We start from the raw sequence: 54,651 nt of genomic DNA, 5'->3' as shown, positions 1-54,651 counted from the left end.
GCGTCGTCCCGACGATCCGCTCGATATCTGTCTCCTGAGTTATCGCTCCAACCCGTATTCGGGTGGGCAAGGTGTCTACGTGAAATACCTGAGCCGAGCACTGACCGACCTCGGCCACTCCGTGGACGTGATTTCGGGGAAGCCCTACCCCGAACTCAACGACGACGTGGGGCTGGTGAAACTGCCCGGCGAGAACGTCGTCGACGAACTCGATCGGCTGGGGCAGTTCGAAGCATCCTATCTCCGCGACCCGCTCGCGCTATACGAATGGCTGAGCGCGCTCACCGGCGGCTTTCCGGACCCCTACGTCTTCGGGCGGCAGGTCGTCGACTACTTCGAGGAGTGTGAGCCCGAGTACGACGTGATCCACGACAACCAGTCGCTCTGTCACGGCCTCCACACGCTCCGCGAGCGGGGCCACCCCGTCGTGGCGACGGTCCACCACCCGATCACCGTCGACCGCGACGCCGACCTCGCCGCGGCCGACGACTGGGGCGAGCGGCTGTTGATCCGCCGGTGGTACCGGTTCCTCCGGATGCAACGCGAGGTGGTCCGAGAGCTACCCCACGTCCTGACCGTCTCCGAGTCGGCCAAACGCCGCACCGTCACCGATTTCGGTGCCGACCCCGACGCGATCCGCGTCGTCCACAACGGCATCGACACCGACCTGTTCGAGCCCGTCGATCGGAGCGCCGATCGCCCGCGCGTGATGACGACGGTCAGCGCCGACGTTCCCCTAAAGGGGACGCGGCACCTGCTCGAGGCGTTCGCGGCCGTTCGGGACTCGATCGACGCCGAACTGGTCGTTGTCGGCGAGTTCGACGAGGGCGGCGACTGCGACCAACTCGTCTCGGAACTGGGCATCGCGGACGCGATCGAGACCCACAGCGAGATCAGCTACGAGCGGATGGTCGAGCTCTACGGGACCGCCGACGTGGCCGTCGTCCCCTCGATCTACGAGGGCTTCGGCCTCCCCGCGGGCGAGGCGCTCGCCTGTGGCGTGCCGGTGGTGGCGACCACCGGCGGCGGCCTCCCGGAGGTGGTCGGCGACGCCGGCGTCCTCGTGGAACCGGGCGATTCCGACGCGCTGGCCGAGGCAATCGGCGACCTGCTCGCGGACGACGAGCGCCGCCGGCAACTCAGCGAGCGGGGTCGGGAGCGCATCGTCGAGGAGTTCGACTGGGAACAGGCCGCCCGGGAGACGGTTCGCACGTACCGCGACGCGATCGAAACGCAGGGGAGCGGGGCCTGAGATGGAGACGATCGATTTCGACCGGCTGACATTGACGCCGGGCATGCGCGTCCTCGACGTGGGCTGTGGCGAGGGCCGACACGTCCACGCCGCCGCCCTCGAGAACGTCGCGGAGGTCGTCGGCCTCGACCTCGGACGGAACAACCTGGAGGCGGCCCGGGAAGACTACGAGGAGTACATCGCCCCGGAGACGGACGTGCCGGTCACCTTTCTGTCCGGCGACGCGCTCCGGCTCCCCTTCGCGGACGGCGCGTTCGACGTCGTCTGCTGTACCGAGGTCTTGGAACATCTGCCCGACTACGAGTCCGCGATCGACGAACTGCGTCGAGTCTGTGCGCCGGGGGGAACGCTCGCGGTCAGCGTCCCGCGGGAGGGGCCCGAACGGGTTTGCTGGGCGCTCTCGGACGAGTACCACGCGGTCGAGGGCGGGCACGTCCGCATCTTTGACCGCGAGGAGTTGCGGGCCGCCGTCGAACGGCGCGGGTTTCGGCGAGTTGACAGTCACTTCGCCCACGCGCTGCACTCGCCGTACTGGTGGCTGAAGTGCCTCTGGTGGGACCGCGACGAGCGCGGCGAGCCGCCGCTGCCCCTGCGGGCCTACGACCGCTTCCTCGAGTGGGACGTGCTGGAATCGCCGCGGCCGGTGCGGCTGCTCGAGCGGGCGCTCGATCCCGCGCTGGGCAAGAGCGTCGTCTACTACTTCGAGTTGGAGGGGCAGGCGTGAGCGACGGCCCGTCGCGGGCGTCGCTTTCGGACTGGGGGCTCGAGCCCGCGGTCGACTACATCCAGCGGGTGCAGCGATCGGACGGGCTCATTTGCTGGTACCCCGACGGGCCGGCGGACCCGTGGGATCACGTCGAGAGCGCGATGGCGCTGTCGGTCGCCGGCCGCCGCGAGGCCGCCGAACGCGCCTACCGCTGGATCGCCGACGCCCAGCACGACGACGGCGCGCTGTGGGCGACCTACGGCGACGCCGACGGCGAGGAGGGTGCCCACGACGGCGACGAGCCGCGCAAGGAGACCCACCGGAGCGCCTACGTCGCCGTCGGCGCGTGGCACCACTACCTGTGTACCGGCGACCGGGACTTCCTCGAGTCGCTGTGGCCCACGGTTCGGGACGCCCTCGCGTTCGCGTGCCGCCAGCAGGCCCCGACCGGCGAAATCTACTGGACCGTCGGCGCGGACGGCGCGGTCTACGAGGACGCCCTGATCGCCGGCTGCGCCTCGCTGTACAAGAGCCTGGCCTGCGGGGCGGCCATCGCGGCCGAACTCGAGCACGCCGCCGCTCGAGACCGGTGGCTCGAGGCCCGCACCCGACTCGGGGCGGCGATCCGCGAGCGACCCGACCGGTTCGACCGCACGTGGGAGAGCAAGTCCCGCTACGCGATGGACTGGTTCTATCCGGTCCTCTGTGGCGTGGTGACCGGCGACCCGGCGCAAGAGCGGCTCGCAGACGGGATGGATCGCTTTCTCGAGGAGGGCTTGGGCTGTCGCTGCGTCGCGGACGAGCCGTGGGTGACCGTCGCCGAGTCCTGCGAACTCGTGGTTTCACTTGCCGCGGTGGGGCGGGTGGAGCGTGCGCGTGAGATCTACGAGTGGCTGTTCCAGTGGACCGACGACGAGGGGGTCTTCTGGACGGGCTACCAGTTCGAGGACGAGGCGTTCTGGCCCGGCGAGCGGCCGACGTGGACCGGCGGGGCTGCGGTGCTGGCTGCTGATGCGTTGTCGGGGATATCGGGGGCTGCGGATCTGTTTACTGATCCGGTCTCCGAATGAACTGATTTGGGCCGATACGGTCTGATGTGCTAGAACAATCAGAGGTCAAATTACAACACAGAATCAAGAGATGGGTCCCAATCGATTACCGGACTCGTGGCTGTGTCCCCAAGGCAGTGTCAAAAATCACAGTGTCCCACTCTACTTCCAAGCGAAGATCTCGAGATGATGCGCACAAAAGAGGTCCTCATGAGACAAAGCTACCCTCTGCTTTCATAGAAGTAGTTCTCTCCGCTGATCAGTTAACAGATATATTTAAACGATGGATGAAGTATGGAATGAACATAGGATTTAAAATAGATAGGGCTAAGCAAAGCATATGGGGATTAGTAGCAGAACAATCTCGCAAATTTTGCTGTTTGTTGTTATAGCTTCGATATCTGTATTTATCGTTGATCATGTTGTCCTTAGTGGTGAAATACTTTCAAATAATGAACTTGACTTCGCTGACAAGAATGATAGTGTGCTATCTGTTCTAATCTCGGGTTTCCTATTAATAGCATATCTCATGCAGTATCTAGTTCAAGATTCACAGCATGAATTAATGTCAAGACAGGAATCGATAATGAACGCAGGGTATACCCCGATACTTGGAGTGACATCGAGTGAATGGGGGAACGAGAGAAACGATAATATTGATCTCGAACCTCACGAGGCGAACAAGTATTATATGAACATCATGAATAGCGGTAATTCTACGGCTAGGGATTTGAGGCTTAAAACAGAAATAGGCTCCTGTGCAGAACCAGCTGACATCACCTTTTATTCACATTCTGTTCCTCTTCAGAGGACTTCTGAAGGAACTTGGTGGCCAACCGATGTTGGCGGGGCATTATCTGAATCACATAATGAACCCACTGAATTTTATGCGAGTCCAAAGGTTAGAAAAATAGAGAAGACAGGACTTCTTAAGCGGGATAAAGAGATTAGAGAAGTTCATATCCATACTGCCTTACAGGCAATTGAAAAGTCAGATAATAATTCCGCTACCGGAACAAATGAAGTGAAGATTACAATCTACGTTAAATATAAAACCGCAACAGGTTCTAAGCAGGAAATAAAAATTTGTGAGCTGAAAGAAATGGTGTCTAACCTAGGAGTGAATGATTATCACCTCTACAAATACCAGAGTAGCTGACGTTCGAATCAACTATAGCCCTCTCATTGGCAAGATTCACTTTGACCGTATAGCCAACCGATATATATACAGGACTCTAATATAAGGTACAAGACGACCAGGGATGGTGGCCCACATTGATGTTTAAAAATCGGAATTTAGAGGGTACGCCGACAGAGGAACTACTAGAGGAATTCGTAGAGTTTGTCACCAAAACCGACAAACAGATTGAAGAGGAGGGGAGAGAAAGCAAAAAAAAATCAACTGAATTGAAAATATACATTGCTGCTAATAACGGATTTGTCCCTGACGATCTCAGCAAATCGCTCCAAAACTTATTGGAGGAAGAGGATATAAACAAAAATCCACGGGAGTTCTTTGAAAACCACTCCTTCTCTGTCGAACCAGTTAACGAAGAGGCTTCGTTATTGGTGATATCGAATCCAAAATACAACACAGACGAAGAGTTCTTGTTAATCAATGACGGAGAATATCTCAAAGCACTAACTATAGTCAAAAAGAGCATTGCTGAGGATACCATTGAGAAACTAATCCGGTATTTGCCGCAACTTGACCGCATATTCCTTAGCTCAGAGAATCTCCGCGAAATAGTTGATGAGTATGAAAAAAGAGACTTGTCTGGATTTACTGCAAAATACGAACCCTTCTTTAAAGATGAGTATATAAGCGTACAGGTTCATGGTGGTTCAGAAGAACATTTAGATAAAGTTCAAGATAACTTCGATGCCAGAGCAAAGAGGGTTGTTTTCGGACAGCGAAATAGTCCCGCAGAGGCTGTGAAAGGAACTGTAAGTCAAGAAGGATATGCCTCAGTCCCAAGAGTGCGTTCTGGTTCCGATGATGTTGGGTTGGATGTGATTGAAGATCTAATTGAAACCTGTGAGACCAAAGATCAAGAAAATTTTGAGGTTGAACACCGTCCTGAACGATTGACTCCTGGTGATCATATCTTCTTATCTCAGCTCACGTTAGAGGATTCTGACGATAAGAGCGAAACAGATGGTGGGATATCTGAAAAACTACGCGATGCTGATCAGGGAAGCGTACTTGATGGTCTTACAATATGTATATTTGAAGAAGAGGTTGAGGATGATGCCTATCCTACAGATGCTTCAGTCGCTGAAAGTCTTAAAGAAGATATCTTAGACTATAAACAGAGGTACCGATATTCGTCTATTGGACAAAACCATTACTTAGTGTATGATTCTGAGAGAGGTCTATCTTTTGAGGTAGTTGTCTCTGACAAAGACTTGAAGGTATATTCTCGGTCAAATACGACTAAAGAGGGTTTAAGAGACTTCTATCAGATAATTGACGACGAGTTTAACTCCTCATATAAAATCAACAGAGTTTCTAAAAAGGTGAGAGCATAAATGGATAGGTGGAATACTCAAAAAGCACATATCACTACCCATAATCTCTTTAAGTCTGCTGTATTTGGGGAGAAAGATACTGGTCTCGTAGACCATGGCTTCAGAATGGTTGGTGATTTCATGTATGTTCCTGGGGAACGAACCAGTGTTGATGTAGAACCCCCTTACACACTGCTTGGCGAAAACTCTGCTATTTTCTTCGATTTTATTCGTCCCGGCAACATATCTGAGGAAGCTATTAAGAGATTATCCAAATACAATAAAATCAGCCTGAAAGCTGTTGAAAGTCACGTGAAAAGGTCACCCGTTTCTGAGGATTTCCTCGAGCCAGAGGATATTGATTGGTTTGATCACTGTACAATTCTCAGAGAAGAACAGTTCAGAAATCACCAATCTGGGTCAGCCAACCAGAGGGAGAAGTTGAAACGGCTTAAGCAAGAAAGCAGTATCGCGACCGTCTCACCTGGTTCATCACTCTCTTTGGAGTCTGGTAGTCTTCGGAATAGCACGGTTTTAGATCAACTTCAAAGAGGAATCAGCGTCCCAGAAAGTCCACCTAGCTTGGTGTACTTGACTAGGGATATTCATGATGAACCTCTTGCCCTAGGTATTTGTGAGGAGATAGTCTTAGGGTCAGATCTCTCTGACGGCGGAATAATAATAGACTTTGAAGACGTGAAGACCCATTTTGGAAGAAATATAAAATATAAACAGTTAGAAGATGTCTTTACCTATCTCCGTAAGATCGATATCTGCCGGAAACGGAGAGATGATGGAAGATTTTTGTTTACAAAATATAAAATAAATAACCTAATGTCACTGAGGGATAGGTTCGAAGATGAGACAATTAATGAATATCTATCTGATGAAGATGAAAGCAAAGATGATGACCTTTCTAGCTTGTCGGACTTTACTTAATGTTGTCTGAATCAGAGTAGATCTATCCATATCTAATTCATCTCATAAGATTTCATGTCGACAGATCCAAATTATTGTACATCGCACAAACCACGTTTTGTTGCGGGTATACCATGAGTGATCCATTGATAGAACCACTGCTCTTCTCGGAGTTATCAACATGGACACTAGTTGTAGTCGAAAATTGCCTATTTATCAAGTCGAAAAAATAGGATTTCGGAGGTCGTGTGTACGAGTTCGTTATGATGGTTCGAGGTCGTCCTTCTCTAATTCGCCCTCGAGATAGGCACGACCCTGATCCGTAATTTGGTAGTAACCCCGTTCCTCGTCTACTTGCTCCAATAGACCGTGATCCACCAAAACTGGAAGGCGTCTAGTGATCGTAGATTTTGAAACACCTTCCAAATTGAATTCTGCAACCGCTGGCGGGATAGCGATCCCTGCTTTCTCGAAGATTTCGAGAATTGCAGGATCAGACTTCGTCATCCACGAAACCAGCGGACGCATTCAGTTGGTGCTCACGCTTTCCAGTCATAACTTCAGGTGGCACGCAAAGGAATAGCAACATACACCTTCTTTTTGGCCTCATATAGCATCAAGTATAAGTCCCACAACACCATTGCTGAGAGCAACGGAAGCCAGACGGACCCACGACTGCCCGAGTTGGTCCTCGAGAGAGAATGCGGACCCGGTGTCACTACCACCGGCCCGCGTGGCTTCCGTATGCCACCGAAAGCCATGCACGACGACGATTCGCGGGACCTTGAACCTCCCGCTCGAGCAGACGCATCGCTCCCGGACGACCCGATAACCGACGGCCGGCGCGCGTGGGTCGACCTCACCGGGTTCCAACGCGACTGTCTCGAGGCGATCGCCCGCTGCAAGCGCGACGACCGCCCGCGGTCTCCCGCGGGGCTCATCGCGACGCTCGAGCGCCGGTATCCGACGGTCAGTCGCGCCCGGCTCGAGCCGAACCTCCGCGCGCTCGTCGCCCGCGGCCTCGTCGCGAGGCGCGAGGGACTGCCCGCGCGACTCCCTGCCTACCGGCTGACGGGTGCCGGGCACGCGCTGCTCATCCAGCGCGCCGAACGCCTCGCGACCCTCTGTGAACTACGACGCGGGGACATCGATACGGCGGACGAGGAGGCCGATCGAGGAGAGCGAGCGGACCGGACGGAGCGACGCGACGAACGGTAGGCTGCGTGGCCGCGAACGCGCGGGACTGTCACCCGCAACGGGTCTCTTCGCCGGTCCTCGAGCGGAGCCCCCGCCTCGCTATCGGATCGATCACTGGCCGGGAGGACTCGAGGCCGCGCTAGTCGCCGCGATCGGAGCGCTCGTCGCCGTGGGCTGGAACGTCGGATATCATCGAGGGGACCTGCGTGTCCGTGCTGGGGAGCGTGAAGTAGAAGGTCGCCCCCTCGCCGGGTGCCGAGTCGACCCAGATCTCGCCGCCGTGGCGTTCGACGATCCGCTGGCACAGCGCCAGCCCGATCCCCGACGCCGATCCCTCCGCGGCGGTGTGGGTGGTCTCGAAGACCTGAAAGACCCGCTCGTGCTGGTCGGGGTCGATCCCGATGCCCTGATCGGCGACCGCGAACCGCCACTCCTCGCCCTCGCGATCGGCACCAACGTGGATCTGCGGGGGCTCGTCGCCGCTGTACTTGATGGCGTTCGAGAGCAGATTCCGAAACACCTGCGCGAGCTGGTCCGCGTCCGCGATCACCGTCGGCAGGTCCTCGGCGGTGACCGTCGCGTCGCTCTCCTCGATACGGGGACGGAGATCCGTCAGCACGTCCTCGAGGACCGCGGCGGACTCCGTCGGCTCCAGGGGCTCGCCGCGGGTGGTGACCCGCGAGTAGTCGAGCAGGCTGTCGATCATCGCCCGCATGCGATCGGCCCCGTCGACCGCGAACTCGATGAACTCCCGGGCGTCCGTGTCGAGGTCGTCCCCGTAGCGGTTCTCGAGCAGTTCCAGATAGCTCGAGACCATCCGCAGCGGCTCCCGCAGGTCGTGGGAGATGGCGTACGCGAACTGCTCTAAGCGTTCGTTCGAGGCCTCGAGTTGCGCGACGCTGTCGGACAGCTCCCGCTGGGTGCGCCTGAGTTCCGTCACGTCGGTGTACAGCGCGAACGCGCGTTCGCCCTCCCCGTCTCCGGCCCCGTCCCCGTCGCCGACGTCGTACGGAACGACGCGGAGCTTGTAGTGACCGCGCCCGTCAGCCCGGTCGACGGTGACTTCGCCCTCGTAGATCTCGTTGTCCGCGACGTGGGCCGCGACGGTCGCCTCCGTTTCCGTCTCCCGGAGCGGCACGACCTCGAACAGGTTCTCGCCCTCGGCGTCCGCGCTCGTGTGCTCGAGGAGGGTCTCGAAGACGTCGTTCGCCCGTTCGACGGTCGGCTCGCCGTCCGCGTACCGCAGATCCGCGATCGCCGACGGCGCGTTCTGGAACAGCGACTCGAAGCGTCGCTTCTCGCTTCGGATGTCGGCCTGTATCGACTCGAGTCGCCGCGTCGTCGCCTCCAGGTCGCTGATCGACTGTTTGCGCCGCGCCGTCTCGAGGCCGACGACGGTCCCGGCAATGCCGCCGATGAGCGCCATGAACGTCGCCTGAAACAGAATTACGTCCAACTCGAGTGCGGCCTCCGGCGTCAGATGCTGGTGCAGGGAGTACCCCGCCGATGCCAGCCCCGCGAGCACGTATCCAGCCCCCGCGCGAAGACCAACGATCCTGCCGCCGTTTGCCGCGTCGACGGTCCGAAGCGCGTAGTAGCCGACGGCACCGAATACCAGCGAGAGCGCGACCAGCGACCACTGTCCGAACACCGTCGCCAGTAACTGCGCGTCGTGGGCCAGCATATGATACAGCGAAACGGTCAAAGAGAACCCGACGACGACCGCGACGGTCGCAATTCCGAGCCGGTCGAGTGAACGGCTGTTCATATCGGCTGTTCGAGTGTCAGTCAGTTATGCATTCGGACGAACAGGCTCGAAGTAACGTATACGCCGTCGACTATCGGGCACAGCCAGCTTCGAAAGCTCAGTCCGGATCGGCCGACAGACCCAGTGGGACACGAGCGATCCCCGTATCGCAGACCACACACGACTGGAGCCCGTTTGCGTCGGTGAACCGGTCGAACAGCCCCGAGAGCCGCACGTCGTGGCTCGCGAGCACCCCGCCGGGCTCGAGCCGCGGACGCGCCGTCTCGTACTCGAAGCGCATGTGTGGCAGCCGGTGGTCCGAGTCGTGCAAGAACAGATCCAGCGGCCCGACGCGCTCGAGCAGCTCCGGCAGCACCTCCCGCGCGTCCCCTCGATGCAGCCGCCAGCGGTCGCGACAGCGGTCCGGAATCAGGTGGCCGTACTCGAACGGCCCCGGCGGGCCGCCGGGAAGGTCCACCGCGTGCAGCGTCCCGCCGCCGTTTTCCGCCATCGCGGCCAGAACGTGCGCGTCGAACGAGCCGAACAGCACCCCGGTTTCGACCGCGGTCTCGACCTCGAGCGCGCGACAGACGACGTAGAGGGTCACGCCGTCGCGCCAGTGGGTCGTATCGGTGGCGACGCCGGCGTCGTGGATCTCCGCGACGCGGTCGGCGTAGCTGTCGTGAAACCACTCGAGGTCGTCGTACTCGCGCTCGTAGCCCCGCAGTTCGGCGACCGACGCCGGCAGCACCGCGGCCAGCCGCTCGGCTCGCTCGCGGGTCTCCGCGCCGTAATCGAGTCGGCGGCGCTCGAGGCCCAGCCGGGCCGTCCGAAGGGCGTAGATCGCGTCGCGAAGCGTGCTCGTCACCGGTAGCCCAGCGCCTCGAGGCGCGACTCGATTTCGTCCTCGTCCGATTCCTCGCCGCCGGCCGGACCGTCCGCTCCCGCTGCGCTGCCCTCCCGAATTCCGTCGGGAAGCGCGGGATCGCAGGCACCCGTATCTCGTCCGTCGCGGACCGCCCACGGAACCCGGCGGAGCGCGGGCACCGGCGTTCCGGGCGGATGTGACCAGACGCCGAACTCGCCGAGCCCGTTCCCGTGGTCGCTGGTCATCGCGACCCGGCCGTCGCAGTTGCCGAGCAGGCGCGCGAGGTCGTCTAACACCCACTCGAGGTTGTCCCGGTAGGCCGCCCAGACCGCCTCGAAGGAGAGGTCGCCGTCGCGCAGACGCATCCAGGGGTCGTTCATCGAGTCCGTCTCGTCGTCGTCGCTCTCGGCCTCGGCTTCGGCCAGCGTCTCGAGGGCCTCGCGTTCGGCCGGCTCGAGGGCCTCGAGATCGATGTCCTCGTCGTCGTCCTCCCCGTCGGTGAACTGCCCCCAGTGCTCGATGTCGGCCGAGCCGAAGAACCAGCCCGGCTGCGATCGGAAGGGTGCGTGGGGCTGCATGTAGTGGACGAGCACGCGATCGATCCCCAGTTCCTCGCGGTTGCGCCAGATCGCGATCGCCGCGTCGGTCAGCGGCTCGGGCGGGATCGTCGAGATGTCGTCGTCGACCCAGTCCTCGCGCCACGCCTCGTGGAAGACGCCGAAATCGTCGGCCGTGAGCGGCAGGACCTCGTCGGAGGTGACGAGGATGTGCTCGCAGGACTGCGAGGAGAAGGGGTTACCGGTCACGTAGGCGGTCCGGGCCATCGCCTCGCGGTGTTCGGGGGCGAAGGTTCGGTCCATCCACTCGGCGGACTGGGAGCCGACCGACCACAGCGATCCCACCGAATTGGGGTCGGGAAGCGTCTCGTGGCCGGCCGCGGCGGCCTCGCGCATGAGATCGAGTCGGCAGCCGTCGAGGACACAGCAAATGTCCCACTCGCGCTCCCAGATCGGCGTCGCGGGAACGAGCCGCGAGAGCGCGTGCCCGATGCGGCCAGTCGCGATCTCCCCGGATAGCGTCGCGAAGTCCATCAGCGTCGCTCTGTGTGTTCACTGGGTGCGATTCTGTTAGTAGCTTTTGATCGGCGAACTGACCGTCTCCGGTCCGGCGGGGACCGATCGGCCTCGAGTCCCGATCGATTCGAGAACCGACACCGGCGATCGAATCCAGCAACTATGCCATGCGGTAACAAGGCTTATTATGCCGCTGTTCGTAGCGGTGGATGAGGACCGACGAACCCGGTCCAGTCTGACGAAATGAGTTCCTCACAACCGGAAACCGAGACGTACGAAGTCACGCTCTCCAGAGACGAACAATGGGTCGTCCACCACGTCCTGTCGAACCGCCTCGACGAGGCCCTCGACGCGGACGGAACACCGCCCGAATGGGTACTCGAGGGCATCGAGACGCTCGAGGCGGGCGACGGAACGGAACGACTCACCGGGCCACAGGCCGATCGGATCTATACCGAGCTCGCCGCGTACGTCGACCGGGAGGAGACGCCCGACCGGGACGTCGACAACGGATCGGCCGTCCTCGAGCTGCTCGAGGATGTCTGCGAAGCGGAGGCGTAACGACGCGAGCCGATTTCTTTTGGGTACCGATCGACGAGAGGTAGAAGCAGCGCCGCTGCGAGCCGTCTTCAGGGTCTCGTCGTCGCCCAGACGGCCGTAATCGCGAGCAAGACGGCGGGCGCAAGCGGCAGAATCAGCAGCGCGAAGCGATACCCCTCTGCACCCGGCGGGACGAGGTAGATCGCGGTCGGAGCGACGAAAAACGCGAAGACCAACACGCCGACGAGGGTCCAGCCGCGCCAGTCGAACTCGCGGTCGGCCGCCGACGGGTGGGCCGACTCCGCTCCCGCGTCGGCCTCGGCCGGCGCGTCGGCTCCCTGTTCGCCGTCCGCGTCGGCGTCGAACGTCGATGGATCGTGGACGTAGCCGCCGTCGTCGCTCGAGGTCACTATCGGATCCTTCGACCGCATCGTAAAAGCCCTCACGGTTGGCCAACCGGGCCGAACCTGATCGGGGCTCGACTTCGGCAGCTTATAGTTCGCTGTCAGGTCGAACGACGACCTTGCCGAACCCTTCGCGGTTCTCGATGATCTCGTGGGCGCGTGCGGTTTCGCTCATCGGCAGTTCCTCGCGGATCGCGGGCTCGAAGGTGCCGTCCCAGACGAGTTCCATCACGTCGTCGACCTGCCCCGGCGTGGCCATCGTCGAGCCGATGATCGTGAGCTGTTCCCAGAAGATCCGCGGGATGTCCGTCTCGGGGTTGCCGCCACCGGTACCGCCACAGGTCACGAGCCGCCCGCCCTTGGTCAGGCTCTTCAGCGAGTTCTGCCACGTCGGCGCGCCGACGTGCTCGACGACGACGTCGACCCCGCGGCCGCCGGTCTCCTCTAAGACCCAGTCCGCGAAGTCCTCCTCTTCGTAGTTACAGACGTGGTCCGCGCCGTGTTCCTCGGCGTAGTCGAGTTTCTCCTCGGTGCTGCCGGTCGCGTAGACTTCCGCGCCCGCGTAGTCGGCGATCTGTAAGGCGGCGTGGCCGACTCCGCCGCTTGCACCTAAGACGAGCACCGACTCGCCGGCCTCGAGGTCTGCGCGCTCGATCAGCATCCGCCACGCGGTCTGGAAGACCAGACAGCTCGAGCCGGCGACCGACCAATCGACGTGCTCGGGGACGGGGAGCAGGTTGTCCTCGGGGATCGCGGCGTACTCGGAGTGGACGCCGGTGACGTGCTCGCCGATGATGTGGAAGCGCGGGTCGAGGGTCGGATCGTCCATCCGCAGGTCGCCGACGCCGGCCGAGAGCGCGACGTGGTCGCCTTCCTCGAATCGGGTCACGTCCTCGCCGACCGCTTCGACGACGCCGGCCCCGTCGCTGCCCGGAATGTGGGGCATCTCAAGGTCGATCCCCGGCATTCCCCGCCGCGTCCAGATATCGAGGTGGTTGAGCGCGGCCGCCTTGATATCGACCAGGACCTCGTCCCGGCCGACCTCGGGGTCGGGGTACTCGCCGTACTCGATAACGTCCGTGTCACCGTGTTCCGCGAATTGGACTGCCTGCATATACCGAGCCAACGCAAACGGCGGCCATAACAGTTGGGCAACCCGTGGTGGCGTGCCCCCTCTGTACCCAGCGTTTTATTCGCCGGCTCCCGAAGAGGCCGTATGAACGAGACGGACGCGACCGACGCCGAGGGTGCCGACGCTGCCGACAGCAGCGACGGGACGCTCTGTACCGGCGTCGTCACGATCGCCTCGAGTCGCTCGCTCGAGAACGACAGGGCCGGCGAAGTGATCGCCGAGGTACTCGAGGAGAGCGGGAACGGGGTCACGGTACGGGAACACGTCGGCGCGAACCACGACAAGGTCCAGTCGATCGTCTCGCGGCTGATCGATCGGGACGACGTGGACATCGTGCTCACCGCCGGCGCGACCGGCGTCGAGCCGACCGACACCACCATCGAAGCCGTCAAACCGCTGTTGGAGAAGGAGTTGACCGCGTTCAGCGAACTGTTTACCGCCTTGGCCTACGAACAGGTCGGGACGGAAGTCATCACTGCGCGCACGCTCGCCGGCATCACCGAGGGCACGCCGGTGTTCTGTCTGCCCGGCCACGCCGACGCGGTCCGGCTCGCGCTCGCGGAGATCATCCTGCAGGAAGCGGCGCGGATCATCGACCTCGCGGAGGAGGACGAACCGGATGGCGACGCGGACGAGGCGGCGAGCGGCGAGCCGACCGAAGCCGACGCGGCCGACGGGGGTGCCTGACGTGGGTTCCGCCGACGGCGACAGTGAGAGCGAAGGGGACGGCACCGATCGGGTCGACAAGGAAGCGATCCGGGAACGCGTCTGGGACGACTTAGAAGAGAGCGGCGAGGCCCGATTCCCGTTTCCGCCCCACGGCCGGATCCCCAATTTCGCCGGGGCGAGCGAGGCCGCCGAGCGGCTGGCCGAACAGCCGGAGTGGACGGACGCGACGACGATCAAGGCCAATCCCGACGCGCCGCAGTTGCCGGTCCGGCGGCGAGCGCTGCGCGAGGGCAAGATCGTCTACATGGCCGTCCCGCGGCTCCGCGACGAGAAGTGTTTCCTGAAACTCGATCCCGACGAACTCGCGGACTACGACGACGCGACGACCGTGTCCGGCTCCTCGAAACACGGCGAGCAGGTGGGACCGGACGAAATCGACAGCGTCGATCTGATCGTTTCGGGAAGCGTTGCGATTACCGAAAACGGCGAGCGGATCGGCAAGGGCGAGGGCTACAGCGACCTCGAGTACGCCGTGCTCAGGGAACTCGGGCTCGTCGACGAGTCGACGCCGGTCGCGACGACGGTCCACGAACGGCAGGTGATCGACGACGCCGTCGCGATCGGAGCCCACGACGTCGCGATGGACCTCGTCGTCACGCCCGAGCGGACAGTCCGTCCTGAGGGGAGCGCGCAACCGAGCGGCATCGACTGGGACCTGCTCGACGAGGAGCGACTCGAGGAGATCCCGGTTTTGGACCGGTTTGCGACGTAGCCGACTCTTTTAGACGGACTGAGAACGGGCGAGCGGTCGCGAAGCGCCGCGCTGGCGGCGATCAGTCGTCGGCGCGTCAAAAGGGGGATAGGTCATCCCCGGGACGCGGCGGAAACCGCCGCGCCCCGATGCCAGAATCGCAGGGTGTAACGCGAGCCGGTGGGGTGGGCCCGCGTCAACGAGAATCGGTTGGCAGTGGTGGGAAGGGTGCTGTGGTGGGGTTGCTGGAAGTCGCGGGTGCAGGTGGTGGGGTGGGTGCCATCGGTGGGGTCTGCCCGTCGACCTCCGTTTCCACGTATCGGCGGATACCACTTGAACGGCGGTGATGGTATACCGCTCTTACGTCGAATTCCCCGTGAGTCAATCCGAATTTATTTGGCCGAAATACTGGTCGAGAAAGTTCATCCACCAGGTGCAAGTAATAGTAACCAACTGCCGAAACGAATGGGAGAATTCGGGCCAGCACTCGAGAGGGTTGTCCGCCCCCTGCGATCGGTGGGCCGAACGTCAGTTGACGAGTTCGTCGGCGACGACGCTTGCGTCCATCAGTTGTGGATCGATGGCGATATCGAGTTGTCCCTTGACGAACTCGGGGACGGTCCGCTGGGCGTAGACGACGGTCCGCACGTCCTCGTTCAGATCGCAGACGATCGGGATCGTCGTCGCCTGTCCGACGTCGGTCAGCACGTACAGGTCGGCGTCGACGACGCCCGCCTCCTCGAGGTGCGGGCGGGAGATGACGCCCTCGAGCCGGGCCACGGCGACGCCCTCGGCCTCGAGGGCCGCCGCGATGCCGTCCTCGTCGGCACCGGCGACGACGGCGGTCGTCCCGGTACTCATTCGTACTCGATGGTCGCGGGCGGTTTGTGGGTCACGTCGTAGACGACGCGGGCGACATTCTCGTGGGCACCCGTGATTCGGGACTGGATGCGCTGGAGGGTGTCCCAGTCGATCTCCTGTGCGCGGGCGGTCATCCCGTCGCGGGACTCGACCGAGCGCACGGAGACGACCCAGCCGTGGACGCGGTTGTCACCCTTGACACCCGTCGCCTTGCCGATGACGGCCGCCAGGGCCTGCCACGGCTCGTACTCCTCGAGTTCCTCCTCGACGACGTGGTTTGCCTCGCGAGCGACCTCCAACTTCTCCTCGGTGATCTCGCCGATGATCCGCACGGCGAGGCCGGGGCCGGGGAACGGCATCCGCTCGGCGACGAGTTCGTCGAGTCCGAGGTGGCGAGCGACCTCGCGGACCTCGTCCTTGTAGAGGTCGCGAACGGGTTCGACGATCCCCTCGAAGTCGACGACCTCCGGCAGGCCACCGACGTTGTGGTGGGACTTGATCCCGCCCTCGCTCTCGATGCGATCCGGGTAGATCGTCCCCTGCACGAGGTAGTCGGCGTCCGCGTCCTTCGCTTCGCGCTCGAACTCCCGGATGAACTGCTCGCCGATGATCTCGCGCTTCGCTTCGGGATCAGTGGTTCCCCCGAGCGCCTCGAGGAAGCGGTCTTTCGCGTCGACGATCCGCAGCGAGTCCATGTAGTCGAAGGTCTCGCGGATCTGGTCGGTCTCGCCTTTCCGCATCAGGCCGGTGTCGACGTAGACCGGCGTGAGTCGGTCGCCGATGGCCTCGTAGGCTAAGGCGGCGGCGACCGAGGAGTCGACGCCGCCCGAGAGGGCGATAACGGCGTTTGCGTCGTCGATTTCCTCGTCGATCTCTGCGACTGCGTCTGGGACGAACGTCTCGGTGTCTACCATCAGTGGGTTACCTCGGTTTCTGCGTCGGCATCGGCGTCCGCGGTCTCGCTATCGGTCTCGGTCCCCGCGTCGGTCTGCTCGAGGATGGCCTCGACGAGCCCGAGGAACGGCGGGCTCGGCTGTCCGGGTCGGGACGTGTACTCGGGGTGGAACTGCGTCCCGACGAAGAAGGGATGGTCCTCGAGTTCGAGGATTTCCATTCGATTGCCGGCGGTGCCGGAAAACGTCAGCGGCTCGTCTTCGAACTGGTCGAAGTACTCGGGATTGACCTCGTAGCGGTGGCGGTGGCGCTCGGAACAGGACGTGTCGCCGTAGAGCTCGTAGGCCAGCGTCTCGGGTTCGATCACGGTCGTGTGCTCGCCGAGTCGCATCGTCCCGCCCATGTCCTCGACCTCGTACTGTTCGGGCAGGATGTCGATGACCGGGTGGGGCGTGTCTTCCTCCATCTCGGCGGAGTGGGCCCCCTCGAGCCCGAGCACGTTCCGGGCGTACTCGACGACGGCCATCTGGAAGCCAAGACAGAGCCCGAGGAAGGGAACGCCGTTCTCGCGGGCGTACTGGACCGCCCGGATCTTCCCTTCGGAGCCACGCATGCCGAAGCCACCGGGGACGATGACTCCGTCCATCCCCTCGAGTTGGCCATCGTAGCCCTCGCTCAGGTCGTCGGCGGCCACCCAGTGGACGGTCACGTCGCTGCCGACTTCGAAGCCGGCGTGTTTCAGCGACTCGTGGATCGACATGTACGCGTCCTCGAGATCGTACTTGCCGACCAGCGCGATGTCGACCTCACCCTCTTTCTCGCTGGTGACGATCTCGCGCCACTCGTTGGCGCGTTCGCCCTCCGGGAGGGCCTCGTCGTCGAGGCCGAAGTGCTCGAGGACGTACTGGTCGAGCCCCTCGTCTTCGACCATCAGCGGGACGTGATAGACGTCCTCGACGTCGGGGTTCGAGAACACCGCGTCGGTGGGAATGTCACAGAACAGCGCGATCTTCTCCTTGGTCTCGGGATCGAGTCGGTCCTCGCAGCGGCCGACGATCACGTCGGGTTGGAGCCCGATCGAGCGGACCTCCTTGACCGAGTGTTGGGTCGGCTTGGTCTTCTGCTCGCCGTTTTTCGAATACGGGACGAGGGTGACGTGGGTAAAGAGGACGTTCTCCTCGGGTTCCTCGTGGGCGAACTGGCGCAAGGCCTCGAGGTAGGGCATCCCCTCGATATCACCGACGGTGCCGCCGACTTCGATAATACAGACGTCGGTGCCTTCGGCGGCCTCGCGGATGCGCCGCTTGATGTCGTCGGTGATGTGGGGGATGATCTGGACGGTCTTGCCCAGGTAGTCGCCGGCGCGTTCCTTCTCGATGACGTGCTGGTAGGTCTTGCCCGTCGTGATGTTGTGGTCCGAGGTCATGTCGATGTCGAGGAACCGCTCGTAGTTCCCGAGATCGAGGTCAACCTCGCCGCCGTCCTCCAAGACGTAGACCTCCCCGTGCTGGTAGGGGTTCATCGTGCCCGCGTCGACGTTCAGGTACGGATCGATCTTCACCGCGGTGACGTCGAACCCGGCGTTTTTGAGGAGACGGCCGGTGCTCGCGGCCGTAATCCCCTTGCCGAGTCCCGACATGACGCCGCCGGTGACGAAGATGAACTTGTTCCCCAGCGAGGGGTCATAATGAGTGTCCGATTCCGTCGGCATACCGAGTGTGCGCGCGACCGCTTGAAAACGATTTCGGGACCGCACCGACTCCGACAGAGGTTGTCATCCCCCACCGGTTCGGATTCGCTCGACGGCCGCCTCCTCGAGTCGACGTTCGTCCAAAAAGAGACACTGACTCGAGCGAGGACGCTTACGGCTCGTCATCCATGGACGCCTTCCCGTGGGAGTCGTCGTCGCTGGCAGCCTTCCCCTCGGCTGGCTCTGCTTCGACCTCGAGGTCCTGTACCTCGACGATCTCGGCTTGTGCGATGTTTTCGATGCCGCCGCCCATGCGCAACTGGAGTGTCCGCCCGGGAAGGTCCGGATCGTCCGCGTCGGTCGGCTCCCGCGGGACGGAGACGGCGGTGACGCCGTCGATGGTCAGCGAGCGGCGCTGGATCGGATCGCCCTCGTGCTCGACGGTGTCCCACGTCTCGACGTCGAGGTCGTCCATGTCCGTGCCGAAGTAGTCCTCCGCGTCCGGATTGACCGTGTCCTCGGTCTGGGATTCGCCGGTCGTCCTGTTGTCGTCGAACTGGACCTCCTCATGCTTGTACTGGCGGAGTTGGACGAGCATACACCACCTATGACCTGCTGTGTGGTAACTCTCATACTGGAACTCGCCGGCCCGGCCTCGAGCAGGCCGAGGAGTGAGCACGCGTACGAAGACGCTGCGAGCGAACCCGAGGCGGAAAACTGTACGGTTACTTCCCCCAGAAGGGATCCCGGCTGCGCTGCTTGTCGAGGTACATGTTCAGCGCCTCGAGTTCGTCGGCGGGGATCTCGCTCGCGAGCTCCTGCTCTAAGATCTTCGCGTGTTTCTCGGGGATCTCGATCCAGAGTTCGTCGTCCTCCTCGATCTGGCGGCCAACGGTGGGGCCGTCGATGGCGACGGAAACGCGGTTGCCCGCGCGGGCCTCGTCGACATCCTCGCCCTGCTCTTGAATCCCCTTGACCTGCCCGACGCGATCGGGCTCGTTGCCGTCGAACTTGACGACGTTCGCGTTGTTCTGGACCGTTCCGGAGTTGACCTCGACGCCGACGACCGCGGGGTCGTTCTGGCGGAAGGTGTGATCCGGCAGGATGCGAAAGCGGGCGGGCCGGGTGATGTTATCGAGGATGGTGTCCTGCTGGGCCTGTTCGATCCCCTCGACGTACTCCTCGTACTCCTCGATGAGTTGGTAGATGACCTCGTCGGTGAAGATCGTCACGTCCTCGATCCCCGCGCGCTGCTCGGCGTCGTCGAGGACATCGACATTGAACCCGAGGATGGCTTTCTGTTTGCCGTCCTCAGCGGTCGAGGCGACCGACACGTCCCGCGGCGCGACATCGCCGACCTCCGCGCGGACGATCGGCACCTCCGCATCGTCGAGGGCGTCGGCCATCGCCTCGAGGCTGCCGAGGGTGTCGGCCTTGACGACGACCCCCTCCTCGGCGGTGTCGACGGCGATGTCCGCGAGTTCGGCCTGGACCTCCGCGATGACCTCGTCGAGGTCGCGGTCGCGGACGACCCGGACCGGAGCGCCGGCCATCGCGTCGGCGAGTTCCGGCGCGGCGACCTTGATACCGGATGCGGCCGAGACCTCGTCGACCTTTTCGAACCGGCTCTCGGTCCGGATTTCGGCCAGCGGACGCGGCTGGAGCAGCGCGCGGACATCGGTAACGATCGGCTCGTTTTGCCCGCCGACGACGAGCTGATCGTCCGAGCGGATCGTCCCGTCGTAGAGGACGGTGTCGACCGTCGTCCCGAACCCTTTCTCCTCTTTGACCTCGAGGACGGTCCCGACGCCGGGGCCGGCGACGTCGATCTCCATCTCCTCTTTCATGTAGCGCTGGGAGAGTCCCATCATGACGGTCAGGAGGTCGGGAACCCCTTCGCCGGTCATCGCCGAGACGGGGACGACGCCGACGTTACGCTGGAAGTTCTGGACCCGCCAGTAGAGGTCGGCGGAGAAGCCTTCATCCGAGAGGTTCCCGATGATCTCGTAGAGGTTCTCGTCGAGCCGTTCGCGCACGCGATCGGACTGGGCCTCGTAGGTGTCGTTGATCGGCGAGTCCTCGTTTGCGTTCCAGCCCGGGACGGTGTCGATCTTGTTCGCCGCGACGATGAACGGGGTTTCCGACCGCCGGAGGATGTCTAAGGCCTCGAGGGTCTGGGGCTGGAAGCCGTCGTTGACGTCGACGACGAGGATAGCGATGTCGGCCAGCGCGCCCCCGCGGGATCGCAGCGTGGTAAAGGAGTGGTGACCCGGCGTGTCGATGAACAGGAGGCCGGGGAGGTCGAAGTCGTCCGGGTCGACGAGGTCGCCCGCGATCGTCGAGATGATATCCAGCGGAACGGCGGTCGCGCCGATGTGCTGGGTGATCGCGCCTGCTTCGCCCTCGATGACCGCGGAGCCGCGGATCTTATCGAGGAGACTTGTCTTGCCGTGATCGACGTGTCCGAGGACGGCGACGATCGGCGTTCTGAGAGATGTGGGGTCGCGTGTATCCGTGTCCGACATGATGAACCACCCGAGAAGGTCTTACCTGAATCGTCCGTAGCGCCGTAGTTAAACCCATCGTCATCCGCGTTCCGAACGCGCCGGCGAGCGCCGCGGTCACGATCGTCACGGGCGGCTCCGTTTTCTCGGCGGCATCCGGATTCCGTCGCCCGTGGGCGTTCCCCGTGGTCTTTAATACCGATTAGTAAGTACGGGGATGCATGAGCGATATACTCGCTGAAAACCTCTCGGGGAAGTCGGTCATGGGGTCCGACGGCACCGAGCTCGGATTGCTCTACAACATCACGATGGATCTGAAATCCGGCAAACTTCACGATCTCGTTATCGAGCCCGACGAGGAACTCTCGAGTCGCGCCGTCGATTTCGACAGCGACGACGCCGGCCGGTTTCTCGTGCCCGTCAACCGCGTCCAAGCGGTGAAAGACTACATCGTCGTCCAGCGCTAACGGTATGTACGTTCTCGACTCCTCCGCTTTTATCCACGACTTCCATACGACAGAACAGACTGCAACCATCCCGCTCGTCCGCGAGGAACTCGAAGACGAGAGCGCCTATCGCTACGACGCGATGGAGGGCTCCGGGATGCACATCCACATTCCCAACGAGGACACCACCGAGAAAGTCGAGCGCGCGGCCCGGGAGTCCGGCGATCTCGACGTCCTCTCGGACACCGACGTTCGACTCGTCGCGGCGAGTTTCGAACTCGACGCTACCCTCGTGACAGACGACTACGCGATGCAAAACGTCGCGGAGAAACTCAACGTCGGGGTCGAAGTGATCGCCCGCGAGGGAATCGACGAACAGCGCCACTGGAAGTATCAGTGTCAGGGCTGTGGCCGCGAGTTCGACGAGGAGAAAGATCGCTGTCCGATCTGCGGGTCGGAACTGGCTCGGAAGAACCCGTCGTAGCCCGCGCGGCGTGCGATCGGTTTCTGTCGCAATCGGCCCGACGCAGGGAGCGACTGCTCGAGCGATCGGTCAGCCGTAGACGAAATAGAGGTTCGCAAAGAGGATCGCGTTGTAGACGCCGTGGATCAGCGCCGGGACGAGGAGGTTGTCCGTTCGCTCGTAGATGACACCGAGGACGATCGCGAGCCCGAAGATGGTCCCCAGACTGGCGATCACCGCGCCCAGTCCGGCGGTGGCGTACGCGAGCACGTGGACCGCCGCGAAGATGACGCTGGCCACGGCGACGGCACCCGGGCGCGAGAACGTGTCGTACAGCGACTTCTGGATCACGTTCCGATAGAGCAGTTCCTCGAACGGCCCGATGATCAGGATGGCAAGCGGGACCAGTACCAGCATCAGATCCGGGCTCTCTTGGGCCTGCTGGGTCGTCGAGTGGTCGGCGCTTTCCACGCCGGTCGACTGCATGACGAAGGAGATCAGAAAGAGCGTCCCGAAGAGGACCACCAGTCCGCCGATCATCCAGCCGACCTCCCGCAGCGTGGGCCGACGCACGTCGATAAAGGAGAGATCGCGGTCGGTCAACGAGAGGTAGGTGCCCGCGACGAGCATCGTTCCGAGCGCCATACACACCTGCGTGAAGACGGTGCTTTCGATCTGGGAGATCGGCTCGAGCAGCGGGCGGACCGGAATTGCGAGGATGGCGACAACGAAGGGCGTGACGAGGAGGCCGGCGAGGCCGACGGCGGACAGCATCGCGGCTTGTCTGCTCCGCTGTTTGAGCCCGCTGGCGCTGATGCCGAAGTAATCCGCGACTCCGGCGGCGACGGTAAGTCCCGCCGTGAGGAAGGCCACGAAGACGATCGGGATCGACAGCGGAACCATCGGCACGCCGGTCGGCGCGGTCACCCCCTGATTCAACGCGTAGCCGGCGAGCAACACGACGGCGACGCTCGAGCCGGCGGCAGTGAGGCCGGCGATTTGCCCCTCGAGGAATCCGTGGCGTTGGGCCAGAAACGCGAGGACGGCGGCGACGGCGAACGCTGCGCCGGCCCAGACGACCGGGTCGTCGACGCCGCGGCGGACGGGGACGAACATGGCGACCATCGTGATTCCCGCGAGGAGGGTCCCGATGCCGGGAACCACGCCGGACGCGACCGGGGTGGCGTCGTCGGTCCGTGCAGTCTCGGTCATACGTGGCTATTCGTGCGAGGGCCCATACAAATTTCGAGGCGGGAATGGCGAGCGCGATCCGACGGCCGTCGCTCGCTCGCCGTTCCGGACCGCGAGCGGCTCGGCCTACCGCTCGACGCGGAGCTCCGTCTTCTCGGCAACCGCGTTCGCCTCCTCGAACTCGCCGCCACCGAGCAGCCCCCGAGTAGCCTTCTTCGCCCACTCGACGGCGGGCTGTTCGAACGTGTTCACGCCGTAGAGTTCGCCCGCGAGCACGCAGGCGGCCTCCATGCCGTAGAGCAGCCCGCCGAGTTCGTACTCGTCGACGCGCTCGAGTTCGACGCGGACGTTCGGCCGACCGGCCGCCGCGAGGCTTGCTTCCGTGGCTTCGAACTCGGCCTCGAGCAGTTCCCCGAGCGTTGCATCGCCGAGATACGCGAGGTCCTCGACATCGGTGTCCGGAATCGGACGGTCCGCGCCCTCCGCGGTCGTCACGAAGGTGACGAGCTTGTCACGCGGGCCCGCGCGATAGAGCTGCAGTTGCGAGTGCTGATCGGTGACGCCGAGCGCTCGCACGGGAGTCTGGCCGAGGTCGTCTTTCCCCAGACTCTCGGCCCACAGCTGGGCGAACCACTCCGCGTACGTCTCGAGCGATTCGGCGTAGGGCATCACGGCGTTTACGCCGGCCCCGCGCTGGTCGAGCGCGTACGTCGTCGCGCCGTAGGCGTAGGCGGGGCAGTCGAACAGCGAGCCCGACAGCGTCTCGCGCTCGGCGGCGGCACCCGAAAGCAGCGCCTCGAGGTCGTGGCCGCAGACGGCCGCGGCGACCATGCCGACGGCCGACAGCGCGGAGAAGCGACCGGGGACGCCGTCGGGGACTTTCAGCGACGGCAGATCGTGGCGGTTCGCGAGGTCGCGAAGGGGGCCGGACTCGCCGGTCGTGACGATGGTCCGCTCGGTCCAGTCGACGCCGGCCGACTCGAAGGCCTCCCGGACGACGAGGAAGTTCGCCAGCGTCTCCGCGGTCGTCCCCGACCGCGAGACCACGTTGATCGCCGTCCCCTCGAGCGGCAGCGACTCGAGGTGCCTCGAGATCCACGCGGGGTCGACGTTGTCCAGAAAGACCGTCTCGGTGTCCGAATCAAGCGCGTTCGTGATCGTCGCCGCGCCGAGGGAACTGCCGCCGATGCCGATGGTCAGCAGCGCCTCGGCGTCCGCGACCGGTTCGACCGCTGCCCGAATCTCCTCGGGGTCGGTTCTCTCGGGGAGGTTCAGCGCCTCGTAGCCGTGTTCCTCGTTCGCCATTCCCGTCTCGATGCGCTCGTGGGCGGCCGCGACCTGCTCGTCTAACCGCTCGAGGGAGTCCCGCGAGACGCCCGGCGACGCGACCGACGACAGCGCGTTTCCGATATCGACGTTCATGTCTCAGCACGCGACTGCCTGGGCTAAAGGCGTTCCGTGACGCGAGCGCGATCGGGAGGCCGTTCTGCGGGACGGTACGCGAATGGCACTCGGACTCTGTACTGGCAAACGACGTCTTACTCCGAATCGATCAACCGGCGTGCGGTGGCGTGCGCTGTGTCGCGGCGAACCGACGGGTGAGCCGCGATCCAAAGACGCACGAGGGATGAGCGAACGGGCGCGGAGCGCCCGTGAATTGAAATCGGCTGGGGAGGGCGTGGCGATTCCCTGCTGCCGCGACGCGAGACGCTCGGTTTCCGCCGACTCTTCTCAACTCCTGTTCGGGAACCACCCTACTGTTCGGCGACTCGCATCGACCCTCGAGTTCTAACGGCTATCGAAACCGAACCGTTATCGAAAGCCGAAACCCCGAAACCGATCCCCCGCCTACGAGCGCCCATGACCGAAAAGACCGGAACCTTCGTCGTCACGCACGCCGAGGCCGAGTCGGCCGTCGTCCGCGACGCCGAGACCGCACAAGTCCACACCCTCGCGTCGAACCCCGGCCTCGAGGTCCACGACGTTCTCGAGGCGACCGTCGCACCGGAGCCGCCGCTGGAAGTCACCTGGGAAGTCATCGAGATCGAGGACAGGCGGACGATCGAACTGGTCGACAGCGACCTCGAGCCGACCACTTACGAGAAGGAACTGGCAGCCGAGGCCGAACTCGGGGACCTCGTCCAAGAGGAGCGCGCGGGAACGGGGGAACTCCACGTCTTCAGCGTCCCCGACGGCGAGGTCGAAGCCGCGGCACAAGACGTCCTCGACGACGAGGAGACCATCGCTCGAGCGGCCCGGCTCGAGGCCGTCCGTGTGGAAGTGCGCCGTTCGGCCGAAGACGGCGTGTTGAGCGTTCGGTATCTCCCGGACTGATCAGCGGGTCGGGGGCCGGCGACCAGCACGACGGCCGAGAACTGATACCCCATTAGTTGTCGCGGATCGCGACTCGCCGGACTCGAGCGGTCCCAAATCCCGGAACTGGGAGTGGCAGAGTGTGACGAACAATCACGTTTTCGAAATTGAGAAGGCTTACCTCGGGGGGCTTCGAGTAGCCGGTATATGGCGTATTTCGACGTACCGGAGATCGATTACACCCGGTACAGTAACCGCCAGCTCGCGGCGGTTCCGCTCGCGGTTCTCGCGGTTGCACTGCTCGTCCTCAGCGGCTCGTTTCTCGTGTACGGTACGCCGGTGCCGCTCGGGATGGACTTCGCCGGCGGCTCGGAGCTGACCGTCCAGACGACGACGCCGGAAGGAGACATTCCGGCAGCGTTCGACGAACAGCCCGAATCCGTCACGGGAACGAGCGGCGACAATCAGTACATCGTCCGGTTCTCCTCGACCGACGCGCAGGCGCTCGAGGATCAGGCGACGGACGGATTAGAGTCCGATGGCGACGCCCAGATCGTGCAGTCGGTCTCGTCTACGTCGGCGAGTTTCGGCCAGCAGAGCCAGCGGACGGCCATGATCGGACTCGCCGTCGCGTTCGTCGGCATGAGCGCGATCGCCTTTCTGCTCTTCCGGACGTTCGTCCCGTCGATCGCGATCGTCCTCTCGGCGTTTTCCGACCTCGTGATCCCGCTCGCGTTCATGCGACTCGCCGGCATCCCGCTCTCGCTCGGCACCGTCGCCGGCCTGCTGATGTTGATCGGATACTCCGTGGACTCGGATATTCTGTTAAATAATCATATCCTGCGCCGTAGCGGTGACTTCTATGAAAGCACGCACCGCGCGATGCGGACCGGCGTCACGATGACGGTGACGTCGATGGCTGCGATGTTCGTCATGGGCGTCGCGGCGTACCTGCTCGGCATCGATCTCCTGGCCTCGATCGGGATCATCCTGTTCGTCGGCCTCGCGACCGACCTGCTGAACACCTACATGTTGAACCTGAGCCTGCTTCGCTGGTACAAATTCGAGGGGATCCGCTCATGAACCCGATCGACGCGATCAAGAACAACTGGCGAGTCCTCCTGCTCGTGTTATTCGTCGGCTTCTCGACCGTCGCGCTCTTCATCCCGGGCGGGATCGTCGCCGACGACAGCCTCGCCGACGACAGCATCGACGACAGTCCCACCAACCTCGAGTTCGGCCTCAGCCTCGAGGGCGGGACGCGGATGCGGGCCCCGGTCGACGGGCTGACCGCCGAGGACATCGACACCGGCGCGGTCAGCGACGACGGACAGATCGACCAGGATCGACTCGACGAGGTCGACGCGACGATCCGCGAGGAACTCGATCTCGACCCGGCCGACTCCAACATCAACGTCCAGGAAGACGGGACCGTGACCGCGGAAGTGTTCGACGGGAACGTGACCGAAGCGGAGTTCGCCGCGGCGTTACAAGCGGCAGACGTCGACGCCACCGAGGACGACATTCGTCCGGGCGTCACCCAGGAGACCCGCGACAGTATCATCGAGACGCTCCAGTCGAAGATCAACGCGGCCGGGCTCTCCGGCGGGACGGCCTACGAGTCCTCGACGCTCGAGGGTGACCACTACATCGTCGTGGAAGTGCCCAACATGGGAGCCAGCGAACTCCGCGAGATCCTCTCGGATCGCGGGCAGGTCGAGGTGAGAGCCTATTATCCCGATGACAGCGGGAACCAAACCAACCAGACGAACCAGACGGTACTGACGGGCGAGGATATCGCGAACGTCGATCCGCCGGAACAGCGCCAGCGGGGGTCGGGATACGTGGTTCCGGTGCAAGTCAGCGAGGACGCCGCACCCGGCTTCCAACAGCAGATGAACGACCTCGGCTTCACCGGCGAGGGGCAGGGGCGGTGTAACCTCCGTGGAGACGGCGAGACCATCAGTTTCGACCACGAGAACGAACAGTACTGTCTGCTGACCGTCGTGGACGACGAGGTCGTCGACGCCCACAGCATGGGCCAGAGTCTCGCGACCAGTATGTCGAGCGGCAGTTGGGAGAGCAACCCGACCTTCCAGATGGGCGCACAGAACCAGCAGGACGCCCAGTCGCTCTCGGTCAACCTCCGCGCCGGGAGCCTGCGCGCTCCGCTGGACATGGACAACAATCAGGTCTACTCGATCCAGCCGTCCCACGCCGACCAGTTCAAGCAGTACTCGCTGCTGATCGGGCTGCTCTCGGTGCTCACCGTCAGCGGCGTCGTCTACTCCCGGTACACGGACACGCGCGTCGCCCTGCCGATGATCCTCACGGCGGTGGCCGAGGTCGCGATCCTGCTCGGGTTCGCCGCGCTGATACGCATGCCGCTGGATCTCTCCCACGTCGCCGGATTCATCGCCGTCGTCGGGACGGGGGTCGACGACCTCGTGATCATCGCCGACGAGGTGATGGACGAGGGCGACGTCAGTTCGGAACGGGTCTTCCAATCGCGGTTCCGCAAGGCCTTCTGGGTCATCGGGGCCGCCGCGGCGACGACGATCATCGCGCTCTCGCCGCTCGCGGTCATGAGCCTCGGCGATCTCCAAGGGTTCGCTATCATAACCATCCTTGGCGTGCTCATCGGGGTCCTCATCACCCGGCCCGCCTACGGGGACATCCTGCGGCGGCTGCTGACCGACCGGTAGCGAGTTCGGATCACCGCGTTTTCAGATCTCACCGACCGATTCTACAGTCCGTTCTGACACCGCGGACACCAGTCGACGCCACCGTCCTCACCGTGTGCGCGAGCGAAATCGTACGAAACGTGATTCCCGCAGGTCCTACAGCGTGGCATAGAAAGTCACCACGCCAACGCACTGGCGGCCGACTAATGAGCGAGCGGCCTGCACACGCAACGGCGCTGATGGGGCGTACTCGAGGACGAGTACAGAAAGATTCGACCGGCGCTCGCCAGAGCGTGGTCAGTTCGAGACGAAACGGCGCTACGGCTGTTGCAGGTCGCGCTGGAACTCGTCGAAGACCTCGAGGTCGTCGGGGAGGTCGTATTCGCGGTGGCGCTGTTCCTGTCGATTGGTGCCGGCGTCGTCGATTGGCGTGGCGGTGTCTTCCCAGCCGGGTTTGATCTTGACGCTCTTTGCGGGCATTCCGATCGCGATGTGGTGGGCAGGAATATCGTGTTGGACGATACCGCGCGCGCCGACGATGGCGTTTTCGCCGACCTTGCAGCCGGCCCGAACCATCGCGTCGTAGGTGAGCCGGACGTCGTCCTCGACGATGGTGTGGTAGTTGCGGACCTCGGTCTGGTCGACGACGTCGTGGTCGTGGCTGTAGATGTGGACGCCGTCGGAGATCGAGACGCGGTCGCCGATCGTCAGCTTCCCGCGATCGTCCAGATGGACGTCGTCGTGGATGACCGTGTTGTCCCCGATCGTGATGTTGTGGCCGTAGGTAAACGAGATGCCTTTGAAGAAGCGACAGCCGTCGCCGCAGTCCTCGAATAAGTGGTCCGCGAGCATCCGGCGGAACCGCAGCGCGAACTCGACGTTGTCCGCGATCGGCAGACTGTCGAACTGCCGCCAGAGCCACTGCAGATGTTTCGAGCGGCGGAACTGTTCTTCGTCTTTCTCGGCGTAGTACTCGCTCTCGAGGGTCGTGTTACAGGGATCGTAGCTCTGCAGGCGGACGCGTTCGGCCGCCGACACCGACTCGCCGCGCTGCCAGCGTTCGTAGGCCTCGCGGTCGCCCGAGAGATCGATCAGGACGTCCTCGACAACCGAGCAGGTGTCCTCGTCGCTCGAGAGCCGTCGATCGACCTCGTCGATGAACTCGCGCATCCCCGCTTCCGCCTCCTCGGGGAGCGACACGTACCGCTTTGTCATACCCCGAAGTATTGCCCGCCGAGTTGATAGGGGTTCGGTTGTCCGGACGCGGTTGCCGGACCCGCTGGCACGCGGGTTACCAGTTCGGTGGGTCAAGAGCAGAATTGCGCCGCGTCGTCGGTCTTATTCCCGCTTGGACTGCCACCCGGAGAGGAGCAACGCAGGCAGGGCAAGCGCGCCGATCACCAGCAGGGCCCCACCGACGACCGCGCCGATCGTGACGCGGTCGACGGGAAACGCGAGTGCCCTCGCGGCGAGGAGTCCGAGCGGAATGACAACGAGGAGGACAGCCAGTAAGAGCAGGCTGGGATTCCGGGCGCGAGGGTCGGCCATACGGAGACGTGTCAGCCACGACTCAATAACTGTTCGACTCGAGCCGGCGGCCGAACTCCCGAACCCGTTCGGGTCGCTGCTCGCGCGTTCCGCACGCCATAAGTTCCCCCGCTTCGAAGGGTCGTCCATGCAACACAGCGAACTCGGCGACTCCGGAGTCGAGGTGAGCGAGGTCGGTTTCGGCGCGTGGACCGTCGGCACCGACTGGTGGGGCGACCGCTCGGAAGACGACGCGATCGAGATGCTCCAGTACGCCGTCGATCAGGGGATCACGTACTTTGATACCGGCGACGTCTACGGCCACGGCCGCAGCGAGGAACTGGTCGGGAAAGCGCTGAGCGAGATCCGCGACGAGGTCACGATCGCGACCAAGGTCGGCTACGACTTCTACAACAACCCGCAGGCCGGCCACGGGGAGCTCCCTAAGGAGATGGACGCCGACTACCTCCGCGAGGCCGTCCACAAGAGCCTCGATCGACTCGGGCTCGAGTCCGTCGACGTGCTCCAGCTCCACAACGCCGACATCGAGGAGATCACGCCCGATATCCTCGAGTTGCTGGACGAGCTCGAGGAGGAGGGAACGATCGAGGCCACCGGACTCGCGCTCGGTCCCTCGATCGGCTGGCTCGCAGAAGGCGATCTGGCGATCGAAGAAGAGTTCGATTCGGTGCAACTCGTCTGGAACATGCTCGAACAGGAGGTCGGCGACCACTTCCTCGAGACGATCGAGCGAACGGGCTCGTCGACGAGCCTGATCCCCCGCGTCCCGCATTCGTCGGGCATCCTCAACGAGCAGGTCACCCCCGAGACCGAACTCGGCGAGGGCGACCACCGCGGGTTTCGCCCCGAGGAATGGTACGAGACCGGCTGGGAGAAACTCGAGAAACTCCGTTTCTTGGAGCGAGACGGCGAGCGGACGATGGGACAGGCATCGATCGCGTGGCTCCTGAGCCACGACCCCGTCGCGTCCGTGACGCCGACCTTCCGCACGAAGGCGGACATCGACGAGTGGGCGGCCGCCAGCGACGTGCCGAAGCTCTCCGAGGAAGAGATGAGCCGCGTTGCGGAACTCTACGCGAACGACTTCGACATCGATCGCGACGACGGCATGGACTCGCTGCGCTCGTCGGTCGACGGCGACGACATCGAGTCGGCCGGGCTCGACAAACTCGCGGCCGACTGATCCGCGCGACTCGAGGCTCGGCCCCGGCCGGGGGCCGACTCGCTCGGTGGCTGGGTTCCGGAGACGACGGCGAAACGGAGCCGAGTTGACCGCGGAGCCACCGGCCTGCCGCCGTCCCGCCTATATACGTCCCTCCATATCTGGGTACATCCCCTATCGGGACCCAGTCCGTAGGAAGAGGTGTCGAGTCCACCATCCAGACCCATGAAACCGTACGAATTCACCTGCCCGGATTGCGGCCGCAAGATCCCGGTAACCGACCCGATGCGCGAGGCGACGTTAGCCAACGGCTGTCCCGTCTGCGGGCGGTCGGTCGCGGAAACCCACTTTGCGACCTGATTCCGTCGTGACCGGTCGCCGTTCGATGCCCGACGCGGCTCGCTACGTTTTGGCGGAACTGCCGGACGAAAGCGACCTCGAGCGCGCCCGGAAGCCGTAGTATTGATATACCACACTTACCGACGGGTGAGCATGTCTCTCACTGTGGTGAGGATCGAATGAGTTGGCAACGGACGCTGGAGCGAATCGGTACGATCACGAGCAAATACTTCGTCCTCTGGGTGCTGATCGTCTCGCCGCTGGCACTCTACTCGCCCGAGACGTTCACCCCGGTCGCGCCCTATATCACCCCGCTGCTAGGCATCATCATGCTCGGCATGGGACTGACGCTGACGCCGGCGGACTTCCGGCGCATCCTCGAGCGACCGCGGGACGTCGCCATCGGGGCGGTGAGCCAGTGGCTCCTGATGCCGACGATCGCCTTCGGCCTCGTCTTCGCGCTCGGACTGCCCGAAGAGATCGGGCTCGGACTGATCATCGTCGGTGCGGCACCGGGCGGGACCGCCTCGAACGTGATGACCTACCTCGGTCGCGGCGACGTTGCGCTGTCGGTGTCGATCACTACGGTGACGACGCTCGCCGCGCCGCTGGTGATGCCGGCGTGGATCGTCCTGCTCGCGGGCGAGTCGATCACGGTCACGTTCGGCGAGATGGCCACCTCGATCGTGCAGGTCGTCTTGGTCCCGGTTATCGGCGGACTCGTCTTGCGCTACGTGCTTGATGAGTACGCGCCGACGGTCGCACAGGCCGGGCTGTCGATCTTCCCGGCGATCAGCGTGGTCGCCATCGTCGCCATCGTCGCGGCCGTCGTGGGCCTCAACGTCGAGACGATCCTCGGCGCGGGCGCGCTCGTCTTCCTCGCGGTCGTGTTGCACAACGGCCTCGGACTGGGGTCGGGCTACGCCATCGGGCACGCGACGAACATGGCCGAAGATCGGGCGCGAGCGTGCGCGTTCGAAGTCGGCCTGCAGAACAGCGGACTGGCGGTCACGCTCGCGACGGTATACTTCAGTCCCGAAGCCGCGTTGATCCCGGCGCTTTTCAGCGTCTGGCACAACGTCTCCGGCCCGGCGCTGGCGACGCTCTTTACCTATCTCGACGGCGACGCGCCCGTCACGGACGACGCACCAGTCGCCTCCGACTGACCGCTCGCGCTCGTCGATCGACCGACGAACCGATCTTTCGACCTCCTTAAGGTCATTTAATCACCTCTATGATAGGTTTTTACGTCAGAACGGTGCGTTACATTGTAACATGAAGGAGATAACGTACGTCCAGAAGGCGTGTGCCTACATCACTCGCGGGACGGGCGAGTTACTGGTCTTCGAGGGGCCGGGCCACGACGGGTTGCAGATCCCCAAGGGAACGCTCGAGGCGGGCGAATCACCGCGTGAGGCGCTGTTCAGGGAGGTCCTCGAGGAAAGCGGACTCGGGGCGTTAAACGGGACGAGCCACCTGACGACTGACATTTGGACGCGACGTGAAGGGAGACGCTACGTGCGCCACTTCTTTCACTCGACGGTCCACGAACCGCGCGACCGCTGGACCCACACCGTCACCGACGGCGGCGGGGAACACGGCTCCGAGTTCGAGTTTCGCTGGGTCCAGCCGCGGACCGCGAGGGAGTTCGCGCTCGACCTCGACGAGTACGTCGGCTTGCTCCCGACCGCGACCGGAACCGAGACGATCACGAGCCTGTCGGACTGATCGATCGCCTAACGGCAGCAGACACACGGGTCGGCACTGCGGCTTCGGTCGACAGCCAGAAGAGCTATATCGATTTCGCCGTGTTCCCGGGGTATGGCCCTCCACCGCCGGGAGTTTCTCAGCGTCACCGCGGAGGCACTCCACCCCGGAACGACCGTTCGCTACCGCTATCGAAACGGCAGTTCGCTGGCCACCGTCGTCGAACGAACCGACCGCCTCGTCACGTTCGTCGGCGAGGACTGCGACGGGACGTTCACGCACGGCCAGATCGATCGGCTGTTCGCCGACGACCGCCTCGAGATCGTCCTCAACGACCGGATTCACGCGCCGGCGGACGGCTGGTCAGAAAACGCATAGGCGACGAAACTCGGCACCCGCCTCGAGTCGGTCAATTCGAGAGCGCGCGCTCGACTGCTTCGGCCACGTCCATCGCTTTCTCGCTTAGCTCCTCGGTTACCAGGCCGTCGTCGACGGCGGCCTCGAGTTCGTCCGCGTCGACGATTTCGACCGTGCCGTCTCCCTGTCGAATCACGTCGACGTAGAGGTCGACGTACCGAACCGTGTCGGGAAAGAGTTCGACGGGGGTACAGACGTTGACGTAGGTCCCCTTCGCAGTCCCGTCGGCGGCCTTGTACGTCGTCGGATACCACCAGCGGCCCTCGCGGAACTTCGTCACGGCGACGTCGCCGGACTCCTTGGCGACGCCGAGCGCGTCGTAGCTGCCGCCGCCGCGCATGGAACGCTCGAGCGTGAGCTTCCCCTCGGGGTCCCACTCGGTGACCTCGCCGCGACCCAGCGAGATGAGCCGGCCGTCGGGTTTGCCGTGGCCGATCTCGAGGCGGTCGCCCTTCGTCGGGCCGAACTGTCGGGTGACCGCGGCAAAGGGGAACTCGCCGTCGGCCGCGCCGTCCGCCCCCATCGAACCGCAGACCGCTTCGGCGAAGTCGACCGCCGCGCTCGCGGCCCGATCGGCGGCCTTCGACCGGTGGTGGCCCGGCATCGTCGTCTCGACCCGCCGGCGGACGCCGTCCAGCGCGAACCGGGTCTCGCGGCCGAACCAGCACCACTCGGTCCGACGGGGTGTGGCGAGCAGTCCCGGCTCGCCGGGGTCGTCCGGCGCGTCGGCGAGCGCGTCCTCGAGCGTCCGCACTCGACTTACGGCGTCCTCGAGCGCGGTGCCCATCGCCTCGAGGTCGGCGTCTGTCGCGGCGTGTTGCCAGCGCAGTCCCCACCCGTCGGGCACGTCGACCGAGAGCAGGTCGGTCATACCGACCAGTTCCTCCGCGCGCTCGCCGCGCAGCGCCGCCGAGACGCCGGTCCGGTCCTTCGAGAGCGTACAGAGCCCGCCCTGGACCTCGAGCGTCGGCCGGACGAGCGGTCGGTCGTCGTCCCACGGGGGCGCGGGGTCGTGGACCTGCACCCGGAACCGGTCGCCGTCGTCGACGTAGCCGTCCGCGTCGTCGTAGTTGAGATAGCCGCGGCGGCCGTCGCCGAGGTCGACCACCGCGCCGCTGCCGCCGGCTGCCTCGAGCACCGCCGCGTCGAAGACCGCGCCGCGAGGGACGTCGTCGTCCCAGCGGAAGGCGTCGATCGCGAGGGTCTCGAGTTCGCCGGCGACCGTCTCGACCGCATCGGGGTCGCCCGAAATTTCGACCCCCTGGCGGTCGCGGGTCGTCTCGATCGTCACGTCCGCCGGTGCGGCCTCGAACGACTGGTCGAACCGCTCTCGAATCGGCTCGGAGGCCTGGACGACCTCGTACCCGGCTTCGCTCAGCAGTTGCGTGACGGCCGTCGTGTAGATGCCCCGGACTCGAGCCGTCGTCATCGCAGGATATCGCGGTCGGCGGCGAACCGCACCCGATCGTTGATCGTCGGCCCGAGGGAGAGTTCGACGTAGTCCTCGTCTAAAATCCGGCCGTCCTCGACGGAGACGCCCCACGTCTCGAAGCGGAGCCAGCCGCGCATCTCGTCGGCGTGAGTCGTCAGATCCGCGTAGTCGACCTCGTGCTCCGGATAGTCGGCACTCGAGTGGGCCATCTCCATGTCGGAGTAGACGGTGTCGTGGTCGGCGAAGAACTCCTCGAGTGCGGCCGCGTCCTCGGCGACGGCCTCGACGACCGCCTCCGAGGCGGCCCGGAGATCGTCGGTCTCGAGGCCGACGTCGCGAAGCGCCTGCTGGGTTCGCTGGTCGAAATGCATACCCGTGGGTTGGGCCGGGAGGCCTTTGATAATTCCGAGTCCGCGCCGTCTATCGAAGTGATCGGTTCTCGTGAGCCCGTGATAGTCGAGCCGGCCGCATTTTGTCGCCGTCCTAGAAACGGTGGAGGGGTGCTGTCAGAATCCCAGTCAGCCCGCGATCGAGTGAGTGGGACGTTCCGTTCGTACAGGATCTCCGCCTCCAACGTTAATTCCTATACAAATAGTAGCAAATATACCTAAATAATATAGAATGTAAATACTCACCACCATACCCGTATATACCAATCGAATGATTCGGTATCGGTGTTTTTATTGGCCGTGTGTTTCGACATAGGGTGTAGAAATGGTAATACGGAATGCCTACGACCGGTATCGATCCGTTCCGATTATTTACCGCATCGGTGTCGCATTCGTTCTTGGCTCACTCTTCGGCCTGGCGGCCGGGGAACCGGCGACGCGGCTCGAGCCGCTCGGCGATCTCTTCGTCCGGCTGCTACAGATGATCGTGATTCCGATCATCGTCTTCACGCTGCTTATGGGTGCCAGACGGCTCTCGCCGTCGAACCTCGGGAAGATCGGCGGGCAGGTAGTTGCGCTGTATCTGCTCACGACTGCAATCGCGATCGGTATCGGGTTGTTCGTCGCGAATCTGATCAATCCCGGGACCGGGCTCGAAGTGGCCGACGCGAGCGTCGAGACCAAAGAGGCTCCCGACATCGTCGAGGTCTTCATGAACATCGTGCCGACGAACCCGATTGGGGCGATGGCGAACGGGGACGTCCTCCCGACGATTTTCTTCACGATCGTGTTCGGACTCGCGCTGGCCTATCTACAAGACGAGTACGACGTCAGCTCGGCCGTCCACGAGGGCACCGAAACGATATTCGAACTCGCGGAGACCGGCGCGGAAGCGATGTTCAAGGTCGTCTGGGGCGTCATGGAGTACGGGGTGATCGGCGTCTTCGCCCTGATGGCGACAACGTTCGGTAACGCGGGGGTCGACGCGATCGCGCCGTTCGCCAAACTCATCGGCGCGCTCGCGATTGCAGTCGGACTCCACATCGGCATCACCTACCTGCTGATCATCCAGTGGGGGCTGCTCCGGGAGTCTCCGGTCGATTTCCTCCGTGGCAGCAAGGAAGCGATGGTGACCGCGCTCTCGATCCGCTCCTCTAGCGGGACGCTCCCGGTCACCATGAACGACGCCGACGAGAACTTCGGTGTCGACGAGGAGATCTACAGCTTCTCGCTGCCGCTGGGCGCGACGATCAACATGGACGGGACGGCGATGTATCAGGGCGTCGCGGCGGTCTTCGCTGCCAACATGGTCGGACAGACCCTGACCATCGGCGAACAGCTCACCGTCGTCACGACGGCCCTCCTCGCGAGCGTCGGCACCGCTGGCGTTCCCGGGAGTGGACTGATAATGCTCACGATGGTCCTCACGCAACTCGGCCTCCCGCTCGAGGTCGTCGGAATGGTGGCGGGCGTCGATCCGATCCTCGACCGCCTGCGAACGATGAACAACGTGACCGGCGACTTGGCCGTCACGACGCTCGTTGCCGGCTGGAACGACAAGATCGACCGCACGGCTACCGTCTGGTCGGCGGCGGATATCCCGGACTCGGCATCGAGTGCGGACGACGACTGAGTGCGGCCGTCGGACACTGAACGGGTACTGTCCGTCGCCGGTTGCCGAACCTATACCGGGCCGGCGCGTATACACACGGCCATGCAGCGCAGGCGCGACCCGGTCGAACGAGCGGAGGAGCGACGCAGCGATGGATCGAAGGATCTCTACGATGTCTCGACGTGGGAACCGCGATCGATTACGGATCTGTTCGCGTACACGCTCTACAACGCGGTCAGCTACGGGTTCCGGGCGATCGTGCTGTTGATCGCGATCGCGATCACGCTCTCCCTGCTCGTCTCGCCGGCCGCACTCGTCCTCGAGGACCCGTTCCTCGCCGGCTTCTTCGCGCTGTCGGTCGTCCCGGCGGGGCTGCTCGCGGCCTATATCTGGTACGCCGACATCACGACGAGCGAACCACTGCGACTGCTGGTCGTGACCTTTCTGCTCGCGATCCTGTTCGCGACGTTTGCCGCGGTCGTCAACTCAATCACGCGGCCGCTGTTCGGCGTCGGGTTCCTCGGTAGCCTCCTCTTTTTCTACCTGATCGTCGGCCCTATCGAGGAGACCGTAAAGCTACTCGCCGTACAGGTGTTCGCCTATCGGAGCGACAGTTTCGACGCGGTCATCGACGGCGCGGTCTACGGGGCCGTGGCCGGACTCGGCTTCGCGGCCATCGAGAACGCGATCTACATCGGCCGCGTCGTCGGCGAGGCGGATCCCGAAGCGGGCGCGCTCGCCACTGCGGGCGGAATCGCCACGGTTCGGGCGCTGGCCGGTCCCGGTCACGTCATCTACTCCGCGATCGCGGGCTACTACCTCGGGCTGGCGAAGTTCAACCGCGAGTACGCCGGCCCGATCGTCCTCAAGGGGCTGCTCGTCGCCGCCTTCGTCCACGGGACGTACAACGTCACGGTCGGGATCGCGCCCGAGATCATCACCAGTTTCCTCCCGATCGGCACCGGCCTCGCCTTCGTCGGCTACGTGATCGTCTACGACCTCGCGATTGGCTACTACCTCTACCGGAAGATCGCTCGCTACCGCCGGACCTATCAATCGGTCACGAACGACGTCGACGGCGATTCGCGGCCGGAACTGACCGAGTTCGACCCGCCCCAGCGCTGACGGAACCGGGCCGGTGACGGGAGGCGGCGGAGACACCTGCTCTCATAACCACGTCGGCCCCGGATCCTCCGTCGCCCCACCGTCGTGCCACGAGTGGGCCGGCCGCCAGCCGAGCAGGTCGGCGGCCTTCGCGTTCGAGAACGCCGACTCCCGACCCTCGAGGTCGCAGTCGGCGGGGAGGTCGCCACAGACCGTCTCGACGATTTCCGCGGTGGGCTGGCCGAGATAGTTCTCGTCGGCGACCGCCAGCACGGCCTCGTGCCCGTCGTGGTCGCTCGCGAGGGCTGCCTCGACCACGCGTGCCATGTCACGAACGTCGACGTAGGAACCGAAGTTTCCGGCCGTCGCGTCCTCGGAGAGGTCCGTGTCGTCCTCCGACGGTCGCGCCGGGGTTCTGTCGGGCGAGAAGATCGTCGCCGGACGGATGGTCGTCACGGCGATGCCGTAGCGGCGCGCGACGGCTCGAGCCGTCTCCTCGCTGCAGCGCTTCGAGAGGCCGTAAGGGTCTCCGGGCCGGCGCTCGTGATCCTCGTCGATCGGGAGGGAGTCGGGCGTCCACTCGCGGTCGGCAAAGAGCGCGCCGTAGGTCGCCTGGGAGGAGGTCCAGACGACGTCCGTGTCGGCGCGGCCGGCCGCGACCAGCACGTTGTACGTGCTCATGACGTTGTTCTCGAAAAGCTGTGTTCCGGGGGTCGAAAGCGGATCCGAGAGCGCCGCGAGGTGGACGACCGCGTCGGGGTCGACCTCGTCGATCGTCTCCCACGTCGGCCCCTGGTCGGTCAGATCGACCGCGCGGAACTCGGCGTTGGCCCGCACGCCGGCGGGGCGCTCGAGGTCGAGTCCGACGACGCGCGTGCCCCGATCCGCCAGCCGGTCGACGACCCACGAGCCGACGTCGCCGGTCGCGCCCGTGACGATGGTCGTCTCGACGTCGTGCTCGAACTCCGGTGTGCGCGATGACATACCGGCCCTGCCACGGCCACCCACTAAACCGTGATTGCGAACGTCACCGAAAGAGAGCGCGCTACGCGTCGAACCGCGCCTCGAGCAGTCGTTCGACGTATTTCGAGAGTACGTCGACCTCGAGATGGACCGGATCGCCGGGCGACTTGTCGGCGAGCGTCGTCAGGTTGTAGGTCGTCGGGATAATGGCGACGGTCACCCGCCCGCGCTCCTTGTCAAGTTCCGCGACGGTCAGGCTGATCCCGTCGAGCGTGATCGACCCCTTCTCGACCACGTAGCGGTCGTAGCCCTCTGGCAGTTCGAACTCGAAGAACCAGTCCTCGTCGACCGACTCGACGTTCCTCACCGTCGCGACCGCATCGACGTGGCCCTGCACGACGTGGCCGTCGAACCGGCCGTCGGCCGGCATCGCCCGCTCGAGGTTGACCGTCTCGCCCTCGGCGAGGTCGCCCAGATAGGTTCGTTCGACTGTTTCGGTCGCCAGAAACACCTCGAACCAGTCGCCGTCGGCGTACTCCTCGACCGTGAGACACGCGCCGCTGACGCTGATGCTCTGGCCGTACTCGAGCCCCGTCGCGACCTCGTCGGCACCGATTCGCAGCCGGAGGCCGTCGTCGGTGCGCTCTCGAGCGACGATCTCGCCGGTCTCCTCGACGATTCCCGTGAACATACGTACAGGTGGCGGACGAGGTGGGAAAGCCGTTCCGGGTCCATCCGTGCTCACTCCGGACCGAGTCGGTCCGAGTGCGGGCCGTCGTCGCGTTTTTGGTCGTCCCCCGCGATTCACCCACTAATGGCCGGTATTATCGATACGATCAAACTCGCGGGCACGCTCGTCTTCGCGCTCCCCGCTGCGATGGCCGGAATCGGGCTGCTCAACGGCGACCAACCGCTGTTCGGCGGGGCGCTAATCGGACTCGCGATCGGGCTCGTGGTGATCCAACACTGGCTGACGATGCCCACCGATATTCCCGAAATTCTGGCACAACGGGTCGTCGGAACGGTCACGAAAGAGCCGGACGCGGAGCCCGAACCCGACGACGAGCGGTAGCGCCGCGAAAGCGGTTCGGACAGCTGATCGATTCACGCATACCGTACGCTGACAGCGCGTGACCTCTCGACGGTGGTAGCTATTTACCCGTCGGGGCTGTCGGCCATCTACCGATGATCGATGGCGAGTCGCTGCTTCAATCCGCCCGCGATCGCGTCGGGACCTCGCGGGGACGGCTCGACCGCTCGAGCGAGAACCGACTCAAGCGGTGGCTGCTGTTCGACGGGGACCGCGAGCGGGTCGCGACCAGGTTGCTCGCGACAGTTTTCGCCGTCTTGCTCGTGATGGGCGGGCTCTGGCCCATCGAGTATCAGGACCTCCTGCGCGAGACGACGATGGTCCAGACCGTATTCAACACGCTGCTGTCGGGGACGATCCTGCTGGTCTCGATCGTCGTCTCGATTGCCGCCGTCGGCATCTCGCAGGAACTCACCTCGCTGGGTAACCAGTCCGAACGGGTCGATACGACCATCGACTTTCAAGGGCGACTCGAGGAGCGAGATATCGTCGACGTAAGCCCGGCGCGGCCGGGGCAGTTCACCGCGGTCGTCCTCCGATCGATCAAAGAGCGTGCCGACGAGTTACAGGGCCTCGAGGGGGCCGCCGGTCGGGAGTACCGCGACGAGGTCGACCGGCTGCAGGCCGACATCCACGCGAACACCGAGGAGGTGCTAACGACGCTCTCGCGGGTTCCCAACGGCTCGACGGACGAACTCCTCACGGGCCTGAACTACGATTCGTCGTGGCAGCTCTACCAGTCCCGGCGCATCCTCACCGAGTACGGCGACCAGCTCACCGCCGCCGAACAGCGCGTGATCGAAGACATCATGGACACGCTGCACACGCTCATGGTCTGTCGCGAGTACTTCAAGACGCTGTACTACAAACTCGAGCTCTCGGACCTCTCGACGACGCTGTTGACCGTTTCGCTTCCGACGATCGTCTTCATCACCTACGTGTTGCTCGCGCTCGACTCGGGGTTGTTCCCCGATGTCACCGTCCTCGGCTACACGCCGCTGACGGTCTTCATCAGCCTCGCGTACACGATCGCGCTCGCGCCCTACGCCGTCCTCACATCGTACGTCCTGCGGGCCGCGAACGTGACGAAGCGAACCCCCGAAGAAGGGCCGTTCGTGCTGGACGCGGACCGAGAAACGGCATACGATGCGGACTCGAGCAGCGACGACTGAGGACACGGGAGTGGCGTGGACGGAACGTGCTCGAGACGAACTACCCGAAACGGACCGCATGCGGTGGCGCGCGCTGTGGCGCGGTGAGCGAAAGCGAACCGCGACTCGATACTGCGCGAGGGATGAGCGAGCGAACGAAGTGAGTGAGCGAATCGGCTGGGGAGGACGTGGCGATGTCCTGCCACCAGCGAGAGCGGGACATCCGCTGCCAGCAGTACGACTGTCGAGCGTACGTGTTCATTGGGAACCTGTTCGGAATCACCGCCATCGGTTCTCGAGTCCCGCCGACGCGAAACTCAGTCGAGCAATGCCGTCGGCGAAAGCGACTGGGACGGCGCGGCCAGCCAGTCCGGCCGCTCGTCCTCGTCGTTGGCCGCCATGAGATCGGCGATCCGGACCCACTGGTCTTCCGCTACTCGAGCGGCCACGTCGAGTCGCACGACGGTCCCGGGGCCGATCTCGTCACCCCCGGCAACGGGCCGTTCGCGCGGCTCGAGGCCGACGCCCGCGACCCCCGTCTCGATCGCGTCGCCGTCGCTGAACCCGAACGAGCGAACCTCCGCCTCGAGGTCAGCTTCGACGGCGGTCACGGACTCCGCCCCGGCGGTCAGCATCGACCGCGCGGAGCGAAACGACTGCGTGACGCCGACGTGGACCCGGCGCTCCCGGCCGCCATCGCTGTCGACGACGAGCGTCCGGACCAAGCCGCCATAGTAGCCGGCCGGACCGCGCGGAGCGGCCTCGAGGACGATCGGATCGCCGGGTCGGAGCGGGTGGTCGGGATCGGCGCTCGAGCCGGGATTGACGGCGGTGTTGTCGGCTGGAAAGGCACCCGTACCGACGATGGCCTCGTCGATCGCAATCCGAAGCCGGGCGGGTGTCAGCGGGTCGGGGTCGCCGCCGTCGCTCGCATCGACTGCGAGTCGCCCGTCGACGACCGTTGCGTCGGCGAGTACTGCCGCCGCCCGCTGGATTCCGGCGCTCGCTGCCCGCTGGGCGGCCGCAACTGCCTCCCGTTCGCCGGCCGTCTTCGTCGCTCGAGCGCGCTCGAGGGCGTCCGTCGACGCCAGTTCGAAACCGGCTTGCTCGAGGTAGAGCGCGGCGTCGTGTGGCACTCGCGGGGGCGTCAGGAGTTGGCCCTCGAGTCCGCGATCGGCAAGCGCCGCTGCGAGCCCCTCGGCGGGGTGGCCCCGGGACGTATCGGCCGCCGAGCGGACGACCCACTCGTCTGCGCTCCCGTCGTAGGCGACGGCAGTCAGTCCGGTCGACGGACGCGGGCAGCTATAGCTGATTCCCGGATCGCGTTCGGTGCCGACGTGGACGAACGCGGCGGCGTCGCGATCGGCGAGCGCCCCCGAGAGGACCGTCCCAGCGCGGTCGCGTCGCTCGTGGCTCTCTGCGAGGCTGTCAGGCTCGGAACCCCGAGCCCCACCTGCGACGCCGCGTTCGTTCCCACCGGTCACGGCGCTTCGGCTTCGGCCTCGACCTCGTCCGCATCAGCGTCGGCGATCGGTTCCTGGGCCTCCTCGATCAGTTCCTCGAGGGTCGAATCGGTCAGCTGATTCCGGAGCAACACGTCAATCGGCAGCGTCGGCGCGCCATCGACGAGGTTCTCGAGCAAGACGAGCCGTTCGCGGGCTCGAGACATGCCGACGTAGAAGACGCGGCGCTCGTTGTCGGTCAGCACCGGAACCGGCGAGGTGGTCTTGGTGAACTCCTCGCAGTTGGGGACGTCGGTGGGGTCGTCGACGGTGGCGACCATCTGCTCGACGACCTTCTCGGTGAGGTCGGTGCCGACGAAGACGTGGTCGGCCTCGCGACCCTTCGCGGAGTGGATCGTGCCGACGCGGACGCGGTCGGTCGCCATCCCCTGATACTCGCCGATGGCGAAGTACGAGCGGATACTCTTCTTCTGGAAGTTGGTGACTTTGCGGAGCATGTCCGCCGCCGATCCCGGACCGGGCATGAACGGCGCGTGCTCTTCGACGACCTCGGCGGGGATCATGAGATTTTCGAGGTCGTCGATGCCGGCTTCCTCCTGCCGGTCGTCGATCTCGTCGAAGAGCGCGTCGCGTTCCTTCGTGCCGAAGGCCGAGTCCTGTAGCATATCGGCGAGTCGGCGGGCCTGCAGGCCGGTAACGTCCTCGCCGGCGTCGATGGCCTCAACCGCGCGGACATACTGGGTGAGCCGATCGGTCCACATCCGCTGGTCGGTCAGCGAGGTGAAGGGAACGCCCTCGGTGATGAACTCGTCGATGAACTGGAACATCTGGTAGCGGGCCCGGAACAGAATCATGATCGTGCCGTCGCCCTCGACGAGCGTGCGCCGAACCATCCGGACCACGTCGAGCATCGAGCCGTTCGTCCGCGCTTCGACGGCACCGCCTTCCGTCCGCGGCTTGAGGTCCTTGTCCTGGCGCTGGTCGATGTGGCGGATCTCCTTGTTGACCGCGTTGAGCACGTTCGACGGCAGTCGGTATGAGTTCGGGAGGATGACGTCCTCGTCGACCTCCTCCTCGAGGAGGAGCGCGGGATCGGCACCCTGCCAGGAGTAGACGACCTGATCGTCGTCGCCGGCGATCAGAACCTGGTCCATGTGCGGTTTCCACTCCTCGTAGACGTCGTACTGCAGCGTGGTGATGTCCTGGAACTCGTCGATCACCAGATAGTCGACGCTGGGCAGGAGCGAGCGCTGCTGGACTCGCTCGAGCATGTCCGCGAAGCCGATTTTGCCGTTTTCACCCTTGTAGGAACGCCATGCACGGATGGCCTCGGGGACGTCGATCCGGTCGTCGTCGCTCGGCCACGTCGGGGTGTACTTGTTGCCCTCCTGTGCGTTGGGGTCGATTTCGGGCGGCAGTCGCACTTCCTCTTCGTCCCATTGGAACGGAACGTCGTACCAGTCGGAGACGTCGCGGCTGGTCCGCTGGAGCCACTGGCTCGTCGCGATGACCTTGTTGCCGATCGTCGTCGAGCGGGCGGTTCGGCGGCCGGCACCCGAGTACTCGTCTTCGTACTCGATGCCGTATTCGTCGCAGAACTCCTCCTTATCGGATTCGCCGATCACGTCGCTGCGAGAGAGATCCAGCAGTTCGTAGGCCTTGGCGTGCATCGTACAGACGTTTCCCTGCAGCGCACGCGGGCTCTCGTCGAGTCGCTCGGCAAGCCGCTCGCGAACCTCTTGGGCCGCCGCTCGCGTATACGAGACGACCAGAATGTCGCGGAAGGTGACGCCGTCCTGCTCGAGGATTTCCTCGACGTGGTCGAGAAGGGCGGTCGTCTTCCCGCTCCCCGGACCACCGAACAGGCGGGTAACCGTCGTATCCGTCGTAGTCATTGTAGCGACACAAGAGCGCGACACCCATAAGTGACGTGGGTTTTCTGCGACAGAAACGAGTAGTCAGGGATCGCGGGAAGAACGGGCCTCGCGGACGTCGGCACCGTCGCGGATTTTGTCCTGACAGTCCGGACAAACGCGCGGATCGTCGACACCCGGCGGGGTGAACACGCGAGCGTAGGCGTCCGTCACGAACCCGCCGCAGTTCTGACATTCCGGCATCGTTATTCTCACCGATAGGTGGTCAGTAATGCACCATAATTGTGTCGGAATATTGGATAGAAACAGGCTCGCAATCGGTGACTGAACGTGTCTGAGTACTGGGAAAATGACGAATTGAGCTGGATTGACACGGCACGTCAATCCAGACAGACAGACAGACGGCCGCCGAAGTCGAGCCGACGGCGGTCGTAGCCGACCGCGCGCTACGGTGCTGGTTCCCACCCGCAGACGGTACAGGAGTGAGCGGACGTATCGTGGAGACCGCCGCATTCGGGACACTGCTTCTTGTTATACTCCTGCTCCCACCCTACTCGTTCGACCGAGTGACCGCGATCGGACAGGAATTGATCGATGACGTCGTCACCGGCATCAGTGGGTGAGGTTGCCATAGGTGTGTGAACGTCCACCACACTATTAAATCGTTGGGTCGGTGAAGATCCTGCCACCTCCGCGAGGGAACGCGTCGTCGCGCCAGCCACGAAACGAAGGCTACACGCCGTCGCATCGGCGGGCGGCTGGCGAATCGACCCGCGAACTTTTCTCCCTCTCGCGCCAACACACCCCCATGAGCGACCTGCGTCTCGATTCGACCCAACTCGATCGCTACTCGAGACACGTCATCATGGACGAGATCGGCCCCGAGGGCCAGCAACGCCTCCTCGAGGGCTCCGTGCTGATCGTCGGTGCGGGCGGCCTCGGCTCGCCGGCAATCCAGTACCTCGCGGCGGCCGGCGTCGGCCGGCTGGGGATCGTCGACGACGACATCGTCGAACGGTCGAACCTCCAGCGCCAGATCGTCCACCGCGACGACGACGTGGGTCGACCGAAAGTCGAGAGCGCCGCCGATTACGTCGCGGCACTGAACCCCGACATCGAGGTCGAGACCCACGAGACCCGCGTCACGGCCGACACCGTCGCGGCCCTCGTTGCGGAGTACGACATCGTCCTCGATGCCAGCGACAACTTCGCCACCCGGTACCTGCTCAACGACCACTGCGTGCTCACCGAGACGCCGCTGTTCCACGGCGCGATCTACCGCTTCGAGGGCCAGATCACGTCCTTTACCAACGAACGCGGCGGCGACCGCGACGAGTCACCGCCGTGTTACCGCTGTCTCTTCCCCGAGGCACCCGAGCCCGGAACCGTCCCCGACTGCGCGACCACCGGCGTGCTCGGCGTCCTCCCCGGTACCGTCGGCTGCATTCAGGCCACCGAGGCCGTCAAGTACCTCCTTGGAAAGGGCGACCTGCTCGAGGGACGGCTGCTGATGTACGACGCGATGGGCATGAGTTTCGAGGAGGTGCCGATCCAGTCGAACCCGGCGTGTCCGGTCTGCGGCGAGAATCCCGAGATCGAGTCCGTCGGGGACGTCGCCTACGAGGGAACATGCGAAATTTCGGCGGATTGAGCGCATCACGACGGCCTACTCACACACTCTCTCCCTCTCTTACGAATCGAGTGCCGGCTCCCGAGTACCAGCAGTGATAGCGATCGGGATGCCGTCGTGGCGGATCGGAACGGCACCCCGCCGGCTGCTCAACTCCGCAGCAGGCCGCCGTCGATCGGGATCTCGGCTCCGTTGACGAAACTCGCCCGCGGGCTCGAGAGGAAGGCGACGACGTCCCCGAGTTCGCGGGGGTCACCGATGCGGTCCATCGGAATGTCGTCGGCCATCGCGGCCAGTCCCTGCTCGTAGTCGTCGTAGGTGCCGCGCTCGACGCGAGCCTCGAGGAGTTCCTCGATCCGGGCCGTTTCGATCGTCCCCGGGAGGACCGCGTTGGCCCGGATTTCGGGGGCGAACTCCCGCGAGACCGTTTTGACGAGGCCGATCACGCCCCGGCGCACCGAGTTCGAGAGCAGCAAGCCGTCGGCGACCTCCCGCACCGTCCGGGACGTGATGCAGGTGATCGTCCCGTGGTCGGACGCGAGGAGGTGCTCGTAGCTCTCCTCGATGGTCCAGACGACGCTCATCACCAGCAGGTCGTAGGCCTGATACCAGTCCTGTTCGTCGGTCTCGAGAAACGTCGTACTCGGCGGCCCGCCCGAGGAGGTGACGAGGTGATCGAGCCCGCCGAAGGCGTCGACCGTCTCGCTCACGAGATGGGAGACGTCGTCCGGGTCGGTGAGGTCGGCCTGCACGGCGAGTACCTCGCCGTCGCCCATCTCGGCGAGTTCATCGCGCGCGTCCTCGAGTCGCGCCGCGTCGCGGCCACAGATCGCGACGTTTGCGCCGTCCGCTGCCAACGCCTGTGCGCTCGCAAAGCCGAGGCCGCTCGAGGCGGCGGTCACCAGTGCGCTGTTGCCGTCGAGATCGAAGTCCATACCGGGGTCGACGGGGGCGGCCTACAAATCTCTCCGGGAATCGGCCGCGTCTGCTCCGGCGGGTGGGCGCACATCGCTGTACTATAGTCGGGCGAGCCCGGAGTGACACTGATGTCGTGGCCGCTGCTCTTCGTCGCGGGACTGTTCGAAATCGCGTGGGCCATCGGGCTCCACTACTCCGACGGGCTCTCGAGGCCGATCCCGACCGTCGGGACGGCGGTCGCGCTCCTCCTGAGTATGGTGCTTCTCTCGCGGGCGATACAGTCCCTGCCGATCGGAACCGCGTACGCGGTCTGGACCGGAATCGGTGCGGTCGGGACGGCGACGCTTGGAATCGCGTTGCTCGACGAACCGGCAACGGTGGCTCGGCTCGGCTTCATGTCCCTCATCGTCGTCGGAATCGTCGGCCTGCACCTCGTCTCGACCGGCTGATCCCCCGACGAAGCCCGGTTCTGAGCCGTTCGACCGGGTCAGCCCTGATGGCGAACGCGGACCATTCCCTCCGAGGTTACCCCGACGATCAGCGGCGTCGACACCTGTCGACCGGTGACGGCCGATCCGGCGGCGTCGCTGACGACCTTCATCAGGTCCGGCGCGGTGTGATCGACCTTGACGCCGGCCTCGTCGCAGGCGTCGTAGACCAACTGGGGCACGTCGTAGAGATCGGTGCCCGAGGGAACCCGAACCCGGACTGGTGCGCGAAGCGCCTCCGCGAACGCGACCGTCTCGCGGGCTTTCGACACGTTCTCCCGGGCGCTCGACTCGATCGAGGAGACGTTCGCCCGCGAGGTCCCGAGCGCGTCGGCGATATCGGCCTGCGAAACGTCGCGTTCCCGCAGTGCGAGCACCTGCGCCTGCCGGTAGGTCAACACGCTCGTCTCGGGGTCGAACCCGATCTCCTCGAGGAGTTCCTCGACGTCGTCGATCACGGCGACACCCCTCCCTCGAATCCGCGGACTCGCGTGTGCATGTGTACAGCCTATTTCGGCGGGATCAAAGCTTCCCGGGTCTCGGCACCGAGTGAGCCCCGTGACCGGCGGACTCGAGACTGCGGGCCTGCGAAACGAGTCGGCAGTCGCGACCGGTCGAACGGACAGCGGAAAACGGATCGCGGTCGGGGCCGAGCGCTCGATCAGTCGGCCGACTGACCGGGCGCGGGGTACTCCTCGTCGGACAGAAAGTCGCTCACGGTCCGTCGGGCCTGTCGGGCCAGCGAACCGGCGAACCGGACGACATTTGCGGGGCCGTCGTGGGGGCTGGGCGAGCGGTAGGAGACGATCAGCGACCACATCATCGCGACGCCGAGCGAGCCCGCGGCCGAGAAGGTCATTCCCATCGTCGCGTACGTCACGGCGTAGATCGCGCCGATGGTCATCGACGGGACGCTCGAGCCAAGTGGGATGTTCGCCGTCGCATCGCGCACCGTCGGCGCGAGGAACACGATCGAGAGGACGCTTCCGGCGAGGAATATCAGGTCTTGCCACATCATGGCCGTTCCTAACTCGGGTATGAGTAAATACTTCTCGGTATCGAACCGGGTCGAAATATATTCGAATTAGTCTGTAAAATACGGCTGACTATCTCCGGTCACGGAGTTTCGTGATCCTCGAGAAGTGGACCGTTTCTGCGAGCCTCAACGTCGCGACGAAAGGTCGCGGGACGTTCGCGAGTCAGGACACCGGGCAGCAATTCTCGACGGGAGAGATGGGAGCGACCGCCGCTCCGAGCGATCGTTGGCCCGGTCTCGGCGTCAGTACTCGAGGTCCCAGCGTTCGTCCTCGAGCCCCGCGAGGTCGTCAGCGACGCCGTCGGCGAGTCGGTACGCGGAGCCCTCGCGAACGACGGTGCCCGCTCGCTCGAGGTGTTCCAGATGCGCGTATGACTCGCCGGGGCCGTGGAGGATGTGGATGTCGTCGAGGTTGCCGAACAGGTCGGCGCTGACCGTCCACGCGTCACAGGGCCCGAGCCGCTCCAGCGCGTCGAGGACCCGCCACGAGCGCTCCGCGTGGTGGTCGATGATGTACTGTGCCCGCTCGGCAGGGTCGTCGATCGGGTCGCGATGGCCCGGCCACGCGCGGGCGTAGTCGGCCTCGGTGATTTGCTGCAGCGCGCGGAGGTACTTCTCGAGCGGGCGGTCGACGCGTACGTCCGCGCCGCCGACGTTCGGGGTATAGACCGGCAACAGCGTATCGCCAGAAAACACCTCCCGGCCGCGCTCGAGGTCGGCTTCGAACATGCACAGCCCGGCCGCGTGCCCGGGGGTGTGGACGACCTCGAGTTCGGTGCCGGGGATCGAGAACGTGTCACCGTCCGCGAACGGGGTCACGGTCGGCGTCTCGGTCGTCGCCACGTCGGGGCGCATGCGCTCGCGCAGGACCTCCCGCTCGGCCTCGGGCATGCCCCACTCCTCGAAGTACCGCTCTTGGCGCTCGTACATCGCCTCCCACGCGTCTTCGCCGCCTTCGATAAGCGCCGCGTCGGCGGCGTGTGCGTACACGTCGGCCCCGCTCTCGGCCTGAATGTCACCAGCCAGCCCGCAGTGGTCGTGGTGCCAGTGCGTGAGGAAGATCCGGTCGATATCCGCGAACTCGAGTCCGCGGTCGGCGAGTGCCGTCGCAAGGGCCTCGCGGGTCGCGTCGGTCCGGTCGCCGGTATCGATCAGCGCCGTCTCCGAGTCGTCGGTGAAGAGGTAGGCGTTGTTGTCTCCCTCGAAGGCCGAGTTCGACAGCGAAATGCGTTCCATGTGCCTCCATCGCACGGGACCGAGAAAACGTTGTGTGAGCCGGAACGGTGCGTCGATACGAGCATCCGCTGACCCAGGACAGTTGAACTTCGGAGAAAACCGACCGACGCAGCGCGATCTGTCCACTCAAGGGGGACGTTACGAGCCCCAGAAGTTATCGCGACTGCCGAGTCGCTCGCGCTCGGGACCGCCGTCGTCGCCGTCGTCCGAACCGGACTCGTCAGCAACGGCGTCACCATCGTCACCGTCGTCTCCCGACGCCGCGCCCTCCTCGTTGGCGTCGTCTTCGTCGGGATCCATCGGGAGAAGTTCCAACTCCTCGGCGCGCGCGTGATTGCTGTGGACCCGCGTAATCTCCACTCGCGCACGGGCTTCCGGCAGGACGCCGTCGACCATCACGATGAACCCGTCTTCAGTCCGGCCGACGCCGGCACCGCTTTCGTGCATATCGACGACATCGATGACGACTTCCTCGCCCGACTTGACCGGCTGTGTTTTGAGGTCTTCGATCGGTTGGCCGTAGTGGTTACACCACTCCTTGCCACCCCGATCACCGTAGTGTTGACATCCCATTCCCGAAATCCGTTCGGAGAACTCCGGGCAGTCGTCGGCGAGTGGACAGTCTGCCATACTCAGCACTACCAGCGGTGGCGTTAAACCGTTTCCGTCTTGGAGATCGATCAGGCGCGCGAACGAAACGCTGGTAGCTCACTCCCCGGAGACCGCCAGCAAACGTAGCGCGAAACAAATCATTCGAAAAACATGGTAACTGAACGGCTTCTGCGTGAGTGGCGGTTTCGAAAAGATTTACGGTATGGACGTAGCAGTGACAAACGATGAAAATTCTCGTTACGGTCAAAGAGGTGGCGACCGTCGAAGACGAGTTCGAAATCGAGGGAACCGAAATCGCGGACCAGTACCTCGGTGCCGACCTCAACGAGTGGGACGATTACGCGATCGAAGAAGCCGTCCAGTTGCAGGAGGACGGCATCGCCGATGAAGTCGTAACCGTCACCATCGGACCCGAAGAGTGCGAACAGACCATCCGGCAGGCCCTCGCGAAGGGTGCCGACCGCGCGGTTCGCGTCTGGGACGACTCCCTCGAGGACGTCGACCTGCTCGATGTCAACGCCAAGACGGAGATCCTGAGCGCCGTCGTCGAGGAAGAGGATCCCGACCTCGTGCTCTCGGGGGTCCAAGCCGGCGACGACAGCTTCGCCGCGACCGGCGTCTCCGTCGCCGAGAACCTCGGCTACCAGTGGGGTGCCGTCGTCAACCACCTCGAGCACGACTTCGACGATGACCTGGCTTCGGTGCGACGCGAACTCGAGGGCGGCGTCGAGGAGCTGACCGACATCGAGCTCTCGGCCGTCCTGACGATCCAGACGGGGATCAACGAGCCCCGCTACGCCAGCCTCCGGGGCATCCGCCAGGCCCAACAGAAGCCGATGGACATCAAGGCCCTCGCCGATATCGGCGTCGACGAGAGCACCATCGAAACCGAACTCGAGCTGACGGACATGTACGAGCCCGAAAGCGAGAGCGACGCGACGTTCTGGGAGGGCAGCCCCGAGGAGACCGCCTCGGAGCTGGGTGAACTGCTCCGCGACAAGGGGGTGGCACAATGAGCGACGTCCTCGCGGTCGCGGACCACCGCCGCGGCGAACTGCGCGATGTCAGCTACGAGATCATCACCGCCGGCCGCCAGCTCGCCGACGAGACCGGCGGCGACCTCCACCTCGCGGTCATCAGCGGCACCGTCGACGACTTCGCCGAGAAGCTCAACCGCGACGGCGTCGACGCGATCCACACCGTCTCCCACGGCGAGGAGTTCAACCACGACGTCTACACGCAGGCGATCGCGCAGCTCTACGACGACCTCGCCCCGCAGTACGTCCTGACGCCCAACAGCGTCAACGGCCTCGACTACGCCCCCGCCATCGCCAACCAACTCGACCTGCCGATCGTCACCGACACGATCGACCTCGACAACGACGGCGAGACCCTCGTCGCGACCCGCGAGATGTACGGCGGCAAGGTCGAGACGACCAACGAACTCTCCGGCGACGCGGTCGTCACGATCCGCGGTGCCGAGTGGCCCGCCGCCGAAGGAACCGGCGACGCCGCGATCGAGGCCTTCGAGGCCGACATCGACGAGGATGCCGTCGGCTCGACGGTCAACGGCTTCGAGGAAGTCGGCGGCGGCGACGTCGACATCAGCGAGGCCGACGTGCTCGTCTCGATCGGCCGCGGGATCGAGGAAGAGGAAAACCTCGATCTCATCCGGGATCTGGCGGACGCACTCGGTGCGACGCTGTCCTCGTCCCGGCCGATCGTCGACAACGGCTGGCTGCCAAAGAACCGGCAGGTCGGCCAGTCCGGGAAGGTCGTCACCCCTGATGTCTACATCGCTATCGGGATCTCCGGGGCAGTCCAGCACGTCGCTGGCATGAAGGGCTCCGATACGATCGTCGCGATCAACACGGACCCCAACGCGCCGATCATGGACATCGCCGACTACGCGATCGTCGACGACCTCTTCGACGTCGTCCCCGAACTCATCGACGAGTTCGACGGATAAGCGATAGGACCGCGAGCGTCTGCGACGCTCGTAGCCGTTTGGTCAGTTTTCCGTGCAGCTTCTCCGCATCTCCCGTACGCAACAGAGGGGACAGAGGGGCGTAGTTGATCCGTTAGCTACTTTTCCACCCCATCCTAAGCGCGGGTGATGGAACTGCTGGAGCGCCGACGGGCGCTGATCGAGGAGCGTCTCGTCGAGGTCGTCGAAGGGGTCGAACCCGAGACGCTCAGCGAGGAGGTTCGCCACGTCGCGCTCTCCGGAGGGAAGCGCGTTCGACCGATGGTGACGCTGCTGGCCTGCGAGACGGTCGGCGGGCGGGCCGAGGACGCGGTCGAGTTCGGCGTCGGCATCGAACTCGTCCACAGCGCCTCGCTCGTCGTCGACGACATCATCGACCGCTCGGAGCTGCGCCGCGGGACGACCAGCGCGTGGGCCGAGTTCGGCCACGGGCCGGCGATCATCACCAGCGACGGGCTGCTGGGCGAGGCCTTCGCCCTCTTTTCGGCCGATCCGGACGCCACCCGCGTCGTCGCCGAGGCGATGGTCGAACTCGGCATCGGCGAGGCGACCGAACTCTCGGCCGAACCCACGAACGAAGAAGAGTACATGACGCTGGCACGGCGCAAGACCGGCGCGCTCTTTCGGGCCGCGGCCGAGCTCGGCGCGATCGCCGCCGACTCCGACCCCGTCACCGTCGAGGCGCTGGGCGAGTACGCCGAACGCGTCGGCGTCGCCTTCCAGATCAGGGACGACGTGTTGGACGCCGTCGCCGACCCCGAGGAACTCGGCAAGCCGACCGGCCACGACGCCGCCTTAGAGCGGCCGTCGGTCGTCCAAGTGACCGATCTCACGCCCGACGAAGCCAATGCACACGCGCAGGCGGAGGCCGATCGGGCACTCGACGCGCTGGACCGGGTCGAGGTCGCCGACCCAGAGGCTCGACAGTATCTACTCGAGTTAGCGGAGTTCGTCGTCGAACGGGAACGCTAATCGCCGTTTAGACTCGCTCGGCCCCTCGCTGTCCCCCGTCTCGATCCGAATCGGAAAGCCGCGACTCGGCGACGGCAAAGGCCAGCGTGCTCGCGATTCCGAGCAGCGTGCCGGCGGTCAGCGCCGTCGCGAGGTAGGTGATCCCGACCCGATCGAGGAAGAAGGCGCTCACCGCGTGGAGGACGACCGCGATCGAGAGCACGTAGAAGGGCGCGTTGAGATAGCGCCACTCCAGGGTCCCCGCGATGTACTCATCGGTGATCTGGCCAAGGCTGGTGGTGACGCCCGCGGCGGCAAACCAGTGGATCGAGCCGTTGACGAGCGCGGCGAGCATGACCGGCACTTCGACGGACCCGTCGGTCGATTGGCGGACCGCCTCGAGGGTGTCCGTCCCGCTGACGCCGCCGAGGACGAACAGCGCGGCCGCGACGATGTACGCGAGCAGAGTGGTCCGGCCGGCGTACAGCGAGTGGCGGGCGCGTTCGACGGTCGCGTCCAGCCGGTCGCCAAGCCCTAGTCCGCGCGAGATGAGATAAAATCCGAGCAGTGCCGACGTCATTCCCAAGACGAACCCTGGCATATCCAGCGCGGATCCGATGAGTGCGAGGGGGTAGATCAACAGGAGGATCCCCAGCGGAATGAGCACCGTTCCGCGGGTCTCGGGGTCGTTCAGGACCTGTTTGATCGTATAGTACATCGACTCGAGGTTCTGTGCCTGTCGGACGACCACCCGTCGGACGCCGTCGATCGGGACCCGCGAGCGGATGATCGGGATGACGGATTCGTCCTGTGCGCCGTCGGTGACGACGAGCGCGGTGATGTCCTCGGCGGTCGAGAGGCTCGCGAGGACGGTATCGACCTCGTCGCCGACCTCGCGGTTGGCGCTGACGTCGCCCTCGTCGTTGCCGGTGACGACGGCGACCTCGACGCTCTCGTTGCGTTCCGCCAGATCGTCGTAGACGTGCAACCCCTGAAAGATGACGTTGACGTCCGAGTCCTCCGGGTCCGCAGTGGCCAGCGCCACGGCCGCTTCCTCGACCGGGTCGCGACCGATGACCGGCGTGGAGAAGCCGGTCTTGCGCCCGAGATCGTCGTCGAGATCGACACAGAGGACCAACAGCATCGGCTCGTGGTTGCACGCCGCGCTATTTCCCTCTTCTGGGACAGCGAGACCGTGTTCCGTACTGACGGGTCGACGGCGACCGCGAACGACTCGAGACCGGTCTCGCGACGTGCCGAAGCCGACTCGCTCAGACGGAATCGGCGGCGGTGTCGGACGCGCCGCCGTCGACTCGCACATCGTCGAACTCGAAGCGAGCGCCGCCGGACGCTCCGTTTCGGGCCGCAATCGACCAACCGTGGGCCGTCGCGATCCCCTCGACGATCGCCAACCCGAGCCCGGTCCCGTCCGCATCGGTCGTGTAGCCGAACTCGAACAGCGACTCGCGATCGGCCGGCAGCCCCGACCCCGTATCCTCGACGTAGAATCCGTGCGGCCGCGTCCCCTCGTCGGTCCCGCGAGCGTTCGACTCGAGAGCACCGACGGTCACGAGCAGGCGATCGGGCTCCTCGCCGTGGCTCCCCTCGGCGGCTGTCGAGCCGTACTCGGCGGTATCTTGACGAGTTTGCGAGTCAGGGCCTGTCTCTTATACACATCT

The 54,651-nt window shown here is 64.3% G+C and carries 60 protein-coding genes (1 of these 60 only partly in view); 29 read left to right on the top strand and 31 right to left on the bottom strand.

The window, feature by feature from the left end:
- The 6 genes from C489_RS06975 to C489_RS21510 all read left to right on the top strand — a co-directional run.
- Nucleotides 1-1,252: the 3' portion of a glycosyltransferase family 4 protein gene (locus tag C489_RS06975; RefSeq protein WP_006430485.1), read on the top strand. The gene continues 122 nt to the left of window position 1, outside the view; only the last 1,252 of its 1,374 coding nucleotides appear in the window; the start codon falls outside the window, past its left edge; it ends in the stop codon at nt 1,250-1,252.
- A gap of 1 nt (nt 1,253) precedes the next feature.
- Nucleotides 1,254-1,976, top strand: a complete 723-nt coding sequence (locus tag C489_RS06970; protein ID WP_006430484.1) for a class I SAM-dependent methyltransferase — start codon at nt 1,254-1,256, stop codon at nt 1,974-1,976.
- Nucleotides 1,973-3,028: a prenyltransferase/squalene oxidase repeat-containing protein gene (locus tag C489_RS06965; protein ID WP_006430483.1), complete on the top strand. Its 1,056-nt coding sequence runs from the start codon at nt 1,973-1,975 to the stop codon at nt 3,026-3,028. Before C489_RS06970 ends, C489_RS06965 begins: the two co-directional genes overlap by 4 nt.
- A gap of 319 nt (nt 3,029-3,347) precedes the next feature.
- Entirely contained in the window at nt 3,348-4,166 is an 819-nt protein-coding gene (locus C489_RS21520; protein ID WP_152423123.1) for a hypothetical protein, read from the top strand.
- Nucleotides 4,167-4,285: 119 nt separating this feature from the next.
- Nucleotides 4,286-5,539 (top strand): hypothetical protein, encoded by a 1,254-nt coding sequence (locus C489_RS21515; RefSeq protein WP_152423122.1) that lies wholly within the window; start codon nt 4,286-4,288, stop codon nt 5,537-5,539.
- On the top strand, nt 5,540-6,457 hold the full coding sequence (locus tag C489_RS21510; protein WP_152423121.1) for a hypothetical protein: 918 nt from the start codon (nt 5,540-5,542) through the stop codon (nt 6,455-6,457).
- Nucleotides 6,458-6,697: 240 nt separating this feature from the next.
- Here the strand turns inward: C489_RS21510 and C489_RS20725 are convergent, their stop codons facing one another.
- Nucleotides 6,698-6,964: a winged helix-turn-helix domain-containing protein gene (locus C489_RS20725; protein ID WP_083902777.1), complete on the bottom strand. Its 267-nt coding sequence runs from the start codon at nt 6,962-6,964 to the stop codon at nt 6,698-6,700.
- A gap of 216 nt (nt 6,965-7,180) precedes the next feature.
- On the opposite strand from C489_RS20725, the gene C489_RS06960 reads away from it, so the two are divergent.
- The gene (locus C489_RS06960; protein ID WP_239642038.1) at nt 7,181-7,654 is read left to right on the top strand and encodes a PadR family transcriptional regulator; all 474 of its coding nucleotides are present in this window, start codon (nt 7,181-7,183) and stop codon (nt 7,652-7,654) included.
- A 118-nt stretch (nt 7,655-7,772) separates the two neighbouring features.
- Here the strand turns inward: C489_RS06960 and C489_RS06955 are convergent, their stop codons facing one another.
- The 3 genes from C489_RS06955 to C489_RS06945 all read right to left on the bottom strand — a co-directional run bounded on the left by C489_RS06955 (nt 7,773) and on the right by C489_RS06945 (nt 11,339).
- Nucleotides 7,773-9,401 (bottom strand): sensor histidine kinase, encoded by a 1,629-nt coding sequence (locus tag C489_RS06955; RefSeq protein WP_006430480.1) that lies wholly within the window; start codon nt 9,399-9,401, stop codon nt 7,773-7,775.
- Between the two features lie 97 nt (nt 9,402-9,498).
- On the bottom strand, nt 9,499-10,248 hold the full coding sequence (locus C489_RS06950; RefSeq protein ID WP_006430479.1) for a class I SAM-dependent methyltransferase: 750 nt from the start codon (nt 10,246-10,248) through the stop codon (nt 9,499-9,501).
- Complete coding sequence (locus tag C489_RS06945; RefSeq protein ID WP_006430478.1) at nt 10,245-11,339, bottom strand: hypothetical protein; 1,095 nt, start codon at nt 11,337-11,339, stop codon at nt 10,245-10,247. The genes C489_RS06950 and C489_RS06945 overlap by 4 nt, the downstream gene beginning before the upstream one ends.
- 225 nt (nt 11,340-11,564) lie before the next feature.
- Between C489_RS06945 and C489_RS06940 the strand changes: the two genes are divergently transcribed.
- Entirely contained in the window at nt 11,565-11,882 is a 318-nt protein-coding gene (locus C489_RS06940; RefSeq protein WP_006430477.1) for a DUF7853 family protein, read from the top strand.
- A gap of 68 nt (nt 11,883-11,950) precedes the next feature.
- Here the strand turns inward: C489_RS06940 and C489_RS06935 are convergent, their stop codons facing one another.
- Nucleotides 11,951-12,271 (bottom strand): hypothetical protein, encoded by a 321-nt coding sequence (locus C489_RS06935; RefSeq protein WP_006430476.1) that lies wholly within the window; start codon nt 12,269-12,271, stop codon nt 11,951-11,953.
- 82 nt (nt 12,272-12,353) lie between these two features.
- Entirely contained in the window at nt 12,354-13,379 is a 1,026-nt protein-coding gene (locus C489_RS06930) for a zinc-binding dehydrogenase (protein ID WP_006430475.1), read from the bottom strand.
- A gap of 102 nt (nt 13,380-13,481) precedes the next feature.
- On the opposite strand from C489_RS06930, the gene C489_RS06925 reads away from it, so the two are divergent.
- Together C489_RS06925 and C489_RS06920 are read left to right on the top strand one after the other, a co-directional pair.
- The gene (locus C489_RS06925) at nt 13,482-14,084 is read left to right on the top strand and encodes a MogA/MoaB family molybdenum cofactor biosynthesis protein (protein WP_006430474.1); all 603 of its coding nucleotides are present in this window, start codon (nt 13,482-13,484) and stop codon (nt 14,082-14,084) included.
- Complete coding sequence (locus C489_RS06920) at nt 14,017-14,838, top strand: 5-formyltetrahydrofolate cyclo-ligase (protein ID WP_083902776.1); 822 nt, start codon at nt 14,017-14,019, stop codon at nt 14,836-14,838. The genes C489_RS06925 and C489_RS06920 overlap by 68 nt, the downstream gene beginning before the upstream one ends.
- Before the next feature lie 507 nt (nt 14,839-15,345).
- Here C489_RS06920 and C489_RS06915 read toward each other — a convergent pair.
- From C489_RS06915 to infB, 5 genes are all read right to left on the bottom strand, one after another.
- Entirely contained in the window at nt 15,346-15,678 is a 333-nt protein-coding gene (locus C489_RS06915) for a DUF7126 family protein (RefSeq protein ID WP_006430472.1), read from the bottom strand.
- Nucleotides 15,675-16,592, bottom strand: a complete 918-nt coding sequence (gene guaA, locus C489_RS06910; RefSeq protein ID WP_006430471.1) for a glutamine-hydrolyzing GMP synthase — start codon at nt 16,590-16,592, stop codon at nt 15,675-15,677. Before guaA ends, C489_RS06915 begins: the two co-directional genes overlap by 4 nt.
- Nucleotides 16,592-18,283, bottom strand: a complete 1,692-nt coding sequence (gene pyrG / locus C489_RS06905) for a glutamine hydrolyzing CTP synthase (protein WP_006430470.1) — start codon at nt 18,281-18,283, stop codon at nt 16,592-16,594. Before pyrG ends, guaA begins: the two co-directional genes overlap by 1 nt.
- Nucleotides 18,284-18,434: 151 nt before the next feature.
- Nucleotides 18,435-18,860, bottom strand: coding sequence for a hypothetical protein (locus tag C489_RS06900; RefSeq protein ID WP_006430469.1), 426 nt, complete (start codon nt 18,858-18,860; stop codon nt 18,435-18,437).
- Between the two features lie 127 nt (nt 18,861-18,987).
- On the bottom strand, nt 18,988-20,787 hold the full coding sequence (gene infB, locus C489_RS06895; protein ID WP_006430468.1) for a translation initiation factor IF-2: 1,800 nt from the start codon (nt 20,785-20,787) through the stop codon (nt 18,988-18,990).
- A 200-nt stretch (nt 20,788-20,987) separates the two neighbouring features.
- On the opposite strand from infB, the gene C489_RS06890 reads away from it, so the two are divergent.
- Both C489_RS06890 and C489_RS06885 read left to right on the top strand, forming a co-directional pair.
- The gene (locus tag C489_RS06890; RefSeq protein WP_006430467.1) at nt 20,988-21,233 is read left to right on the top strand and encodes a PRC-barrel domain-containing protein; all 246 of its coding nucleotides are present in this window, start codon (nt 20,988-20,990) and stop codon (nt 21,231-21,233) included.
- Between the two features lie 4 nt (nt 21,234-21,237).
- Nucleotides 21,238-21,696 carry an NOB1 family endonuclease gene (locus C489_RS06885; protein ID WP_006430466.1) on the top strand — a complete coding sequence of 153 codons (459 nt, stop codon included), beginning with the start codon at nt 21,238-21,240 and terminating at the stop codon, nt 21,694-21,696.
- Between the two features lie 69 nt (nt 21,697-21,765).
- Here C489_RS06885 and C489_RS06880 read toward each other — a convergent pair whose 3' ends face one another.
- Both C489_RS06880 and C489_RS06875 read right to left on the bottom strand, forming a co-directional pair.
- Nucleotides 21,766-22,887 (bottom strand): CPBP family intramembrane glutamic endopeptidase, encoded by a 1,122-nt coding sequence (locus C489_RS06880; protein ID WP_006430465.1) that lies wholly within the window; start codon nt 22,885-22,887, stop codon nt 21,766-21,768.
- A gap of 105 nt (nt 22,888-22,992) precedes the next feature.
- Nucleotides 22,993-24,288, bottom strand: a complete 1,296-nt coding sequence (locus tag C489_RS06875) for a hypothetical protein (protein ID WP_006430464.1) — start codon at nt 24,286-24,288, stop codon at nt 22,993-22,995.
- A 438-nt stretch (nt 24,289-24,726) separates the two neighbouring features.
- Between C489_RS06875 and C489_RS06870 the strand changes: the two genes are divergently transcribed.
- The 3 genes from C489_RS06870 (at nt 24,727) to C489_RS06860 (ending at nt 27,884) form a co-directional block, all read left to right on the top strand.
- A complete protein-coding gene (locus tag C489_RS06870; RefSeq protein ID WP_006430463.1) occupies nt 24,727-25,200 on the top strand; it encodes a DUF5812 family protein in 474 nt (157 codons plus the stop codon).
- A gap of 186 nt (nt 25,201-25,386) precedes the next feature.
- The gene (gene secF, locus C489_RS06865; protein WP_006430462.1) at nt 25,387-26,262 is read left to right on the top strand and encodes a protein translocase subunit SecF; all 876 of its coding nucleotides are present in this window, start codon (nt 25,387-25,389) and stop codon (nt 26,260-26,262) included.
- Entirely contained in the window at nt 26,259-27,884 is a 1,626-nt protein-coding gene (locus tag C489_RS06860) for a preprotein translocase subunit SecD (RefSeq protein WP_006430461.1), read from the top strand. Before secF ends, C489_RS06860 begins: the two co-directional genes overlap by 4 nt.
- A 41-nt stretch (nt 27,885-27,925) precedes the next feature.
- On the opposite strand, the gene C489_RS23215 is transcribed toward C489_RS06860, so the two are convergent.
- The 3 genes from C489_RS23215 to C489_RS06850 form a co-directional block, all read right to left on the bottom strand.
- Nucleotides 27,926-28,033, bottom strand: a complete 108-nt coding sequence (locus C489_RS23215; protein ID WP_449289379.1) for a DUF7563 family protein — start codon at nt 28,031-28,033, stop codon at nt 27,926-27,928.
- A gap of 148 nt (nt 28,034-28,181) precedes the next feature.
- Complete coding sequence (locus tag C489_RS06855; RefSeq protein ID WP_006430460.1) at nt 28,182-29,078, bottom strand: acyltransferase; 897 nt, start codon at nt 29,076-29,078, stop codon at nt 28,182-28,184.
- 123 nt (nt 29,079-29,201) lie between these two features.
- Nucleotides 29,202-29,411: a hypothetical protein gene (locus C489_RS06850; protein ID WP_006430459.1), complete on the bottom strand. Its 210-nt coding sequence runs from the start codon at nt 29,409-29,411 to the stop codon at nt 29,202-29,204.
- Nucleotides 29,412-29,538: 127 nt separating this feature from the next.
- On the opposite strand from C489_RS06850, the gene C489_RS06845 reads away from it, so the two are divergent.
- From C489_RS06845 to C489_RS06825, 5 genes are all read left to right on the top strand, one after another.
- Complete coding sequence (locus C489_RS06845; protein ID WP_006430458.1) at nt 29,539-30,594, top strand: aldo/keto reductase; 1,056 nt, start codon at nt 29,539-29,541, stop codon at nt 30,592-30,594.
- 204 nt (nt 30,595-30,798) lie between these two features.
- Nucleotides 30,799-30,933, top strand: coding sequence for a DUF7560 family zinc ribbon protein (locus C489_RS06840; RefSeq protein ID WP_006430457.1), 135 nt, complete (start codon nt 30,799-30,801; stop codon nt 30,931-30,933).
- A gap of 158 nt (nt 30,934-31,091) precedes the next feature.
- Complete coding sequence (locus C489_RS06835) at nt 31,092-32,078, top strand: bile acid:sodium symporter family protein (protein ID WP_006430456.1); 987 nt, start codon at nt 31,092-31,094, stop codon at nt 32,076-32,078.
- A gap of 109 nt (nt 32,079-32,187) precedes the next feature.
- Nucleotides 32,188-32,640 (top strand): NUDIX hydrolase, encoded by a 453-nt coding sequence (locus C489_RS06830; RefSeq protein ID WP_006430455.1) that lies wholly within the window; start codon nt 32,188-32,190, stop codon nt 32,638-32,640.
- Nucleotides 32,641-32,733: 93 nt separating this feature from the next.
- Nucleotides 32,734-32,997, top strand: a complete 264-nt coding sequence (locus C489_RS06825; RefSeq protein ID WP_006430454.1) for a hypothetical protein — start codon at nt 32,734-32,736, stop codon at nt 32,995-32,997.
- A 31-nt stretch (nt 32,998-33,028) separates the two neighbouring features.
- Here C489_RS06825 and C489_RS06820 read toward each other — a convergent pair whose 3' ends face one another.
- On the bottom strand, nt 33,029-34,465 hold the full coding sequence (locus C489_RS06820) for a DUF402 domain-containing protein (RefSeq protein WP_006430453.1): 1,437 nt from the start codon (nt 34,463-34,465) through the stop codon (nt 33,029-33,031).
- Nucleotides 34,462-34,839, bottom strand: coding sequence for a DUF7532 family protein (locus tag C489_RS06815; protein ID WP_006430452.1), 378 nt, complete (start codon nt 34,837-34,839; stop codon nt 34,462-34,464). The genes C489_RS06820 and C489_RS06815 overlap by 4 nt, the downstream gene beginning before the upstream one ends.
- A gap of 343 nt (nt 34,840-35,182) precedes the next feature.
- Between C489_RS06815 and C489_RS06810 the strand changes: the two genes are divergently transcribed.
- A complete protein-coding gene (locus C489_RS06810; protein WP_006430451.1) occupies nt 35,183-36,490 on the top strand; it encodes a dicarboxylate/amino acid:cation symporter in 1,308 nt (435 codons plus the stop codon).
- A gap of 81 nt (nt 36,491-36,571) precedes the next feature.
- Complete coding sequence (locus C489_RS06805) at nt 36,572-37,594, top strand: PrsW family intramembrane metalloprotease (RefSeq protein WP_006430450.1); 1,023 nt, start codon at nt 36,572-36,574, stop codon at nt 37,592-37,594.
- Nucleotides 37,595-37,636: 42 nt separating this feature from the next.
- Here C489_RS06805 and C489_RS06800 read toward each other — a convergent pair whose 3' ends face one another.
- Together C489_RS06800 and C489_RS06795 are read right to left on the bottom strand one after the other, a co-directional pair.
- Nucleotides 37,637-38,557, bottom strand: coding sequence for an NAD-dependent epimerase/dehydratase family protein (locus C489_RS06800; RefSeq protein WP_006430449.1), 921 nt, complete (start codon nt 38,555-38,557; stop codon nt 37,637-37,639).
- 61 nt (nt 38,558-38,618) lie between these two features.
- The gene (locus C489_RS06795) at nt 38,619-39,227 is read right to left on the bottom strand and encodes a riboflavin synthase (protein ID WP_006430448.1); all 609 of its coding nucleotides are present in this window, start codon (nt 39,225-39,227) and stop codon (nt 38,619-38,621) included.
- A gap of 123 nt (nt 39,228-39,350) precedes the next feature.
- Here C489_RS06795 and C489_RS06790 point away from each other — a divergent pair, with 123 nt between their 5' ends.
- Together C489_RS06790 and C489_RS06785 are read left to right on the top strand one after the other, a co-directional pair.
- Nucleotides 39,351-39,608 (top strand): DUF7533 family protein, encoded by a 258-nt coding sequence (locus tag C489_RS06790; protein ID WP_006430447.1) that lies wholly within the window; start codon nt 39,351-39,353, stop codon nt 39,606-39,608.
- A gap of 113 nt (nt 39,609-39,721) precedes the next feature.
- Nucleotides 39,722-40,798: a hypothetical protein gene (locus C489_RS06785; protein WP_006430446.1), complete on the top strand. Its 1,077-nt coding sequence runs from the start codon at nt 39,722-39,724 to the stop codon at nt 40,796-40,798.
- Nucleotides 40,799-41,094: 296 nt separating this feature from the next.
- Here C489_RS06785 and C489_RS06780 read toward each other — a convergent pair whose 3' ends face one another.
- The 4 genes from C489_RS06780 to C489_RS20720 all read right to left on the bottom strand — a co-directional run bounded on the left by C489_RS06780 (nt 41,095) and on the right by C489_RS20720 (nt 44,746).
- Nucleotides 41,095-42,261: a M24 family metallopeptidase gene (locus C489_RS06780; RefSeq protein ID WP_006430445.1), complete on the bottom strand. Its 1,167-nt coding sequence runs from the start codon at nt 42,259-42,261 to the stop codon at nt 41,095-41,097.
- Nucleotides 42,258-44,135 (bottom strand): UvrD-helicase domain-containing protein, encoded by a 1,878-nt coding sequence (locus tag C489_RS06775; protein ID WP_006430444.1) that lies wholly within the window; start codon nt 44,133-44,135, stop codon nt 42,258-42,260. Before C489_RS06775 ends, C489_RS06780 begins: the two co-directional genes overlap by 4 nt.
- 63 nt (nt 44,136-44,198) lie before the next feature.
- Nucleotides 44,199-44,357: a DUF7563 family protein gene (locus C489_RS22120; RefSeq protein ID WP_006430443.1), complete on the bottom strand. Its 159-nt coding sequence runs from the start codon at nt 44,355-44,357 to the stop codon at nt 44,199-44,201.
- Nucleotides 44,358-44,560: 203 nt separating this feature from the next.
- The gene (locus C489_RS20720; protein WP_083902775.1) at nt 44,561-44,746 is read right to left on the bottom strand and encodes an HVO_0416 family zinc finger protein; all 186 of its coding nucleotides are present in this window, start codon (nt 44,744-44,746) and stop codon (nt 44,561-44,563) included.
- 176 nt (nt 44,747-44,922) lie between these two features.
- Here C489_RS20720 and ubaA point away from each other — a divergent pair, with 176 nt between their 5' ends.
- Nucleotides 44,923-45,765 carry an SAMP-activating enzyme E1 gene (ubaA, locus tag C489_RS06770; RefSeq protein ID WP_006430441.1) on the top strand — a complete coding sequence of 281 codons (843 nt, stop codon included), beginning with the start codon at nt 44,923-44,925 and terminating at the stop codon, nt 45,763-45,765.
- A gap of 128 nt (nt 45,766-45,893) precedes the next feature.
- On the opposite strand, the gene C489_RS06765 is transcribed toward ubaA, so the two are convergent.
- Nucleotides 45,894-46,679, bottom strand: coding sequence for an SDR family oxidoreductase (locus C489_RS06765; protein WP_006430440.1), 786 nt, complete (start codon nt 46,677-46,679; stop codon nt 45,894-45,896).
- 111 nt (nt 46,680-46,790) lie between these two features.
- Between C489_RS06765 and sugE the strand changes: the two genes are divergently transcribed.
- On the top strand, nt 46,791-47,111 hold the full coding sequence (gene sugE, locus C489_RS06760) for a quaternary ammonium compound efflux SMR transporter SugE (RefSeq protein WP_006430439.1): 321 nt from the start codon (nt 46,791-46,793) through the stop codon (nt 47,109-47,111).
- Between the two features lie 38 nt (nt 47,112-47,149).
- On the opposite strand, the gene C489_RS06755 is transcribed toward sugE, so the two are convergent.
- From C489_RS06755 to C489_RS06740, 4 genes are all read right to left on the bottom strand, one after another.
- A complete protein-coding gene (locus tag C489_RS06755; protein ID WP_006430438.1) occupies nt 47,150-47,608 on the bottom strand; it encodes a Tfx family DNA-binding protein in 459 nt (152 codons plus the stop codon).
- A gap of 203 nt (nt 47,609-47,811) precedes the next feature.
- A complete protein-coding gene (locus tag C489_RS06750; RefSeq protein WP_049890685.1) occupies nt 47,812-48,165 on the bottom strand; it encodes a hypothetical protein in 354 nt (117 codons plus the stop codon).
- Nucleotides 48,166-48,429: 264 nt separating this feature from the next.
- Nucleotides 48,430-49,422, bottom strand: coding sequence for an MBL fold metallo-hydrolase (locus C489_RS06745; RefSeq protein WP_006430436.1), 993 nt, complete (start codon nt 49,420-49,422; stop codon nt 48,430-48,432).
- 138 nt (nt 49,423-49,560) lie between these two features.
- A complete protein-coding gene (locus C489_RS06740; protein ID WP_006430435.1) occupies nt 49,561-50,052 on the bottom strand; it encodes a TRAM domain-containing protein in 492 nt (163 codons plus the stop codon).
- Between the two features lie 206 nt (nt 50,053-50,258).
- On the opposite strand from C489_RS06740, the gene C489_RS06735 reads away from it, so the two are divergent.
- From C489_RS06735 to C489_RS06725, 3 genes are all read left to right on the top strand, one after another.
- Complete coding sequence (locus C489_RS06735; protein ID WP_006430434.1) at nt 50,259-51,050, top strand: electron transfer flavoprotein subunit beta/FixA family protein; 792 nt, start codon at nt 50,259-50,261, stop codon at nt 51,048-51,050.
- The gene (locus tag C489_RS06730; protein WP_006430433.1) at nt 51,047-52,003 is read left to right on the top strand and encodes an electron transfer flavoprotein subunit alpha/FixB family protein; all 957 of its coding nucleotides are present in this window, start codon (nt 51,047-51,049) and stop codon (nt 52,001-52,003) included. Before C489_RS06735 ends, C489_RS06730 begins: the two co-directional genes overlap by 4 nt.
- Nucleotides 52,004-52,150: 147 nt before the next feature.
- Nucleotides 52,151-52,993, top strand: a complete 843-nt coding sequence (locus C489_RS06725; RefSeq protein WP_006430431.1) for a polyprenyl synthetase family protein — start codon at nt 52,151-52,153, stop codon at nt 52,991-52,993.
- A 7-nt stretch (nt 52,994-53,000) separates the two neighbouring features.
- Here C489_RS06725 and C489_RS06720 read toward each other — a convergent pair whose 3' ends face one another.
- Entirely contained in the window at nt 53,001-54,116 is a 1,116-nt protein-coding gene (locus tag C489_RS06720) for a DUF373 family protein (protein ID WP_006430429.1), read from the bottom strand.
- A gap of 127 nt (nt 54,117-54,243) precedes the next feature.
- Nucleotides 54,244-54,543: an ATP-binding protein gene (locus C489_RS06715; RefSeq protein WP_006430426.1), complete on the bottom strand. Its 300-nt coding sequence runs from the start codon at nt 54,541-54,543 to the stop codon at nt 54,244-54,246.
- Nucleotides 54,544-54,651: the final 108 nt, after the last annotated feature.

Source organism: Natrinema versiforme JCM 10478 (assembly GCF_000337195.1).
In the GTDB taxonomy this organism is placed as follows: domain Archaea; phylum Halobacteriota; class Halobacteria; order Halobacteriales; family Natrialbaceae; genus Natrinema; species Natrinema versiforme.
Note: the sequence above shows the minus strand (reverse complement) of the source record. Positions and strands in the feature narration are given on the sequence as shown.

Excerpts from the sequence above, each read along its gene's own strand:
- C489_RS06970 (WP_006430484.1), top strand. The coding sequence starts at position 1,254 with ATGGAGACGATCGATTTCGACCGGCTGACATTGACGCCGGGCATGCGC.
- C489_RS21520 (WP_152423123.1), top strand. The coding sequence starts at position 3,348 with ATGGGGATTAGTAGCAGAACAATCTCGCAAATTTTGCTGTTTGTTGTT.
- C489_RS21515 (WP_152423122.1), top strand. The coding sequence starts at position 4,286 with ATGTTTAAAAATCGGAATTTAGAGGGTACGCCGACAGAGGAACTACTA.
- C489_RS21510 (WP_152423121.1), top strand. The coding sequence starts at position 5,540 with ATGGATAGGTGGAATACTCAAAAAGCACATATCACTACCCATAATCTC.
- C489_RS20725 (WP_083902777.1), bottom strand. The coding sequence starts at position 6,964 with ATGCGTCCGCTGGTTTCGTGGATGACGAAGTCTGATCCTGCAATTCTC.
- C489_RS06960 (WP_239642038.1), top strand. The coding sequence starts at position 7,181 with ATGCCACCGAAAGCCATGCACGACGACGATTCGCGGGACCTTGAACCT.
- C489_RS06955 (WP_006430480.1), bottom strand. The coding sequence starts at position 9,401 with ATGAACAGCCGTTCACTCGACCGGCTCGGAATTGCGACCGTCGCGGTC.
- C489_RS06945 (WP_006430478.1), bottom strand. The coding sequence starts at position 11,339 with ATGGACTTCGCGACGCTATCCGGGGAGATCGCGACTGGCCGCATCGGG.
- C489_RS06940 (WP_006430477.1), top strand. The coding sequence starts at position 11,565 with ATGAGTTCCTCACAACCGGAAACCGAGACGTACGAAGTCACGCTCTCC.
- C489_RS06930 (WP_006430475.1), bottom strand. The coding sequence starts at position 13,379 with ATGCAGGCAGTCCAATTCGCGGAACACGGTGACACGGACGTTATCGAG.
- C489_RS06925 (WP_006430474.1), top strand. The coding sequence starts at position 13,482 with ATGAACGAGACGGACGCGACCGACGCCGAGGGTGCCGACGCTGCCGAC.
- C489_RS06920 (WP_083902776.1), top strand. The coding sequence starts at position 14,017 with ATGGCGACGCGGACGAGGCGGCGAGCGGCGAGCCGACCGAAGCCGACG.
- C489_RS06915 (WP_006430472.1), bottom strand. The coding sequence starts at position 15,678 with ATGAGTACCGGGACGACCGCCGTCGTCGCCGGTGCCGACGAGGACGGC.
- guaA (WP_006430471.1), bottom strand. The coding sequence starts at position 16,592 with ATGGTAGACACCGAGACGTTCGTCCCAGACGCAGTCGCAGAGATCGAC.
- pyrG (WP_006430470.1), bottom strand. The coding sequence starts at position 18,283 with ATGCCGACGGAATCGGACACTCATTATGACCCCTCGCTGGGGAACAAG.
- C489_RS06900 (WP_006430469.1), bottom strand. The coding sequence starts at position 18,860 with ATGCTCGTCCAACTCCGCCAGTACAAGCATGAGGAGGTCCAGTTCGAC.
- infB (WP_006430468.1), bottom strand. The coding sequence starts at position 20,787 with ATGTCGGACACGGATACACGCGACCCCACATCTCTCAGAACGCCGATC.
- C489_RS06890 (WP_006430467.1), top strand. The coding sequence starts at position 20,988 with ATGAGCGATATACTCGCTGAAAACCTCTCGGGGAAGTCGGTCATGGGG.
- C489_RS06885 (WP_006430466.1), top strand. The coding sequence starts at position 21,238 with ATGTACGTTCTCGACTCCTCCGCTTTTATCCACGACTTCCATACGACA.
- C489_RS06880 (WP_006430465.1), bottom strand. The coding sequence starts at position 22,887 with ATGACCGAGACTGCACGGACCGACGACGCCACCCCGGTCGCGTCCGGC.
- C489_RS06875 (WP_006430464.1), bottom strand. The coding sequence starts at position 24,288 with ATGAACGTCGATATCGGAAACGCGCTGTCGTCGGTCGCGTCGCCGGGC.
- C489_RS06870 (WP_006430463.1), top strand. The coding sequence starts at position 24,727 with ATGACCGAAAAGACCGGAACCTTCGTCGTCACGCACGCCGAGGCCGAG.
- secF (WP_006430462.1), top strand. The coding sequence starts at position 25,387 with ATGGCGTATTTCGACGTACCGGAGATCGATTACACCCGGTACAGTAAC.
- C489_RS06860 (WP_006430461.1), top strand. The coding sequence starts at position 26,259 with ATGAACCCGATCGACGCGATCAAGAACAACTGGCGAGTCCTCCTGCTC.
- C489_RS23215 (WP_449289379.1), bottom strand. The coding sequence starts at position 28,033 with ATGCCACGCTGTAGGACCTGCGGGAATCACGTTTCGTACGATTTCGCT.
- C489_RS06855 (WP_006430460.1), bottom strand. The coding sequence starts at position 29,078 with ATGACAAAGCGGTACGTGTCGCTCCCCGAGGAGGCGGAAGCGGGGATG.
- C489_RS06850 (WP_006430459.1), bottom strand. The coding sequence starts at position 29,411 with ATGGCCGACCCTCGCGCCCGGAATCCCAGCCTGCTCTTACTGGCTGTC.
- C489_RS06845 (WP_006430458.1), top strand. The coding sequence starts at position 29,539 with ATGCAACACAGCGAACTCGGCGACTCCGGAGTCGAGGTGAGCGAGGTC.
- C489_RS06840 (WP_006430457.1), top strand. The coding sequence starts at position 30,799 with ATGAAACCGTACGAATTCACCTGCCCGGATTGCGGCCGCAAGATCCCG.
- C489_RS06835 (WP_006430456.1), top strand. The coding sequence starts at position 31,092 with ATGAGTTGGCAACGGACGCTGGAGCGAATCGGTACGATCACGAGCAAA.
- C489_RS06830 (WP_006430455.1), top strand. The coding sequence starts at position 32,188 with ATGAAGGAGATAACGTACGTCCAGAAGGCGTGTGCCTACATCACTCGC.
- C489_RS06825 (WP_006430454.1), top strand. The coding sequence starts at position 32,734 with ATGGCCCTCCACCGCCGGGAGTTTCTCAGCGTCACCGCGGAGGCACTC.
- C489_RS06820 (WP_006430453.1), bottom strand. The coding sequence starts at position 34,465 with ATGACGACGGCTCGAGTCCGGGGCATCTACACGACGGCCGTCACGCAA.
- C489_RS06815 (WP_006430452.1), bottom strand. The coding sequence starts at position 34,839 with ATGCATTTCGACCAGCGAACCCAGCAGGCGCTTCGCGACGTCGGCCTC.
- C489_RS06810 (WP_006430451.1), top strand. The coding sequence starts at position 35,183 with ATGGTAATACGGAATGCCTACGACCGGTATCGATCCGTTCCGATTATT.
- C489_RS06805 (WP_006430450.1), top strand. The coding sequence starts at position 36,572 with ATGCAGCGCAGGCGCGACCCGGTCGAACGAGCGGAGGAGCGACGCAGC.
- C489_RS06800 (WP_006430449.1), bottom strand. The coding sequence starts at position 38,557 with ATGTCATCGCGCACACCGGAGTTCGAGCACGACGTCGAGACGACCATC.
- C489_RS06795 (WP_006430448.1), bottom strand. The coding sequence starts at position 39,227 with ATGTTCACGGGAATCGTCGAGGAGACCGGCGAGATCGTCGCTCGAGAG.
- C489_RS06790 (WP_006430447.1), top strand. The coding sequence starts at position 39,351 with ATGGCCGGTATTATCGATACGATCAAACTCGCGGGCACGCTCGTCTTC.
- C489_RS06785 (WP_006430446.1), top strand. The coding sequence starts at position 39,722 with ATGATCGATGGCGAGTCGCTGCTTCAATCCGCCCGCGATCGCGTCGGG.
- C489_RS06775 (WP_006430444.1), bottom strand. The coding sequence starts at position 44,135 with ATGACTACGACGGATACGACGGTTACCCGCCTGTTCGGTGGTCCGGGG.
- C489_RS22120 (WP_006430443.1), bottom strand. The coding sequence starts at position 44,357 with ATGCCGGAATGTCAGAACTGCGGCGGGTTCGTGACGGACGCCTACGCT.
- C489_RS20720 (WP_083902775.1), bottom strand. The coding sequence starts at position 44,746 with ATGGCAACCTCACCCACTGATGCCGGTGACGACGTCATCGATCAATTC.
- ubaA (WP_006430441.1), top strand. The coding sequence starts at position 44,923 with ATGAGCGACCTGCGTCTCGATTCGACCCAACTCGATCGCTACTCGAGA.
- C489_RS06765 (WP_006430440.1), bottom strand. The coding sequence starts at position 46,679 with ATGGACTTCGATCTCGACGGCAACAGCGCACTGGTGACCGCCGCCTCG.
- sugE (WP_006430439.1), top strand. The coding sequence starts at position 46,791 with ATGTCGTGGCCGCTGCTCTTCGTCGCGGGACTGTTCGAAATCGCGTGG.
- C489_RS06750 (WP_049890685.1), bottom strand. The coding sequence starts at position 48,165 with ATGTGGCAAGACCTGATATTCCTCGCCGGAAGCGTCCTCTCGATCGTG.
- C489_RS06745 (WP_006430436.1), bottom strand. The coding sequence starts at position 49,422 with ATGGAACGCATTTCGCTGTCGAACTCGGCCTTCGAGGGAGACAACAAC.
- C489_RS06740 (WP_006430435.1), bottom strand. The coding sequence starts at position 50,052 with ATGGCAGACTGTCCACTCGCCGACGACTGCCCGGAGTTCTCCGAACGG.
- C489_RS06735 (WP_006430434.1), top strand. The coding sequence starts at position 50,259 with ATGAAAATTCTCGTTACGGTCAAAGAGGTGGCGACCGTCGAAGACGAG.
- C489_RS06730 (WP_006430433.1), top strand. The coding sequence starts at position 51,047 with ATGAGCGACGTCCTCGCGGTCGCGGACCACCGCCGCGGCGAACTGCGC.
- C489_RS06725 (WP_006430431.1), top strand. The coding sequence starts at position 52,151 with ATGGAACTGCTGGAGCGCCGACGGGCGCTGATCGAGGAGCGTCTCGTC.
- C489_RS06720 (WP_006430429.1), bottom strand. The coding sequence starts at position 54,116 with ATGCTGTTGGTCCTCTGTGTCGATCTCGACGACGATCTCGGGCGCAAG.